The following is a 57,671-nucleotide window of genomic DNA, read 5'->3' as shown; positions in this document are numbered from 1 at the left end:
AACGCCGCGCTTGGCGCAAGCTTTCCGTAACGGTCCAGAGTTTGGCCATGATTATCAATTCAAAATCTATGCAGTTAAGAAGACTGGAACGCCGAATATTTTAGGTCCGTTTGCTAACCCCGGCCCCGTTGAATATCTCCCCATCGTAACGGTAACGGATACGCTTTTGACATTAGTAGATTTAAGCAACGGCCAAGACGCCGATCCCGCCGATCAACGCGATCTGGTAATCCGCTGGGCATTCGATCCAACGGATATCGATCGAAACAATGTAAAAGAATTCCATCTCTATACAAGAATCAACCAGACAGGTTCATACCAATATTTAGGCCGAATCGATAAAGCAAGCGTTTACCTGGAATGGAAAGCGGGAAATGCAAGCGTAGCCCCCGCTTTCCGCAACGGCCCTGAGTTAGGCCATCGATACGAATTCCGAGTCTACGCCATCAAGCAGCAAGGCAAACCAGCGTTCTACGGCCCCTTCGAAAATATCGGAGCGGTGAGAATGGTAGGCGAATAAAACTAATAGACAAATAGTTCACACGAAGGGATGTTTTTACTGCATTTAGATAACGGATTTAAATTTTAAAATCGTTTGATGTTCAATTTATATATAAGGAGGCTTTATATATAAGGAGGCTGTATCATGAATGGGACAAGTCTTATTCTAGCGGTCGTGGGGGTCTTTTTTTCACTGCAAGCGTCAGCGGTAATTTTAGTTGATGAGAATTACGATTCGTTGAGCAACGGGCAAACGCTGCCAGGATGGACGGATCAGGTTTATTTTTTAGGACAAGTCATTTCATAGCTAAATTTAAAGGTAAATCAGAAATTTTTTTTCACTATTTCATTATCAAGGAGGTTTTCCATGCGTTACAATTCCAATTCGAAGTTTTTTTCATTATGGTTGGCTGCAATTATAATCATTGGCTTTGGACTGCCTGCTGTTGCCGACGTACCCATCCTTACCTTTAATGGTAATGCTGGGAATGTTAACTCCGTAGCGTTTTCGCCGGATGGGACTAAGATTTTAACTGGATATGATGATTCGACAGTGAAGTTATGGGATGCGAATACGGGCGCTTTAATTCGCAATTTCTCAGGACATACCGCCCTAGTTTATTCCGTAAAATTTTCTCCAGACGGAACAAAAATCCTTTCAGGAGGTAGGGATTGGACGGCGAAATTGTGGGATATTAGTACAGGACAAACAATCCGTACTTTTTCTTGGCATAATAATTGGATAGTATCTGTTGATTATTCGCCGGATGGAACAAAAGTAGTTACTTGCAGCACTGATATGACCGCTAAGTTAGGAGATGTGAACACAGGGCAATTAATACGAACTTTTTCTGGTCATTCCAATTATTTATGCGCTGTCTTGTTTTCACCTGACGGATCAAAAGTATTGACGGGAAGCGATGATCGAACGGCAAAATTGTGGGATGCTAATACGGGTCAAGAAATCCGCACTTTTTCTGGACATTCCGATTGGGTTGGTTCTTTGGCATTTTCGCTGGATGGAACAAAGATACTAACTGGAAGCGCGGATCATACCGCCAAGTTATGGAATACAAATACCGGTCAATTAATTCGGACCTTCACCGAACCAAACATAGTACGTTCAGTTGCTTTCTCTCCAGATGGGACAAAGGTGTTAACGGGGGGCAGCGATCAAATATCAAAACTATGGGATATTTCAACGGGACAATTAGTCCATACTTATTCCGGCCACACTACCTACGTCCTTTCCGTAGCATTTTCTCCCGATGGTTCCAAGATATTAACTGGAGGCGGAGATGGTTTGGCGAAATTATGGGATATTAATCTTCCTTTAAAAATTACTTCCCCCAACGGCGGCGAGGTTTGGCAGCCAGGGATAATGAAGAACATCGTCTATTCTGCTACATCATCGATCACCTCTGTGAGTTTGGCATTAAGTTTAAACGCTGGAGCGACATGGAATTCGATCACGGCATCGACGCCTGCAAGCGGTACTTATGCCTGGTCCATTCCCTACGCTTCTTCCACGCAATGTCTCATTGCTGTAGGCGATGCCGCTTCTGCAACGACTTGCGACATAAGCGATAATTGTTTTACTATCCAACTCCCTCTCTTTTATATTCTCGATAACTTTAATGACGGCGCTATTAACTCCACCTACTGGACGACATTGGGGAGCGTGTCTGAATCTGGAGGCGTGTTGACTACAACAGGGCGCGGATACTTAGTAACCAGGGATCAATTCGATCCATCGCCAAGCAATCCTATTAGGATCGAGTTCGATTGGTTAATGCAAACATATAATGAATTAGGAGGAACGGCGATTGTTTATACGCGGGCGGACGGAACGAATGCGGCCCCTTATAACGAAGCGCAAAATGGATTGGGTTGCACTTTTTATGTGGAAAATGACAATAGCGTAATCAAAACCAGCGGATTCGTTGAACAAAATGGCGCCACGCAAACCTTCGCAAATGGACAAATAGCAAAACCATCAGGCTCGTATGCTCATTTGTTGATCACGGATGATGGAACGAATGTAACATTCAGCGTCAATGGAACGCAGGTTTGGGTATTTTCCAATGGTTTCAATCCATTAACGAACTTCATTCAATTAAGCGGCGGAGAAGGCAATAGTGGTCAATTCGACAACTATAGAATTTGGGGGACTCCATCCATTCAAACGCGGCTTGTTTCCCCCAATGGTGGGGAAGTTTGGCATTCGGGGACGACGCATGACATCGTATGCTCGGCCTCGCCAACCATTTCAAGCGTTACGTTGGAATATAGCATAAACGCAGGAACGTCATGGAATACGATTGTTACTTTCTATCCGACCGCCAGTCTGCCCTACTCCTGGCAGATTCCCGATGTGTCGTCAAACCAATGTCTTATTAAAGCCAGCTATGGTAATAATAACTATGCTAATAATAATTTCGACGTAAGCGATAACAATTTCACGATTAATCCTGCACAACTGAAAATTTTATCTCCCAACGGCGGCGAGGTTTGCCAGGCGGGGACTCATAACTCCATCGTTTACGCGGCGACGGGGATCGCATCCGTTAGCATCAGTTACAGCGTCGATGCTGGCGTTTCTTGGATTCCCCTTTCCGCTTCGACGGCGGCGAATGGCGCGTACACGTGGTTTTTGCCCGATGTTTCATCCACAACGTGCCTTGTGAAGATCGCTAATGCATCCGATGGCGTTGCGATTGATGAGAGCGATGGATATTTTTCCATAAAGCCAAGATACATTTACGCTATGGCGGGAAATGGAACTTATGGCTACAGCGGCGATGGCGGCCTTGCCACCAGCGCTACTTTGGGAAACCAACCAGACGGCGTATGCGCGGACGCGGCGGGCAATCTATATATTGCCGATATGTATAATAACCGTATACGGATGGTGAATCCCAGCGGCATTATCACCACGGTGGCGGGAAATGGAACTTATGGATACAGCGGCGATGGCGGTCCCGCCACGAGCGCTTCTTTTAAAAACCCATCTGGCGTATTTGTTGAAGCTATGGGCAATCTCTATATTGCCGATTCGTATAATAGCCGTATTCGGATGGTGAATCTAAGCGGCATTATTACCACAATAGCGGGAAATGGAACTTGGGGCTACAGCGGCGATGGCGGCCCCGCTGTGAGCGCTTCACTGTATATTCCTGATGGCATATGCGTGGACGCGACGGGAAATCTCTATATTGCGGATTATTATAATAATCGAATACGAATGGTGAATCCAAGCGGCATTATCACCACGGTAGCGGGAAATGGAACTTCTGGAAACAGCGGCGACGGCGGCCCCGCCACGAGCGCTTCTTTGAGTCGGCCAACTAGCGTATGCGTAGATGCTTCGGGAAATCTCTATATTGCCGATTCGCATAATAGCCGTATACGGATGGTGAATCTAAGCGGCATTATTACCACAATAGCGGGAAATGGAACTTGGGGCTACAGCGGCGATGGCGGCCCCGCTGTGAGCGCTTCACTGTATATTCCTAATGGCATATGCATGGACGCGACGGGAAATCTCTATATTTCGACGAATAATAGGATACGGATGGTGAATGCATGCGGAATCATCACTAACATAGCAGGAACTGGAGTCGGTGGATACATCGATGCATACAATGGCGATGGCGGTCCCGCCATAAATGCTCTTTTATATTTCCCACAAGGCATTTGTTTAAACCCAGCTGGCAATCTCTATATATCGGATATTCACAGTATAAGGAAGATGACATATGAATCCCTCTCCTTACAAATCGTCTCTCCCAACGGCGGGGAAACATGGCAAGCAGGTACGACGCACAACATTGCCTATTCCGCTAAAAATTATTATTCCGTTATTGCTTCTGTGAGTATGTCGTATAGTATAGACAATGGAACGTCATGGAATCTCATCGCTGCTCCTGTTCTCCTTAGCGGCAGCTATTCATGGACAATTCCTAATACTCCTTCAACGGCGTGCATGGTGAAAATATCAAGCGTTACCGATGATTCTATTATTGATGTAAGCGATAACAATTTCACAATTTCGTCATCATTTGATAATCCCACCCTCACCCTAGAACCGACAAATATCAACGTCTACCGAGGGCAGGAGGTGGAGATCGCGGCGCGGGTATCGGACGCTTCGGGGATTGTGGGGTATCGGCTGGCTTTGGATTACGATCCTAGTAAAATAACTTACGTTCCCGGCTCGGCGACGAAGATGGGGACTTTGACCGAAAGCGGCTGGTACAGCCTGATCGTCAACAACGCCACGGCGTCGAATCAGTTGATCTTTACTTGCGCCAGCGCCGGGTCGTCCCTGCCTTCCGTCAGCGGGGCGTTGATGAAATTCCGCCTGCTTGTCAATAGCGCGCTGCCCGACTTCACGACGATGACAGTGTCTTACAACGCCTCCTTGACCAGTCTCAACGAGGACGCCATCGCCGTCGATTTGCAGAGTTGGAACGCGACGGTTCTCGGCGCCAACCATGCGCCCTACTTTACCAAAGGTCCCGATCAAACCGTCTCGGAAGACTGCGGGCCGCAAGCGGTCATTAATTGGGCGACTAACATTGCAGCGGGACCGGCTTATGAATCCTACCAGGCGCTTACATTCATTATGGAGACTAACAATCCATCGCTGTTTTCGGCCACGCCCGCCGTCAGCGCCACGGGAACGCTTACCTATACTCCCGCGCTCAACGCCAACGGCGTCGCTTGGGTTACCGCCACACTGCATGACGACGGCGGAGTCGCCAACGGCGGCGTGGATTCATCCACGCCCCAAACCTTCGTCATCACGGTGGATGCAGTGAACGATGCTCCCACGCTGGCGGCGATTTCCAATCCGCTACCCATCTATGAAGACTCCGGCGTGCAGTCGGTAACGCTGGCCTCCATCGGTGACGGCGATCCCGAAATCGTGCAACCTCTGATCGTATCGGCCACCTCCAGCAACCTCAGCCTTATCCCCAGCGTCACCGTGGCCTATGCGTCGCCCAACGATTACGGCAGCCTGCTCTACGCTTCCGCACTCAACGCCAACGGCTCGGCGACGATCACCGTCACGGTGACGGATACGGGCGGCGGCGCTCCGCCCAACGTCAATATGGTCACCCGCTCCTTTATCGTGACCGTAATTCCGGTGAACGACGAGCCGACTATGAATGCCATTTCCGATCCCGCCGCCATTCTCGAAGACGCCACCGAGCAGACTGTTCTTCTCAGCGGCATCGGCGACGGCGATCCCGAATTGAGCCAAATCCTGATCCTGTCGGCTTCCTCGAGCGCTCCCGCGCTCATCCCCAGCGTTACGGTGGAATATACCTCGCCGCAAAGCACGGCCACGCTGCGCTATAAGCCGCTGCCCAATGCCAACGGCGTCGCTGTCATTATGTTAAAACTGCAAGACGACGGCGGTGCGGCTCCTCCCGACGACAACGTCCTCTACCGCAATTTCAACGTAACGGTAACGCCGGTGAACGATGCGCCGTCGTTCATTGCCGGGGCGACGGTGGAGGTGCTCAACGCCACGGCGGGCTTCACCCATACATTTGTTAACTGGGCGACAGCCATCTCGGCGGGACCGCCCGACGAGGCGTCGCAAACCCGAACCTTCCTGACGCTGAACGATCAAAACATCCTGTTCGCGTCGCAGCCAGTCATTAACGCCACAGGAACGCTGACCTTCACGCCCGCGGCAGGAGCGCACGGCGTGGTCAACGTTTCGACGTCGTTATACGATAACGGCGGCCTGGCGAATGGCGGCGTCAATTCCTCCGCCACGGCGACGTTCAAGATCGTGATGCAGGTTCCTTACTTGTGGGGCGACCTCAACGACAACCTCATCGTAGGCTCGGTGGACGCCTACCTCTTGTTGCAATACGATATCAGCCTGATCGACAGCTTCCCCGGTTATCCCCCGGCGCAGTATCCCGAATACGTTTATCCCATCAATCCGCTGGGCTTCCCCCCGGCGGCGGATGTCAACTGGGACGGCGAGGCGGGAACGTGGGACGCTTCGCTGGTGTTGCAATACTACGCGCTGCTGCTCCCCCATTTCCCAGCGGATACGAACCAAAATGATTGGGGTCCGGATGAACATCAATCGGGCAAAGCGGCGTCTCGCGGACGAGGCAACGCGGGGCGAACACTCTCGGCTATCGCCGCGCCCAACGGCGATTCGTGGACGCTGACCTTCTCCATCGACGAAGCGGCGGAACTGTGCGGGCTAAGGTTGGCGCTGCGCTACGATCCCGAAAGTTTGGAAGTGGACGAGGATAACGTCAACTGGCTAAATCCCGAAGCGGGTCTGCTGCTAACTAACGAACAAAACCCCGGCTTGTTATTAATCGGCGGCGCATTGAGCCAACCGATGGCGGGAGGCGCAAGCGCACTCATTACCGTGCCCATGAAGCGTAAAAGCGCCGAAGCCAAAGCCCTGTGGATCGGCGTAGACTCCACCCTCACGCGCTTGAACGACGGCCAGCTGCCGCTCGCGCCCAACAGCGCCAAGTTCATTAACCTGTCAGGCGACACTAATGTGCAGGATTGGATGCTGCACTAAGAACGAAGCCATGCTCATGGAATAGACTCCCCCGCCGCTCTCACGATAATTCGAGGGCGGCGGGAAGATGTTATTTCGGGAGACGCTTTGTTTCTTGCTATTCAAATTCTTATTCTCAAACAATTCCCAGATGCGTCGCGAGTGACAGGCTTTCGGATGTAGAGCAAAATGAACCGCCATATAATGTTTGTAACTATTTAGCCGTATGAAGAGAAGAAATACGAATTTATTATTTCGCCCTTTCAGGGCTTAAGGTTTTTGTTGATCCTGTTCCCAGGCCGTTGGCCTGGGCTATCTTATTTCGCCCTTTCAGGGCTTAAAAATAAGGATTTCTCTTCAATCGGGTAAACTGTTAAAGTTTTTCTAATTTAGTTTTATCGCCGCCGACCGCAGAGACTGCAATCTAGCAACGCTTGCATTCCCTCGCGGAAATATCTTCCCTGAATTTGTTTGACCCGGCTGACGCTCAACCCTAGAGTCTCGGCGATTTGATACGGCGTCAGGTTCAATAACGCTAACAGCCATACGCATTGAATGCGCAAATACTCATCTTTGCTCTTCGCGTTCTTTAGGCTTTCCCTCAATTCCTTTCGTTGTTCGTCCGTAAAGGATCGCGGCAGTCTCATCATTTTTCTCCGGATTCATTTTTTCTTGAAATCAGAAACGCAACAAGATTATGAAGCGCCAATTTCCGTTTATGAACGATTCATCCAAATTTAAAGTAAAGATCCATCCAAGATCGGAGGAATATGAAGAGATTCCATCATTCCTCTCTCCCGTATTTTAAAATATTCATATTATAATATTTAAGAAACAAAATTATTTATAAAATATTCCCTTCTTTTTTCAAATATTTTCGATAACTTCTTGTTTTTCCCTTGATTAATGCTAAAATAAATGTATTCTACAATTTATATAGACAATAAACCAAGGAAAAAATAATGGCTAATTTCAATCCCATTCTAAAAACGCCTTTCGAAAAGTTCAACGAACAGGAAAAACAAAAACGCGTCTTTTACGAACGCTATGGGCAAGCCCATTATGGTTCGCTCAAGGAAGATCTGAACGATCTGACAACTGACCATTTATTCAGCGAAAATGATGCCATCATTAAGTCCCACGGCATCTACGTCCAGAATACGCGCGCCAAAAGCGGCGAGGAAAACGATTGGCGCTATATGATGCGCGTTACCATCCCCGGCGGCGGCCCGCTCAATCTGGAGCAATGGCGCATCCTGGACGAAATCGCCGAACAATATTCCTTCAGCGACGAACAAGCGCCCTCGCTGCGCCTGACCACGCGGCAAAACATCCAATTTCATTGGGTGAAAAAGGAAGATTTAATCCCGGCGACGAAGAAAATCGCGCAATCGGGCTTCTATACTCTCAATGGCTGCGGCGACAATACGCGCAACGTCATGGCCTGCCCCCTCTCTTTGCACTCCAACCTCTTCGACGCCAACGCGATGGCCCAAAAGGCGGGGAAATATTTTCGGCTGGATATGGCGCCGCATATCCACATTTTCGAGATTGATACCTCCTATCGCCGGACATCCGATTCCAACGCGCCGGCGGAGAGTACGGAAGACGGGCATTTTCAATACGGACCCCAACTCTTGAACCGCAAGTTCAAAATTGCCTTCTCCGCCATCCATATCCATGAAGAGACGGGAGAACCGATCCCGGACAATTGCGTGGAAATTTTGAACAATGATATGGGCGTTGCCCCAATTTACGAAAACGGGAAAATTAGCGCTTACCAGGTCTATATCGGCGGCGGGCAGGGCGAAAAGAACGGCAAGGCCACAATGTCTTCCCTGGCGCAGCCGCTCGGTGTTTTTACGAAAGAAAACCTCATCGCCGGCCTTGACGCCGTCGTCGCCATCCATCAGGAATGGGGAGACCGTTGCAACCGCCATTGGGCGCGCATCAAATACACGCTGAAGGTGCAAGGAATGGAGTGGTTCCAGCAGGAATTGCGCCATTGCGGAATCGCCTTCGATCCGCCCCGGCCCGATCTCAATATCGGGGACCGCCATCTGCATCACGGCTGGACGCGGCAGCCCACCAACGGCCTCTGGTCTTACGGCGCGCACATCCCTACGGGACGCATCGTCAATGACGGCTATGGGCGTTTGAAGGAGATGATCCCCGCCCTATTGCGCCGCTACAACGCCCAAATCGTCATTACGCCCAATCAAGACCTGCTCTTCATCAACATCGCGGCCAGCGAGAAACTGGATTTCGAACGGTCGTTAGAGGAATACGGCTACGGTTATTATAACGGCGTTCCCTTCTCCTCTCTGAGGCGGCATTCCGTCGCTTGCGTCGGTTTGCCCACATGCCCCTTGACCTATACCGACTCCGAACGCTTCCTTCCCGAACTGATCGATCAATTGGATGCGATGAACTGGGGCTATTTAAAAGAATCCATCGGAGTCAGCGGCTGCGAACGCCAATGCTCGCGGCCTGCCACCAAAGTCATCGGCTGGATTGGCTCCGGCAGGGACCGCTACGCCCTGAAACTGTTCGGAACGGAAGACGCGCGCCATCAAGGCGGCTATCTCATGGAAGGAGAAACGCAATACCTGCGTTCCGTCCCCCGCGAGAATGTGGCTAAAGTAACCGCCGCCCTCTTTTCGCTTTACGAAGCGGAAAGACTGAATCCCTCCGAAAGCATGGGCTATACGTTCCGCCGCCTCGGTCTGGAGCGCATCGTCGCCTATCTCCAAATCCACCCAGACGCGGCGCCGTGGATGAAGCCGCTGAAAAATGCTAATGTGCTTGTCTGATAATCTATTTCCATACATTTTTATTATTCCCATCTTCAGGAGACAAGATAAATATCCGCCTCCTTCTTCCAAACCATACCCTTTCCTATAGGTTCAGTATACACTTATCAAAATGGCCGCAATCCGCTGTATCGGCTTGAATCGTTGGAACAAAGTGGATGCTCATTCTATGGAGCCGGTTATGAAGAATACGCTTCTATTGGGGATTCTTATTGGAGGATTGTTTGGCTTGCTGGAACCGTTAAGCGCCGCCTCCAGCGATTCGCTTCTTTTCAATTTCGAAAGCGGCGATCTGCAAGGTTGGAAAGTCGTCGATGGGAAATTTGACGATCTCGTCTGCCGCCGCGTATTTTTCCATAATCAGCCCGATGTTCCTTATAATAAGCAAGGTAAGTTTTTCCTCAGCACTTTGGAATGTTCCGATGGTCGGCCTAACGACGCCATGACCGGCGTCATCGAATCCCCCGTTTTTATCCTTACTAGCGGCGCCGTTTCGTTCCTCATCGGCGGAGGTGATAACGCCGATACTTATGCTGCGCTCTGTATGGAACAAGGCGAAGAAGTATTAACGGCTCATGGCGACAATTCCGAAACCATGCGGCGCGTCGAATGGGACGCCAATCCCTATATCGGCCAAAAACTCTTCCTGCGCGTCGTAGACAAGAATCCCGGCGGTTGGGGCCATCTCACCTTCGACGATTTCCGCGCCGAGGGCCGTATCGACGCGGAAGCTTCGCGTATGCGATTCGCTGAAGCCGAACGCATCCAGCGCGAAAAGAAGCGCCGGGAATGGATGGCGGCTCTGACGAATGGCGCGGCATCGCTGCGCCAGGCCGTCGCTGATCTTTCGGAATCGTTCGGCAAACGCTATCCCAAAGGAAGAGATTATTTGACTAGGCTCGGCGAGATCGAGAAGAAAGCCAATCAAGCCGATTTCGCTGAATGGGAAAAAATCAACGCCGATTTCGATTCATTGCGGCGCGAAGCCTTAATCGCCAATCCGCTAGTCACCGGTCAGCCCATTCTCTACGTCGTGCGACCGCAGTATCTCCCCGATCATCACAGCACGGAGACCATGTTTCAAAACGGCGAGATCAATACGGCCAGTTTTCGCGGCGGCGGCGCGTTGAAGACGATCGATTTCGGCGCGGGTGGAATAATAGAGACTATCGCCGATCTTCCCGAAGGCGTGGCCCGCGATCCGGAAATCGATTTCGACGCCAAGAAAATTCTTTTCTCCATGCGCCGTAACCAAGACGACGACTATCATATTTACGAATACGATCGGCAAAGCGGCGAACTGCGCCAACTCACGTTCGGCTCCCATCTCACTGATATCGATCCAATCTATACTCCTACTGGCCAGATCGTTTTCGTCTCTACGCGGGAGCCGAAATATTGCCAATGCAACCGCCATATCATGGGCAACCTTTTCATGATGGATGCCGACGGCTCGCTCATCCGCCAGCTAGGACGCAACACGTTGTTCGAAGGCCATCCCAGCCTCATGCCTGATGGGCGCATCCTTTATGAGCGTTGGGAATACGTGGACAAGCACTTCGGCCCCGCCTTCGGCCTTTGGACAGTCAATCCCGACGGAACCAATCACGCCGTCTATTACGGCAACAACGCCTGGACGCCGGGCGCCATCCTCGACGCCCGCATCGTTCCCGGAACCCAGCAGGCCATCGCCACATTCGGTTCCTGCCACGACCGCCCTTGGGGAGCCATCGCCATCATCGACCGCCGCTTCGGCTTGGACGGGGAAGCGCCCGTCGTACGCAGTTGGCCTGAGGATATTCATGAATATCTAATCAATCATTGCGATTACAAAGGCGGCCAGGGACGCAATCATCCCGCGGGCGGCCAGATCGACAATTTCACCCGCTTGCCGATCAAATATGAAGACCCCTATCCCCTCTCCGATAAATATTTTCTATGCTCGCGCATGATCGAAGGCGAGCGGATGGGCCTATTCCTACTCGATATTTTCGGCAATGAAATTTTGCTGCATGAGGAAGGGGCGGGATGCTACGATCCGATGCCGCTGACGCCGCGTCCGCGTCCGCCCGTTATTCCCCCGCGCCATAATTACGCCGATGAGGATGGCTATTTCTATGTCGCTAATGTTTACGCTGGAAACGGCATGGAAGCCGTTCCGCGCGGCGCCGTCAAAACGCTGCGCATCGTCGAAGCGCCGGTGAAACTCTTTTGGACGCAGCCCAATTGGAATTTGGACGCTACGCAAGCGCCCGCCATGAATTTCAACTCCACCAATAACAAACGCATTCTGGGCAGCGTTCCCGTGGAAGCGGACGGCTCGGCCTATTTCGCCGTTCCCGCTGACGTTTTCGTTTTCTTTCAATTGTTGGATGAAAAGGGAATGATGATCCAAAGTATGCGCAGTGGGACGATGGTACAACCCGGCGAGACGGCGGGCTGCATCGGCTGCCACGACAACCGCCTGACCACGGCGGAAAATCGCGGCTACCCCCTCGCTCTGCGTCGCGATCCTAGCCGCATCGAATCGTGGTATGGCCCGCCGCGCGAGTTCAATTATCTTACGGAAGTTCAACCCGTGTTCGACCGCTATTGCATTCGTTGCCACGATTACGGCAAGGAGGCGGGCGAGCGGTTGAATCTATCCGGCGGCTTGGGATTGGCCTTCAACAATTCCTATCTTGAACTGAAAACCAAATCCGCACTGCGCTGGTTTCCCGATCCTGCAGGCGCGCCGAAATTATTGGTCAAAGCTGTGGAAGACGGCCCCGCCGAAGCGCTTCCTCCCTATTCTTGGGGATCGCATCGCAGCCGCCTGGCCGATGTTCTACGCGGTGAGCATCACGGCGTCCAAGTCGACAAGGAAAGTTTCGACCGCGTTATAACCTGGATCGATCTCAACACGCCTTACTACGGCTCATACGCCAGCGTTTACCCCAACAACGCCTTTGGCCGCTCGCCTCTCGATGACGCGCATTTGGAAGAACTGCGCCGCCTCACCGGCGTCAACGTTGGCGATATCAGCTCGGAATTGAATGGATCGCAGGTCGATTTTTCTCAGCCCGAATACAGCCGCTGCCTGGCTAGATTGAGGGATAAAAATCCGGCAGACTACGAAAAAGCATTGGCAATTATCCATAAAGGCCAAGAAATGTTAGCCAAAAGGCCGCGCATGGATCAACCCGACGCCAGTCTCTTGGAAGAAAATTTGAAGAAACAAGAAAAATATTTAGTCCAAATAAAAACGGAAGCGGAAGTGCGCCGTTTGCTGTTGAACGATAAAACAATCAAATCGGAAAACAAATATTAACGAGGTTCTCTTTTACTATTTTTTCGGCAAGGAAAGAAACAAGCGCATGAAGAGAACGGTTTATTCCATCTTATTTATCAACGTCTTTTTTTTGTATTCATTGATCCATAATGCTGTCGGCGAATCTACGATTTTCCGTTCCCCCGTTGCGTTAGCCGCAAGCAATGAAAGCGGCATTCTCTATGCGGCGGAAAGCGGAGTCAACCAAATCGCGCTTATCAAATTGGATGACTATTCGCTGTGCGCCTCCATTCCTCTCCCCGCGGAACCGACAGGCTTGGCCTTATCTCCCAATGGCGAATTTCTTTATATTACTTGCGCCGCATCGGGTGGAAGCGTATGCATTCTCGATACAAAAAAACAACGCATCGTAGAGGCGATCCCCGCCGGTTATGGCGCCTGTTCTCCCGTCGTCAGTCCCGATGGCCAATGGTTGTATGTTTGCAACCAATTCAACAACGACGTATCGATTATCGATCTGCAAGAAAAAAAGGAAATATCGCGCTTCCCTGTCATCCGCGAGCCGGTCAGCGCCGTTTTGACGCGGGATGGCCAGCGCCTTTTCGTCGCCAATCATCTGCCCTTCGGACCTTCCAACGCCGATTTCATCGCCGCGAAAGTCAGCGTTATCGATGCCGCCGAACGCAAAACTATAGCCGAGATTGCGTTGCCCAACGGCAGTACCAGTTTGCGCAGCCTCTGCTTATCCCCCGACGGGCGTTATATTTTTCTGACCCACATCCTCGCCCGCTTCCAAATGCCCACAACGCAGTTGGATCGCGGTTGGATGAACACTAACGCCCTAACCATCATCGACGTAGAGAAAACATCTATCCTCAATACCGTCCTCTTGGACGACATTGATCTCGGCGCCGCCAATCCTTGGGGCGCCGCTTGTTCGGCGGACGGCGCATTTCTCTGCATCGCCCATGCCGGGACGCATGAATTGAGCGTCATCGACGCCCCCGCGCTGCTGCAAAAGTTGCAAGCCATGCCCAGCCGCCGCGAAGATGCTCCCAAAACGGAATATCCTGCCGCTTCGAAAACGGCGGCGGACGTCCCTAACGATTTATCCTTCATCGCTCCTTTCCGCCGCCGTATTGCCATCGAGGCGTTAGGTCCGCGAGAGTTGATCGCCGTAGGTTCCAAAGCCATTACGGCGAATTATTTCTCCGGCGATCTCTCGATGATCGATATCCGGCCGGACGGAAAAAAACCAACGCAGAATATTTCCCTTGGTCCTCAACCTCCGATAACCCCCGCCCGTCAAGGGGAAATCAATTTTCATGACGCCTCTCTCTGTTTTCAACATTGGCAAAGTTGTTCCAGTTGCCATCCCGGCGGACGTTCCGACGGTTTGAACTGGGATCTGCTCAACGACGGCGTCGGCAATCCCAAAAACACGAAAAGCATGCTCCTGACTTTCGAAACCCCGCCCGTTATGAGCGAGGGCGTCCGCACCGACGCCAAAGCCGCCGTACGCTCTGGCATCCGGCATATCCAATTCTCCGAGCGTCCCGAAGCGGACGCGGCGGCGATCGACGAATATCTCCAAGCGATGAAGCCTCTGCCCAGCCCTTATCTCGTGAATGGAAATCTCAATGAACCGGCGCAACGGGGAGAGAAAATTTTTTTCCGCGAGGATGTCGGCTGCGCCGTTTGCCACAACGGCCCCTATTTTACGAATTTGCAAGCGTACGCCGTAGGAACTAAGGGAGAATTCGACAAGCGCAGCGCTTTCGATACGCCCGCCTTGATCGAACTATGGCGCACGGCGCCCTATCTGCACGACGGCGCGGCGGCGAATTTGCGCGATGTTTTTACGGCCTATAATCGCAATGACCAACACGGGCGCACATCGCGCCTAACAGAACGTGAGTTTTCCGATCTCATCGAATATTTGCTTTCTTTATAAAAAAGAATCGATGGGAGTTTTGTTTTTATGGGATAAGCCTTTTTTTTCGAGTCTAGTTCGGTAAGAATCCCTTATTGGTTTTTAACTTTATAAAATGAGGCTCTTGCAAAATTAATAAAATTCGCTTTTAAATTCTCCCCCAAAACTTGGGGGGAGTTAGAGGGGGGTTGATTATGTTAAACTTAAAGCAACCCCCTCCTAACCTCCCCCAAGCTTGGGGGAGGAATTATGGAGTGTTGCAAGAGGCTCAAAAAATCGACGTTTTCATTTCAGGAGGTATTCGAATATGCGCCGCTTGCTATCGATTTCCTTAATCATTCTCTGCTTTGCTGCTTTTCGCGCTGCTAGCGAAGAGATTTTTTGCCGTTACCAATTGAAGGACAAGGTTTTCTACGGACAGGTAGATGGCAATACGATCCATCAACTTTCGCGGGCGCCTTGGGACGGCGGCAAAGCCACCGGCAAGACGGACGCATTGGATAAAGTCCGTTTGCTTCATCCCAGCGAACCGAAAAAAATCATCGGCATGTCGGGAACCTATAAAGAAGCCTGGGAAGGCGGCAAGACGCCTTTTAAAACCGTGCGTTGGTTTATGAAGCCTTCCACCACCGCCGCGTCCCCTGGCGAAGACGTAGTTCTTCCCGCCTCTCTCGACGAACTGCAAGTGGAGACGGAACTGGCCATCGTTATCGGCAAGCGCGTAAAAAACGCCTCGCTGGAAGAAGCCAAAGCGGCGATTTTCGGCTACGCCGCCGCCAACGACATCGTCGGCGATCCGACATCCTACCACCGCATCCAAGGCGAGCCGCTCGATCAACCGGAAACGCTGCTGCCTGCTTCGCTGAAGCATGGCGATCAATTCTCGCCCTACGGCCCCTTCATCCATCGCGGCGTGGATTGGAATAACCGCAAACGGACATTGATCGTTACCCACGCCGATACGGGAGAAAAGGAAATTTACGAACATAATACATCGAGCATGATCTATACGCCGGAAAAGATCGTCAGCGATCTCTCCCGCGTCTTCAGCCTCGATCCCGGCGACGTTATCTTATCGGGAACGACGAAAGCCCTGCCCGCGCGGGCGGGAGACGTGATGGAAGTCGAAGTGGAAGGCATCGGAAAACTTGTCAATCGCGTCGCGCCGGGGAAATAACTTTTTTTACATTATACATACGCAAAAATATGATCGTTGTATTGCAAGTTGGATGACAGGCGGCGTTACGCTTTATTTCCCTTTTGCAATATATATATTGCCATTTCACATAAAACAGTCATTCATTGATTGCGCGTTGGGTAAAGCCTATTCATGAAATTTCTTATCGTTGACTCTTACTATTCCATCTTTCTTGACGAGTTCTATCGACAACATCCGAATTTGCTTGATGAATGCTACGATCACCAGCATTGCGCATTAATGGATCAATGCTTCGGCTCGGCGGATTTTTATTCCCTCAATCTGCAAAAGTTGGGATTCGAAGCCAAAGATATCGCCATGAATTGCAAGCCAATGCAGTTGCAATGGGCTAAAGAAAACGGAGTGAAAACATCTTGGAATTTTGAACGCCGCAAAATAGGACCTTTTCCTATCCCTTGGCTTCGAAGGGAATGGCTTTATCCGATTCTGTTGGAACAAGTGAAATCCTACCGGCTTGATGTTATTCATTTCCAAAATCCTGAGTTGATCCGCCCCGTCTTTCTTATGGATATCCGGCCCTTTGTTCGTTTGATAACTGCGCAGATTGCTTCTCCCTATGCGAATATCGCGGATTTTTCCAACTACGATCTGATGCTCTCTTCGTTTCCCCATTACGTACAACGTTTCAAAGACGCCGGTCTGCGCAGCGCTTATTTCAGGTTAGGATTCGAACCGAAAGTCTTGCAGCGTCTGCGCCGCGTGGAGAGATACGGCGCCGTTTTTGTAGGCGGCATGTCCCGAGCGCATCAGGAACGCATCCGCTTTTTCGAATCGCTGGCGCAAAAGGTTCGCTTCGATTGGTGGGGATACGGCGCGGACGAATTGTCTCCCGATTCGCCCTTAAAGAAAATCCATCGCGGGCAGGCTTGGGCGCTGGATATGTACGAGATTCTAGCCGACGCCAAAATCGTTATCAATCATCATATCGACTCCGCCGAGAATTATGCGAATAATATGCGTCTTTACGAAGCGACGGGCGTCGGCGCGATGTTGTTGACGGACTGGAAAGAGAATATCGCCGATCATTTCGAACCGGGAAAAGAAGTGGTAGTCTATCGCGACGTTAACGAATGCGCGGAAAAGATCGAATATTATATGAAACGCGAAGAGGAACGAAAGGAAATCGCCGCAGCGGGCCAGGCGCGCACGCTGCGGGAACATACATACTATCAACGCATGGAAGAATATGTTCGGCTCGTGAAACAATATGTCTGATTATGTAAAAGCGATCCTTCGTAAAGCGTTGCCTGTTCGACTTCGCCAATTCATCCGGCGTTGGCTGCCGGTTTTCGGCGAAAATAAAAAGATTTCCGTCTCCGCTCATTACGAAATCGTCCCCGATGCGGGCGATTTGGCCTCATCGCCGGGATGGCGCAATCCCGAAGTAGCGAAAAGGCAAGAAGACGCCTTTGCGCCGCTCCTTGAGGAAATGCGTAAAGGGAATCCTCGCGACGATTTTAAGGCGCTAGCTAAAGCGATGGAAATGGTCGATGTCGATAATCCTCTCGTTATTGAGATCGGCTGCGGCAGCGGTTGGAATTACGAAGTCTTATCCACGCTTTGGCAAAAGCCTTTTCGTTATATCGGGATGGATATATCTCTCGCTATGGTCTCTACAGGCCATAAAAACTATCCTGACGCGCATTTCCTAATCGGGGATGGCATGGAATTGCCTTTCCAAAATAAAATGTGCGACGTATTGCTTTCAGGTACGGCGCTTATGCACTTGCACGATTACCGCAAGGCCATCGAAGAGAGCCATCGCGCCGCTAAATCCTGGTGCATTTTTCACGCCGTGCCCGTGATTCGTCAAAAGGAAACTTCTTTCTTGCGAAAAGACGCTTACGGTGAACCAACGATTGAAGTAATCTTTAACGAGGACGAACTAAAACATTTGTTTTGTCAATATGGATTTGTTATCCGTCATGAGTTGAAGAACATGCCTTACAATCTTGAATCCATTATGGGAAAGCCCACGGAATTGAAAACTTACGTTTGTCGAATTGTCGATCGATAAATCGGAATGGCGATGTCCGATAAAACTTTATTGAACCTAGGCTGCGGGAAGCGCTATCATCCCGATTGGATTAACATCGACCTTGCGTCGCGCGATCCGAATGTAATCGCGTATGACTTAAGCCAGGGCATCCCTTTCGGCGATGGAAGCATGGACGCCGTATATCATTCGCACATGCTCGAACACTTGCGGCGCAGCGATGCTCGCTTTTGCTTGCTAGAATGCTTTCGCGTCTTGAAACCGGGGGGCGTCATCCGCATCGCCACGCCGGATATGGAGCGAATCGCCAGGCAATATTTAGAAAAATTGGAAAAAGCCTTAGCGGGAGACGCCGCCAACGGCGACGACTACGAATGGCTAACAATCGAATTGCTGGATCAGATGACGCGTGAAATTAGCGGCGGCGAGATGGCGAATTATCTTAAGAATAATCCTATTCCCAACGAATCGTTCATTTTGGAGCGCATCGGCGAGGAAGGCCGTTCTCTTATCGAAATGATGCATTCGAAAACGCGGAATAGCCGGCAAAGAATCTTATCCGCTAACGATTCTTTCGCTCATCGTATTATCAGGTTTGTTAGAAATGCGCCGAAGCGTTTTTCCTCTCTCGCCAAACGGTTTTTGTTGAGGGCGCTTCTCGATTCCCGCCAACGCCGGGCGCTTGAAATCGGCCTTTTTCGCCTTTCCGGCGAAACGCATCATTGGTTGTACGATCGTTATTCGCTTTCTAAATTATTGCAGGAGACCGGTTTTTGCCATCCTATCCAACAAAAAGCCAATACAAGTAGAATTTTACATTGGCAGGAGTATCATCTGGATATATTGGCGGATGGGACTATTATCAAACCTGATTCCATATACATGGAAGCGATAAAACCGGCTTCCTGACAAATAGAAAAGACTATGAACAATTATTCTTCGGCATTTCATCATCGCCAAGTCTTAATCACCGGCGGCCTGGGCTTCATCGGCTCCAACCTGGCCCGCCGCTTGTTGGCGTTAGGGGCGGACATAACGCTGGTCGACAGCCTTATCCCCGAATACGGCGGCAATATATTCAACATCGACGGAATCGAGGATCGCGTGCGCGTCAATATCTCCGATGTACGCGATCGGCATGGGCTGCGCTATTTGGTGCAAGGCAAAGACTATCTTTTCAATCTTGCCGGACAAACCAGCCATTTGGATTCCATGCGCGATCCTTTCGCCGACATGGAAATCAACTGCATGGCGCAACTGGCGATTTTGGAAGCGTGCCGACATTTTAATCCCAACATCAAGATTGTCTTCGCCAGTACGCGGCAAATTTATGGCAAACCGGATTATCTGCCCGTCGACGAAAAACATCTCTTGCGTCCGGTAGATGTCAACGGCGTAAACAAAATGGCGGGCGAACAATATCACATTCTTTATAACAATGTCTACGGCGTCCGCGCCTGCGCTTTGCGCCTGACGAATACTTACGGCCCGCGCATGAGAATTAAAGATGCGCGCCAAACGTTTTTAGGCGTTTGGATCAAGCATGTTGTGGAGGGAAAGCCTTTCGAGGTTTGGGGCGGCGAGCAACTACGCGATTTCACTTACGTCGACGACGCCGTCGATGCTTTTCTTCTAGCGGCCACGAATCCAAACGCCTATGGTAAAATCATGAATCTCGGCGGGGATGGCGTCATCTGTCTCAAATCCCTAGCGGAAATGTTAATTGCAGCGGCTGGGGGAGGAGAATATCTTTTGCGCGATTTTCCGGAGGAACGCAAACGCATCGACATCGGCGACTATTATTCCAACTTTCAATACATACAATCCATGCTGCATTGGAATCCAAAAACCCCATTACAAAAAGGATTGTCGCAAACCGTTGAATTTTATCGCCAGAATTTACCGTATTACTTGTAATAACTGGAGAGTCGTCTTGATATTGCAAACCAATCCCAAAGCGGGATATCTTGCTCATAAAAATGAAATTGATGATGCGATCCATCGCACCTTAGACAGTGGATGGTATATCCTCGGTCAGGAAGTCGATAGTTTCGAAAAGGAATTTTCCTCGTTCCTAGGCGCGAATTACGCCATTGGAGCGGGCAACGGCACCGACGCGCTGGACTTAGCCCTGCGCGCTTGCGGCGTGGGTATAGGCGATTCCGTTATAACAGTTTCCCATACGGCGACGGCGACGGCTGCCGCCATCGAACGCAGCGGCGCCGCTCCCGTTTTCGTCGACATCGATTTGCAAACGTATGTTATGGATCCGGAACATCTGGAAAAGACTGTTCAATCTCTAGCAAATCGTTCTTCCTGCAAGTTCAAAGCCATCATCCCCGTTCATCTTTACGGCCATCCCGCCGATATGCCCGCGATTCTAGAAATCTCCAAGAAATACGGCCTTTTCGTAATCGAAGATTGCGCTCAATCCCACGGCGCCGTTCTCCAAGACCGCATGACGGGAACGTGGGGCGATCTGGCGGCGTTCAGTTTTTATCCCACGAAGAATCTGGGGGCATTGGGAGACGGCGGCGCAGTCGCCGTGAACGATGCGGAATTAGCGGCTAGAGTTCGAAGCCTCCGCGAGTATGGTTGGAAGCAGAAATTCGTCAGCGAAGAATCGGGGATGAATTCCCGGCTCGACGAATTGCAGGCCGCTATATTGCGCGTGAAATTAAAGCATTTACGCGCCGCCAACGAGCGCCGCAACGCCATCGCCGAATATTATAACCAACGTCTCGCCGATTCGCGCTGCCTTCTTCCTGCGATGCAGCCAAACGCCGTTCATGTTTATCATCAATACGTCATCCAAGTAGATCGTCGAGACGAGTTGAAAAACTATCTTCAGGAAAAAGGAATCGGAACCGCCATCCATTATCCATTGCCCGTCCATCTCCAACCGGCGTATCAAAAACGTTATCCTATGGCTCTGCCCCTGAATCATACGGAATCTATCGCGTCTAAAATACTAAGTTTGCCCATGTACCCCGAACTAACGGATGATGAATTGCATTATATAACGGAAACGATCCTATCCTGGTTGAGCCGATAAATCCCATGCGCCATTTATGCACGTATTTCGATAAGAATTTTTTAGTTCCCGGATTGACGCTTTACCGGTCGTTAGCCAAGACGAATACGGAATTTCAATTGTATGTTTTATGCTTCGACGAATACACGGCGGAATTTCTTCGATCGCTGCGTTTGTCGAATCTGATCGTGATCCCCCAAAAAGAATTCGAACAAAACGACGAAGCGCTATGGACGGCGAAAGGCAATCGTTCGTTGATCGAATATTATTTCACCTGCTCTCCTTCCCTGCCATTATACATTCTTAAGAAATGGCCTTCCATCGAGTCTATTGCTTACGTTGACGCCGATCTATTCTTTTTCAATTCTCCGGAACCGATTTTTCAGGAATTCGCCGATCGTTCGATATTGATCTGCGAACATCGGTTTCCCGATTCGCTGAAATCGTTGGAAGAATGGGGAAAATACAATGTCGGCCTTATAATTTTCCGCAATGATGCAAATGCTCGAGATTGTTTGCAATGGTGGAGAGACCGCTGCAACGAATGGTGCTACGACCGATTGGAGGATGGAAAATTCGCCGACCAAAAATATCTGGACGATTGGCCCCAGCGATTCAACGGCGCCGCCGTATTGCAGCACAAAGGAGCGGGGCTGGCGCCATGGAATCTTGGCAACTATACATTGGATTTAAACCATCAGCCAATAACCGTCGACGAAGCGCCATTGATTTTTTATCATTATCACGGATTGAAAGTACTAAACCGCTGGATGTGCGATCCCAAACTGCATCCCTTCGGCTTGACCATCGATTCCGCCGCCCGTTGGCTCTATCGCCGGTATATGCGGGAAATGCGCGAAACCTGCCGATGGGCCGCCTTGCCAAGCCAATGTATGTATGTAAGAAAAAAAAATATTCGCTTTCATTCGCTAAGGATTCTGGAAATTTTCAAAATGATATTTACTGGACGAATTCTATTTGTGCGATAATCTTTATGGAAATTAGCAGTTAAAACTAACAAGAAAACAAATAGATGAGTCCTGCAATTCGCCTCTGAAAACCTTATCCGCGCTCCTCCCCGGCGTCAGCCGGGGAGACTCTCCAATCCGTATGTGGATAACGATTTTCGACGAACCAACCGTAGAGCGCTTGGCCGTAGGTTTGATACGTCATTCCTTGTCTTTCGTAAAATGAATGCAAATGCGCTTGCAGTTTCGGAAGGTTGTAAAAAGGGACGCCGGGAAAATAGTGATGCTCCAAATGATAGTTCGAATTGAGATAGACGAAATCCCAAAACCAATGGCCCTTCATTAACGTAGACCAGGCGGCGGGATTGTTGGGATTGATGTTGTAATGCTGCCCAATGCGGTTAATAGTAAATGCAATAGGAAAAACGAAAAAATAGGGAATCGCGTATAATTTTAGGAAAAGTCCCGCTCCCCCATAAGCAATCAATCCGATCATCGCGGAAAGATGAAGTAAAATCGTTGCGGCGCGTTCGAATTTTATTTTCCTCTGTAAATAGGCTGGATATTTTTTCGCTTCGCGCGCGGCGGCGCGGAAATAGATGGGGAAAAGCGCAGGCGTCATATAGAGAAACTTGTACCAGCGTTTGACGATTTTGGGCGTCAAATGCGCTCGTTTGGGATCATCCGTCCATGAACCTAGTTCGGCGTGATGATCGAGATGCCATCGCGTGAATTGCGTCCGCGAGATGCCGCTAGGCAGCGCATAAAGCCAGCCTAACAACGCATGGTAGCGAGGACGATTCTTGGCGAACACGGCTCGATGTACTACTTCATGAAGCAACACCGTAAAATCAAATGCAATAAATCCTAAAACGATCGAGCAGGGAAGCCATAACAAAAATGAATCGAACCGCAGAATAATCCCTATCGCGGCGGCGGCGATCGCCAGCTGCCGCAATAATACGGCGAAATGCTTCCACGCGGCGGGCCGATGCCATTGCCGCAGAATATCCGCGGGAATGGCGTTACGCAGATCCCGCCGTAAATGACCGATATGATTGTAATAATATCCTTTTGAACTCACATTTCCTCATAATGCCTGCAAGTTTTTTTAAAGAATCAGTGTACTTTCTATCGGAGAACAGGCAAATGCAGTTCGGAATTCTTCCTGCGGAATTTTAAAGGCACTCGTCCAAAAACGGTTGAACGATGCGGCTGTTGCGGGGCTTTTTGACTTTGGCGCCTTCCAGGAGGATGTTATAGAAATCCACGGCTTCGACGCGCACTCGCGCTTGAGCGGCGTTGCAATACTCTTGGTTGAGGTCGATGCCGATGTAATTGCGTCCTGTAGCGTTGGCGGCGAGGCATGTAGCGCCGGTTCCATTGAACATATCGAGCACAATATCGCCCGCAAAATCAGCTTCCGGCGCGCGGCGAAAGGTATACATCAGAATCAACCGCTGGGGCAAAACTACGGGAAAAGGACAAGGATGGCCGCCGGAGCGCTTCACGTCCGCCGGGTAGATGGGCCAGACCTGCATGGTAAGATTGCGCCATTCCTCCTGGATTAGTTTGCTTGGCTCCTTCGCTTCTTTGGGGATGGAAGGTGGGACGCCGTCCTTGACCATGACGTTGATAAATTCGATGGTGTTGTCTTCGTAGATGTTGGGAGGATAAGGATAACTTCCGAACATCTTTTCCGTTGTCTGCTTTTGCCAGATGAACAGGCTGAAGCGCTTCAATTCCGGGATGGCGCCGAGGATGGAATGCTCGATATCGCTGCTAATGTTTTTCAGGTGGCGGGTATGTTGCTCGTTGATGACTTTTTTGGGAATGGGCATGATAGGCGCAACGATGGCCAGCTTGCCGTTGGGAATGAGTACGCGGCAGGCTTCGCGCCACACGGGCAGCAAGTCGTTTATATATTGCTCATACTCGCTATGTCCGATTTGACCATCGACGCTGTAGTCGATGACGTTCCAATAAGGCGGACTGGTAACGGCCAGCGCCGCGCACTCGTCCGGCAATTGCCGAAGAGCGCGCAGCGCGTCGTTTTGCACAATCCGATTGATCCACTCGGAAGGCCAATGGGTAGGATCGGGAATTCGATGCATGAAATTCTAATTTCTCAGGATTCTTCCCACTGCTGGCGCAGAAATGCGACGGCTTTGGGAATCTCTTCGTCGGGCTTGCCTTCGATGCCGCATTCCAGGCTGCAAAAATCCTGATAGCCGATCTCTTTCAACGCTCGAAAGCCGGGACGGAAGTCGTCGCCTTGATCGTAGCCGGGCTGCTTGCGGTGAGGACGGCTGGCCAAGTGGACGTGATGCACATAGTTCCTGCAAGAAATAAAAGCGGCGTAATCGCACGGCTCCTCGACGCCCATATGATAAAAGTCGCCCATCATGCAAAGGCCGGGATTATTGGCTTCCTTGCAGATGGCGGCGGCGTCCGAAAGTTGCCGCAGATACCAGCTCTCGCCGCGATTCAACGGTTCAAGGAGAATACGCGTTCCCGCCGCTTTGGCGGCGTCGCCCAGTTCGCTCGCGATATCCATAAAGACGTAGCGCGCCCCAACAACGCCGAGAGACGTCTGGCTGTTGAACGCGGGTACGATGATTAATCCCGTGGAGCCCAATTCGCCGGCGGCGGGAAGAATCTTCTTGATGCTCTCCACCGCCCGCCTGCGTTCGCTGGGTTCGTGAGCGGCGGGCGCGCCGTCGAATCCAGCGCAGATGGCGCTGACGCGGATGGAGCGGCCTTTCAACGCCGATTCGATTTGCTCCACTCTTTCCCAAAGTTTGCCGCCCCAAAACTCGACGCCAACGAAGCCCCATTTTTCCATCTTATCGAGTTTTTCTTCCAGCGTTTTCCCCGGAATGACGCCGTCTTGCGAAGATAAATTCAAAACGCCTTTTCCGTTCTTATCGACGCCTTTAACTTCGATGGCGGAAGCTTTGGACGCTCCCGTCATCATCGCCGCGCCTGCGGCGGCTCCACTTGCAATAAAATTTCTTCGGCTGATGGACATCTTTTGCGTCTCCTTATCAAAAAAAAATAGATATTCAAAGCTGTGTAGGATAGGCTCAAAGCGAAGCGCGGCCCACCATTATTACTCTTTCAGCCATTGCGCTACATTGGGAGCGTGATAGGTCAGAATCATGTCGGCGCCGGCGCGCTTGAAGGCCATCATGGCTTCCATCACGACGCGCCGCTCATCGATCCAGCCTTTTTGCGCGGCGGCTTTGACCATAGCGAACTCGCCGCTGACATTATATACGGCGATGGGCAAATCGAAACGATCGCGCATATCGCGGACAATGTCGAGATAGGGCAATCCCGGTTTGACCATGATGATGTCCGCTCCCGCCTGAACGTCCAATTCCGCTTGGCGGAACGCTTCGCGGCGGTTGGGCGGGTCCATCTGGTGCGAACGGCGATCGCCGAATTTCGGCGCTGATTCCACCGCGTCGCGAAAGGGGCCGTAGAATCCCGACGCATATTTAACGGCATAGGATAGAATCGGCGTATAGGCGAATCCCGCCCCGTCCAGCGCGGAGCGGATAGCGCCCACGCGCCCGTCCATCATATCCGACGGCGCAATAACGTCGGCGCCCGCCCGCGCATGGGCCAGGGCTTCTTTGCATAGGATTTCCACGGTTTCGTCGTTGAGAATCGTCTCGCCGTCCAGTACGCCGCAATGGCCATGGGATGTGTATTCGCAGAGACAAACGTCCGTCATGACGATCAGGGAAGAACAGGCTTTCTTGATTGCTTCCACCGCGCGCGGAATCACCCCGCTGGCGCTATGCGCCTGCGTCCCCATCTCGTCCTTCTCTTCCGGAATGCCGAAAAGGATAACGGCGGGAACGCCCAACTGTTCGATGCGCATGCATTCTTGGGTCAATCGGTCTATGCCCCATTGGTAGTTATCCGGCATGGAGGAGATAGGAATCTTCGCTCCCAGCTGATAGGTGACGAACATGGGATAGATCAGGTCGTCAGCGCGTACGTGGTTTTCCCGCACCATGTCGCGCAGACGCGCATTCATACGCAGCCGCCGGGGCCGTTTCGTCATGGCATAATTCATCGAACTTGCTCCTTACGCTTCCTCGATTTCGCTGCTCAGACTCGCCACGCCAACGACGTAGTCTTCCCGTCCGATTCTCTATTTCCACCGAAAGCGCGCAGGGTAAAATCGCCGCCGTCCGCCTTCACGACGGCTTCCACCCACCCCACAGGCTCCGCGTCGGCAAAATTATAACCCGTTGCCGGAAGATTGACGAGATGAATCCCATCCATTACGTCATATCGGTAGACGTGCGAATGGCCGAAGAAAATCGCTTTTACTTTTTTGAAAAGCTGCACGATGCGGAAAAGTTGAATAACGTCCAGCAATTCCCCATCCCCTTCTCCCAGAGTGTGATGGAAGAACAAAAGCGTCGGCGTTTCGTCGCTGGCCTGCAAATAATCTTTCAGCCACTCCCGTTGCGCCTGGCCCAAATGGCCGGCGACGCGGTTGGTATATTGATTAGAATCCATAATCAAGAAACGAACCGGCGGCGCATCGACGACGAGAACGTGTTTTCCTTTTACGGATTGCTTCTCCCCGTGGAAACGATCGAACGCTTTATTGAAATTTTCGCGGTCATCGTGGTTTCCCAGCGCCAGGCAGATCGGCATCTGCTCCGCCGCCGGTTGCAGCAATTCTTTCAGATTGGCGTAATCTCCAGGAAATCCCTCCAGCCGCGCCAAGTCGCCAGTGATGACGGCGCCGTCCGGCTTGGCGGCGATCAACTGGGAGACGGCGGTTTTGAATTGATCGTAAGGGCGGAATCCGCGATATTCATTGGCGGGGTCTTGCGGAACATGAGTATCCGAAACGAAAGCCCAGCGGACGCTTTCCGCTCCCGAGGCGGAACGAACGCCAAAAGCGGCCGTTCCGAGAGCCGTCATCGAAACGCGCAGAAAATCGCGGCGGTGGATTGGGGCGTGAAACATATTAGGCATGATATTTCTCCTTGAATTTTTTAATTTGGCAAAACGTCAATGGTAAAGGCTCCATAGGCGAATCGTAGGTTTTTATTATTAGGCAAAAAACATAATCCTGTTCCGTTTTTGTTTAGCCATGACGGCGCTAACCGGAAAAAACCGCCTAATCCCTGCAGTTCTGGCTATGGACGAAAATATCGTTGGGAAAGCCCCGCAGCGCCCGGAATAATAAAACATATCGCAAGGGATGGCCGGAATAGTCCAGCTGATCCTTGGCGATATGGAAGATTAATCCGATGGCTATACTCCAGCCGATCGCGGCGCCCCAAATCTCGCCGCTCATCCAACCGAATACAACGGCTTCGTCATAACCGTGAAAAAGGACATAAGCATGACTCGCCGAGGGGAAATGATCCCCGCGCAAGGCTGCTCTCCATTTCCACTCCTTGAATGGAACTTCCAAGACATAATCCAACAGATGATCGGCGTCGATGAATATAGCCGCCGCCAACATGGCCAATATGGGAAATGCGCCAACACCGAATCCAAAAGCCAATATGGCGGCGAGAGGCAAGAGGGGCAGAAGATGAAAGATATAATGTTGGACAATCCCTTGCGGTTCATCGAAGGCGAGCCGCTGATTGTTCAAGTCGAAGAACCTCCGTCTTAAGTTTAGGATTTTGTTTTACGAGATGAGTTTAGCTTTCGTGAAAATTAATTGGCGTTCGTAATTGTAGGGGGAATCGCCGGACGAGTCAAAGCGAATATTTCGAAAGAGTATTCGCAGTGTTATTCAATGAAAAAAGAGGGGTTCCCTTATCGCCGAATTTACGGCATTCTTTATGAATTACGATCCAGGAGAAGATAAACATGAATTATCGCATCTATCGATTATTATATTTCATCGCCGCTTTTGGACTGCTCTTGCATGGGCGAGCGGCGGGTTGGAGCGAAGAGATTCGCCGCATTCCCGTCGCCGAAGGATTGGCCTCGCATCCGGTCAACGGCGGCCATTGCCTTATCTCCGACGGGGTGTATCAATACCTCGCCTTTTACGACGGCGATCATCAAATGACCATAGCGAAGCGGAAACTGGGCGAAAACCAGTGGGAATTCGCCAAACTGCCCGAGCGCGTGGGATGGGATACCCACAATACGATCCTGATGTTTCTCGACCGGGAGGGTCAAATCCACCTCACGGGCAATATGCACGCCGCTTCTCTTAAGTATTACCGCACGAAAATACCCGGCGACATCCAAACCTTCCAGGCCATTCATACTTGGACGGGAAAATACGAAGATCGCGTAACCTATCCCACACTGTTGAAACGCCATGACGGCTCCATCCATCTCATGTACCGTCACGGCGGCAGCGGCGCGGGAATGCGCCTTTTGATTCATTATTCCGAAAAGGATCATCAATGGACGGGAACCGGCGAAGGCTTTATCAGCGGCCTGCTGACTAAGCCGGACTGCAACGCTTATCCCTTCGGGGGCATCGTCGAAGACGCTTCGGGAACGCTGCACATCGCCTGGTGCTGGCGGGAAACGCCGGATGTAACGACAAACTTCAACGTCAATTACGCCCAAAGCCTAGACGGCGGATATACCTGGCGAAAGTGGAACGGCGAGAAATTGGCGCTGCCTATTCAGCCGGAAAACGCGGAAGTTGTCGATCTTATTGCGCAAAAACAAGGCTTGATGAATGGGGGTTCATTGGCCATTGATGAAAATGGAATTCCTTATATCGGCTATACCCGCTTCGATGAAAATGGATTCAATCAAATGTACGCCGCCACGCCGCAAGGCGGAGTCTGGAAAGCCGTCCAATTGACGGATTGGAAAAAACAATTTTGGTTTGAAGGCAGAGGCACAATCCCCCAATATCCCCCCATTCCCCGCATCTCTCTGTCCCCGGATGGAACGATGAACATTCGCTATGCGAACTCTACTGCGGAACCCAATGAAGGCTGCATGATTCTCACTCGCGAGAAGTTATTATCTCTGAAGCCCGGCGAATGCCCAATCCAACCGATAGCCGATTCGTCGCCCATCGTTCCCAATATCCGCGCCGTCAACGATGGACCGCTGCCGCCAGGCCAGACGCATTATATGCAGCAGGAAACGGATATTCCCAACCGCGACCGCAAGCCGGACAATCCCCGGCAACCGACGATGATTTATTTGGCGGAAGTGGATAAAACGAAATAAGCGGACGCGGCGTCAGCGCCGGATCACGCCAATGGGCTTGCGCCATTTGATGGCGGACTCGCCGCGCATTTTCTTGGAGAGATAAGAATGGCGGCCCCGAATGAATTTCATCAATTTTTTCTTTTTTACATACCAATCGAGAATCGCGACCGAGTAATCGTCCAGAATGCGGCACACCGGCTTGGGAATGAAAATGTAATGGTCGGCATTTTCCAAATCCGGCCCTTCGTCGTCGAGATAGAAGCAGATATGAAAATACTTCGCCACCTCCTCTTGGAGGATTCCGTTGAGTATTACTTCCTGTTTAGGCGTTTTGGAATTCATAAACGGCCTCTTTGAATCACCGCCAGATTATGTCCTATGCCGGGCCCATCCCGGCGGTACGAGAAAAACCGGTGATCGCACATTGTGCATTGCAGCGCCGTCTCGATATTTTCTTCTTTTACGCCCGCCATAACAAGTTGACGGCGGTTGATCTCTTTCAAATCGATGGCTCGCCGCTGGAGATGAAATCCGGCGTTCACGCTTCCCCACGCTTCTTCAAAAATCCGCCATACGTCTTCGCCCACCTCGAAGCATTCGCCGCAAATTCCCGGTCCGATCCAGACAAAAAGCTCCCCCGGCGCAACACCATAATCTCGCGCCAACCGTTCGACCGTTTTCCGGGCGATCGCCTCCACGGTTCCGCGCCACCCGGCGTGCGTTAATCCAACGACCTGGCCGGAACCATGCGCGAAGAAAATGGGCAGACAATCCGCCGTCAGGATAGCCAAAGGAATTTCGGGCGTTTGGGCGATCATGGCGTCCCCCCGTCCCGCCTGGCCTTCTCCATTCATGGCCCCCGCTCCGAGTTGGGCAGGACCGATGTTCCAAATCGTCGAACCATGCTCCTGGTAGACGTGCGTCAAATGCTCATGCCGAATGCCCAAGAGACCGCATGCGCGTTCGCGGGCGTTCAATACGTATTCTTTCGATCCGTTTCTGAAACTGAAATTATCCTGGGCTCCGCCGTTCAGACCTGGATAGAAAAAACCATGCTTTAAACGAGGGATTGTATCGAGAAGAATCGATCGTATAAGTTCCATTTTTAATTTATCGATAACAAATTGCGCTTCGACGGCGGCGCTTCGGCGCCTTTCCGGCTATTCCCGCCATAAACTTGCGATTAGAATCGACATAAAACTTCCGTATAGGACAAAACGTTGATTTAATAATGCCGGGAGCGGTTTTTGTTATCATTCTATAATCCAATTCGCTGCTATATCATTAAGAGTTTAGCCGCTCGCTGGCGATTATTCAAACGAGACGAAAGAACCGAATCCAATATGAATTCCATTTCAGTATTTCTCGGCGGGAATAAATCCTATAGCCTTTCCCTCTTTTTTTTATTTTTCTTATCGTTTTCCTGTTCCGCGCCCACGCAAGAAGCGCGAACTCTCGACGTGGAAAAATTGCTCGCCGACAAAACGATCGACGAAGTCAAATCCATCTTAAGAAAAACCTTGGCGGAATATCCCAAAGACGTCAATCTGCTCTATAATCTCGCTTCCATCGAACGTATGGAAGGAGACGCCAATAGCGCCAAGAACACGGCGCTGAAAGCGTTGACGGGAGCGCCTTCGGACGATTCCATCCTGCTATTGCTGGCGGAAATTTCTCTGGACAGGGGAGACGTGGAAGAAAGTTTATCCTACTTCAATCGCCTCGGCGAAACGGGGCTTCGCCAGGCTCGCGCTCAATGGGTTTACGGCGTCATCCGCTCCCGCTTTGGCGACTGGAACCAGGCGGAAGGATGCTTCCGGACCGCGATATCGTTAGGCGAAAAAACCGGTTCCGCCAAAGCAGCGCTGGCGTTGAGCCTGTTGAAGCAAGGGAAAATCGACGAGGCGAAAATCCTTTTGCAGGAGTTGGAAAACGAAAAGCCTCAATCGCCCCAAACCCTTCAGCAAATCGCCGAAAGCTATCTTGCTCTCGGCGACGCCTTAAAAGCCAAGGAATTGGCCGATGAATTGACTCGGCAGCGATCTCAGGACGCCAACGCCTGGTCTTTGGCGGGGAGAGCGGAAATGATCCTGCTCCGGTTCGGCGAATCGGAAAGTTCCTTCACCCGCGCCAACGCCTGCCCCAACGCTGCGCCTTGGAATAAGGTGGAATATGCGGAAATGCTCTTCGCCGCCCATCGCGAAAATGAAGCCCTCAACCAGGCGATGGAAGCGGAAGAAGAACTATCCACTCAAAATATCGCCATTCGCAATCCTGCGCTCTATAACCTCCTCGCCACGCTTTACGCCCGCCGGGGCCAGGTTCTTTTAGCGCAGAAATACTTAAAGCAATCGCTGTTGATCGACAACAAGCAGATCAAGGTTCGCCAGTTGATTCAACAAATCTCCACGGCGAAAGCGGAAGTCCCCAGCGCCGCTCCCATCCCCATAAATTCTCCCGCCGCTGCGCCTCTTCCTTCGTCGGCAACGCCATGACGCCGCCCATCAAGGAAATACTTATTTCCCGCGCCGAATTGCAACAACGCGTCGCCGCTCTGGCGGAGGAGATCGACCGCGCATATGCAGGCGAAGAACTTGTCCTGATCTCCGTATTGAAAGGCTCCATCGTCTTTCTCTCCGATTTGATGAAAGAACTTCACCTGGACGTGGAGATCGGTTTTCTTTACTTGTCCAGTTACCGGGGCAAGACGTCGCCTCAAGGCGGCGTTCAGGAATATCTGCTGCCTTTTCCGGAAATCGCAGGACGCCACGCGCTGTTGGTTGAAGACATCCTCGACACCGGCGCCAGCCTCGCCTACGCCTGGGACCGCTGCCTGGCGAAGCATCCGCGTTCGCTGAAAACCTGCGTGCTTCTCGTTAAGGAAGGCGCGGAAAAAGAAGGCGTTCCCAAAGCCGATTTCCGCGGCTTCGACATCCCTAATGTCTTTGTCGTAGGATACGGTTTGGATTATAAGGAAAAATACCGCCAACTTCCCTGCATCGCCGTTCCCGATATGGGCAAGTGAGGATGTTTTTCCATCCCAGCCTTGAAAGGCTGGGCTATTATCAAATGCCCCTTTAAAGGGGCAAACGATAGTAGCCCGCCGTTTTTAACGGCGGGTTGAGTCTGGATCGAACGAATATGGCTGTATTTATAGCGGTGAAATTTAGCGATAGAGAAATGACAATATTCGATTATGTCCCATAGTTTCGTAAGCCAACATATCCATTGCGTTTTCAGCACCAAAAACCGGGAACCTTGGATTACGCCGAATATTCGCGATAATCTATATCAATTTATTGGAGGCATCGCGAATAAGTATAAATTCAAGATTATTGCGGTAGGCGGAATCGATAATCACATTCATATTCTCCTATCCCTGTCTTCCGATATATCGTTATCCAAAGCGGCGCAACTGATTAAAGGAGGATCAACTTATTGGATTCACAAGACTTATCCGGAAAAAAGTTATTTTACATGGCAGGACGGTTATGGGGCATTCAGCATTGGGATTTCACAAATTAAGAAAACTAAGGAATATATTGCCAATCAAGAATATCATCATCGAACGCAGACTTTTCAAGAGGAATTTATTCAATTTCTTAAAAAACATGGAATACAATATAATGAGAACAATGGATGAGAATAAACACCCAGCCTTGAAAGGCTATTCTAAATGCCCCTTTAAAGGGGCAAACGTCACTAGCCCGCCGTTTTAACAGCGGATTGACTGTGGTTGGGATTAAAGTGTTCCGCTCAACGGACGGTGGGGTGGCTTTCCAGCCAGACGCGAAAATCGCGGGAAACCTTATTCCGCCGAACCGCCGAGATCACGCGCTTCAAATAGTCTCCGCTGGGCAATAGTCCCTGAGCGGTAACATCGGGCCAGGCGGCGTAGGTCAACGCCAAAACGGTTTCGCCGCCGCAATTCACCCGCACTTGCTTGCGGTAATATTTCAAAGAAGAGACTCCTGCTTCTTCATCCAACTTCGCCAATTCCTCTTCGTTGATTCGATACAGCGCCCCTTCCACTCGGCAGCCTGCGTCAGGCACGATATTGGCCAATCCACAGCGTTCGAAACGGAATAATTCGTCGAACAAAACATTGAAGGCAAGACGGTAGCCATCCAATACGCAAGGCGTATAGGAACGGACGCGAATCGACAATTTGGCCAATTCGCGGGGATCCATATGGATGCCGTAAGCGAAATAAAAATACTCCTCCATCCTCCTTCCTCCCATCCACCGGTCTCTCCCGATTTTTGCGGATTCCGCCCTATGCGCTCGTCGAATCGCGTCGCCGGTGATGGCCGGTGCTATTCTTTTAAATCTATTGGACGGAGATTCCTAAAGGCGGATTATCGATTGGACGATTTATCGGAATACGTCCGGATAATCCCATTTTCCATTTGTTCTTTTGCAGGGGGCGCTTTTTCTTTCGTTGTTTTAGTCTTGCTGCCGACTCGCTTCCCATTCTGCGTTTTCGATTGGCTCGCCGTGGAGACGCTTTTTTCACCGCCTTTTTGCAAGGCTTCCTGGACGGCTTCCTGTTCGTTCTTGTCTTCATTGCTCCAATCCAGGAACTTCTCATCCACCGTAGTCTCGATGAACTTAGTCGCGCCCCGCTGCTGGAGATCTTGAATATGCTGCAAGTTATCCACCATGGCGAAGTCGTAAGGATCGTCGATATTCACGATCGTAGGCGTGATGAAAATCAATAATTTTTGCTTTGTGCTGGACGAACTTTTGTTTTTAAAGAGATTGCCGACGATGGGTATGCTGCTGATAATCGGTATGCCGGAATGGCTATCGCTTTTACTGCGATTGATGATTCCGCCGAGCACCACCGTACGTCCGCTTTTTACGGTAACGTTCGTCGTGATGAACGATCCGTCAACAGCCAACCCGTCGCCTAGGTTGGATAGTTGCACCCGGCGGCTGCGCGTGTCTTCCATATCGATATACATCTCTACGTAACCCGATTCCGAAGCGTAGACCTCCAAATTCATGGTGGTTCCTACTTCGCGGAACTGCTGTGTAAAATAATCGCCGCCATAACCGCTGCTGTATCCGCCATACCCTCCGCCATACCCCTGCTGACGAACGGAAAAAGGCTCCTGCGAGCCAAGCACGAACGATCCCATCCCAGCATCCTGAATCAAGAGGCGGGGGCTGGCAATCACTTCCGCTAACTTTTTTTCCACCATCGCATCGATCTGGAAACGGTAACTGCCTTGCTGAACGTCCATGAGGGTCAAGCCGGTTCCGGATGTGGTAAGAAACGGATTGAAGGAAAAGAATGCCGTTGCGCCCGATGTGGACGGCGAGGAGGGATTCGCCCCTGCGCCGATATCCTTGCCGAACGCCGCAGACGTTCCCAGCGTAAACGAGCGATCTTGGTTGATTTGTACGATATCCGACTCGATATAGATCATTTGCGGCGCAATGTCGATTTCTTTAATCAGACGGATGGCTTGATCGACGATGGAAGGGATGTCCTGAATGATCAATCGCGAAGTGCGCGGATCGAAATCCACGTAGCCGTTTTCCGTCAACAGGCCTTCCACCAGCGGCATGACGTCTTCAGGCAGCGCGAAAGAAAGGGGAATGACGCGGATGGTCAATTCCGAATCCAATTGCTCGATGATGGCCTGCGCCCGGTCCAGGCGTTCGGGCGTATCCGTAATGATGATCTGGTTGTTGCGGTAATCCACGAACAATTCGCCCTCGACGGTGTTGATGACGCCAACCAACTGATCGGCGATTTCCTGGGCGTTGGCGTACTTGATAGTAAAGACGCGCGTCTCCGTCTCTACGTCCAGGCGATCGATGAGTTGCTGCATATCTTCCAACACTTGGGGAATGTCTTCTACGATGATTTGCTGCGAATCGGGATCGACGATGATGCTGCCGTCCGGGCTGCGCAGGCTTTCCAAGGCGGCTTGAATCTCGGCGACGTCTTTATACCGCGTGGAAAAGGTTTTTTTCACCAGTTCCACTTGCGGCGCTTTCAACGCCCGGATCACATCCTCTTTCCCTACGCGCACCGCTCCGTTTTCCAAAACGACGTAGTCAAGCCCATTGGCGGGCAGCACGGTTTCCAAAAATTCGCGCACTGTCGGGTTTTCCAGGCTTATGGTTACTTTGTTTTGGATGCCCTGATCCAGCACGATTTGCAGATTCGCCTGGGCGCCGACGAATTGCAATAGGTCGCTTAGATTGTTGTTTCGCGCCAATACTTGTCCAATTCTAACATCCAGACTCGCTTCGCCTCCGGCGCCCGCGCCCGCTGGCGCCGCTCCCGGTCCGCCTGGAGCGCCTCCCGGTCCGCCCGGAACCGCTCCTTGGGGGGCTGGAGCGTTGATGTTGACAGGCGCCGGGCCTGGGGGTTGAATCTGTCCAAAGGCGGCTGCGCCTGCGAAAACCGCCGCTGCGAGGATGAACAAGGCTCTCTGAATCGTTGGATATTGGATGCGCAAGACTTTTCCCCTTCTCTTTTCTAAAACGTTATCTTGATTGGCGAATCCGCTATAGGATTATTTCATTTGATATTGTCCCCTCGCCCCTTGGGAGAGGGTTAGGGTGAGGGCGCTTTCTCGCCGGACTCTTTTCTCAACGAACCACGGTAGTAATGTAACCCACTGCGCCCGTTGCGACGTGCTGGACTTTGATTTTCGGATTAATCATGTCAGTCGTAATGATTTCGAGAATAATGAAATTTCCCGTGACCGTATCCACGCATTCTTCGCCCACTTTCTTCATGAAATCCTCGTTCTTGTAATCTTTCAAAGAAGCCATTTTCCCCATTGCCATGTTGATCTTCCAGTTCTTGCCTGGCTCGATCGGCGTAGGGGTTGGCAGCGGTTTCGGCGTGGGACTCGGATTGGGGACGGGCGTCGCCATGGCCATAAACGCCTGCGTATTCGCATAAGTCAGGAGAATATCCTGGCGCTTGGCCAACACGTCTTTGCGATAATTCTCCATGACTTGGGTAATATCCTTTTCGTCGTTTCTATATTCGACTAGAGGATCCACTCGTTCGTACAGATAATGGCGCACTTGGCGGGCAAGCAGCGCCGCCGAGCCGATGAGAATAATGGACAATAAAAAATAAGTGAAAACGGCTTTGTTCTTATTCATAATTGCGTTCCTCGCTTTTTCGGCGCCTCGCCCTTCCGATATTCGACCAAGCGGGAAATCTGCAAATCGACGCTGAGAAGCCCGTTGCCGGCGACGGGATTCAATAGATCTCTCCGGCGGGAAAGGTAGCCATTGTCCTGCATCTGATTAGTGATGCGGCACGTTTCCACTTCGATGATCTCCATTTTTTTCTCGATAAGATAAAGCAATTGCCCCAATTGATCTGGAGAACACTCGATGTCGTTGATGTCGTATGACACGATCTTGAAATCGTCTTCCTTGCGCGCCTGATTGGGTTGAATCCGCTGACCTTTCAACCCTAATTGATCGAAGATGGAAGTCAAATCCCCGCGGATTTTCAATTCCTGCTCCGTATCCGAACCCTCCAGTTTCAACTCTTTCTCCATCTCCTCGAAGCGGGCGGTGATCTGAATCGCTTCATCCTGAATCTGCAATTGCGATTGGATATTGCCTTTCATGCCATCCAATTCCTCGTTCAAGTTGAACCATTTTTCTCCTATGGTTTTATAGGAGAAATAGGCCGCGAAGCCCACAGCCAGCGCGACCGTTACGCCGGCAAGAAAACGCTCGTTTTTCGTTTGAATTTTCATTGTTTCGCTCCCCCTTTCTTCTCCCAATTCAGAGTGCAAGACATACTGAATTCCATCACTTCGAAATTCTTCATCGCCCCTAGATCGAGTACTTTTCGCGTGGTGGTGTGATTGATTTTGGTGATATAAGGCTTTTTTTCCATAGGGATCAAGAAGGCTTGCAAATCGTTTTCCGTAAGCACTTGCCCATTAATTTCCAATGATTTTCGTTTGCTGAAAGTAATGTTGTTGATATAGACTCTTTTGTTTTTAAGAAGTTCGAGAATATCCTGGATGACGATGACGCAGGATTGATCCTTATCCAAGTATTCTTCCACCGTTTTGATTTTCGACCGCATCTGGTTCAGCTTGGTTGTATCTTTAGCGAGCGTAACGTAATAATTCTCGACGGTCCGGTAGTCCGTATATTTTTCGTGCCATTTCAAATACCCGGCGGCGCCCAAAAGCGTGAAGATCATGAAAACGATGATCGCCGTATTCTTGCGAAAGTTCGATTTCTGTTTCTGAATCCGCTCCTGGACGAAATCCTCCGGCAACAGATTCAAGCCCTTGCTGAAAGGCTCCAAACCTCGGATCGCCAAACCCAACGAAGCGGCCAGTTCCGAACCCCGGTATTGATCGTTCGCGGGCAAGTCGCCGTTGAGCGGAATTTCAACGGCGGCGTTGGTTTTGACCTTCAAACTCAACCCCCGCGGCGGACCCGCCGGAAAATAACCCGCCCCGCCGCAGAGAATCATCCGCTCGACCTTCACGCCTCCGTTATCGCTGGCGAAAGCGCTGATGGAGCGGAACAGCTCCACACCCAGCCGTTCCACCCACTGAGCGAAATGCTCCCGCTCCGCCGGATGCAACGCGCCCATCGCCGTTACTCTGCCCTGCAAATCGCGCCAGCCCTTGGCGCCTGCAAAGCCTTCCAGCAGGCTGCGCTCGGTGACGGGCATGCTGCGGCTGAAAAGGAGCGTCCCGTTGCGCACGATGCCCAACTTCACGGATGAGCGGCCAAAATCGAGAACCGCCGCCGTCTCTTCCGGCTTCAGGGAACGCTGGTAAACGGCGCAGACGCCCAATATATCCAAGTCGATGGCGTCGATATCCACGCCCAATTGCGTACACATCTCCACGTAAGGATCGATCTCCTTTTGCGGAACGCAAACCATCATCAAGCGCGATTCGTGCTCTCCCAGTTGTTCGATGATTTGAAAAGAGATTTCGACATCGTCTACGGAAAAGGGAACATGCCGCTCCACATCGTAAAGCAGCATCTCTTTCAATTCCTCCCGATTGGAGGAGGGTAAATTCAAATAGCGGACGGTAGCCAATTCTCGGGGAAAACCCAATACGATGCGCCCCCGCATTTTGCCGTGTTTTTTTACGGCTTCCTTCAGGGCGTCCCGCTGCCGGATGAGTTTCTCCTCAGGATATTCCGATCCATCCGGCGCTTTGAGGGGAACGACGGTGATTTTGCCGATTTCCAGCGTTCCGGCGTCGTCTCCCGCCAGCGTAACAATCTTCACTGAATAGGAGCCGATATCCACTCCCGTGGCGAAGCGTTTGCCGCGTCCGGCTTTCTTCTTTTTGGCTTTGATGTTGGGTTTGCTGCGCGCCCTTGCCATGTAATCCTCAAATAGTATGTCGTTCGTTTTACTACCGCGTGAGCCTCTTGCAAAATTCTATTATTCCTCCCCCAAGCTTGGGGGAGGTTAGGAGGGGTTTGACGTAAGTCCATTAAAATCAACCTCCCTCTAACTCCACCCAAACTTGGGGGGAGAATTTAAGGACAGATTTTGTTCATTTTGCAAGAGCCTCTCATGTTACGCATTTCCATTCCCTCGCCCTTTGGGAGAGGGTTAGGGTGAGGGGAGATGATCTTAACTGTTAACCCTGGCGATTTGTTCCTTCGCGTCGAAGACGGGTTCGAAAATCCGTACATAGACGCGGGATTGTTCCAAATCTTCCAATTTCATCGTATCGATTCCGAAAATGGGAAGATTCTCCCAAGACGTATATTGTCTTCCCACGACGGCGCGATACCCCTTCTCAATGCCTTGGTATTCCGCCAGACAATAGATTTCGAACGTATCCGAGAAATTCGTCAGGAACGTTTCCGCTTGTTTGAACAATTCTTCCGTGAAACCGTCGGCTTTCGTATAATGGACGTCGTCCATATCCTCATTGTTAAGCGTTTTCAACACTTCGTCGTCATCCGTATACGTCTCGCGATCCCGTCCGTCGCGGTAATCCGTCCATTCCTCCGCGATTTTCTCCGCATTCTCTCCGGCATAGGGATAAAGAATCGCTTCCAGCGCTTCCGTTTTGACAGTATTCAGATTCGCCTGATTCGCATAAACGGTTACGAAATTCTCCAAACCGAGATACTCCCCTTTTCGCAGCCTGCGCCGCCCCATCCTTCCCCGCGACGGCTCGTCGTCGGGATCGACGGTGCCGTAAACGATGGCGGGAGTCATTCCCGGAATCAGGAGCAATTCGTCGATGCCGTCCAACGGCCCATTCTTAATCATGACTTCGGGAAAGCCCTCATCCATCCGCTCTCGCCCTCTTCCGCGCGGCTGGCGGCTTGTTCCGGAGTTGTAATAGGAATATTCGTCGCCGCCGTCGCTGCCCATTTTCTGTTTGCCCGATTCGGTAACGACGGTATCGATATCTCGCCAATCGACGATGGCCGCCGCCAGTTGCTTGGCTTCATCCTCATCTACGCCAGTCAATTCCAAAAGATGGGCGATTTGATCCAACGACGTCTGCATATTGTTGATAGGGAATTTGGACGCTTCGTCTTCCACGGAAACGTAATAATACCCCACGCGTTCGCCCGATTCGTAAAACGGTACATCGACGTACAGATTTTCGTTGCTTCGGTCGGCGCGCCCTTCGGCCCACGCCTCAGTTCCGCCATCGTACCGGAAGTTGTCGTCGTCTCCGAAATTCGTAATTGTCATCTGCACGTCTTCCCCGCTGTCCTTGATCTTATCCTCCCGCAAGAGAATAATCGCCTGCCGCAGTCCGGCTTTGGCGATTTCTTCCACGACGGCCACGTCCCGCTGAAATCCGGCCATCTTGATTTCCATATTCACCTGTTTCACGTAGGCCAACGACGCCGCGGAAAGAACCACGATAATCCAAAGGGTAATCACGAGAACGATGCCGGATTCCTGTTTCCTCGATCTCATGGCGTTAACTCCTCGGCGCAGCGGACGGCGTTTCATTCGTTGGGGATTTCGGCGGCTGCGCCGCTGGGTTCGCCGCCGGGGCGGGCGGACGGGAATCGATTAACATCCCGCCTTGCATGGTTCCCGACGGAATATCCGTCGTCGTGCTGAGTATATCCCGGTTTTCCAACTCCAAAAGGATTTCCACGATCGCCGGCGGCCCTTTTTCCCGCATCATGACGTCTTTATCGGGATTGAAATTGGGGCTTTGGTTCGAAACGCGGTAATTCGTAACGACTTGCTGCGAATCCCAGGAGTTTTCCCATCTCTCGCCATCCGTATAACGGAACGAAATGGATTTCACGCCTTCGCATATCGCGCTGGCTTGATTTTTTACGCCCCGATTTCCAATGAAGTTCAATAAAGGAATCTCTTCCGGATTCGTTATTTCCCGAAAACGAAGAGGACGGCCGCCATCGGAAATGACCTGGCCGGATAAATTGGCGCTGAATACGTACTGGAAAAACCACGACGCCTGCTTGATCTCCAGCAGCGATCGAACGATCTCCAGCATCAGCCGTCCATCGGCGGCGGCGTAGATGCGGCACTCCTGCAAATCGAAAGGCGGCTTCAATCCCAGCTGATAGACCTTGCGTACGAAGAGAACCGAATGGCTGTCTCCTTGAAACCGGATGGCTCCCGGATCCCTTTCGGCGACGAAGGCGGCGTTATTCATCGCTTTTCTCTGCAAAAAATCGTTGAAGCGCTCGTCTTTGTAATCGTCGACCGGGCGCCAAAAGGCGTTGGCGGACAAGGCGAAACGCAATTCTTCCGAAACCTTGCGCAGTCCGATCCGCGCCGATTGATACAGCTCCATCGATTCCTGGCCTTGCTTGTAGGCGTTCAAGCCCGCCTGCATGGCCGAAAACACGCTGCCCATCACCAGCGCTGCGATGGCCATGGCCAGCATGAGTTCAATCAACGTGAAAGCCTCTTGACGCCGGCGTTTTTCCTTCATCTCCGGCCCTTCCTTTGCGTATTTCGCGACGCATTCGCTTCCCGCGTCCTTGGTTGAATGCCGAATACCAGGTCTTCGTTGTAGCGCGCTCTCCAAACCATCGACTTCAGCATGAATTGCTCCGATTCCTGGTTGCGGCGGGAACGGCGGTAACGCGCTCCACCCCCCTCGTCCCCCCATGTCGTCGATACCGTAATCACATAGGCCTCCCGCATCCGATCCAGTTCGACATACGCTTTCCATTGAAACTTGGAAGCGCCCGGCTCCGTATAGGTTCCGCGAAACTCGCCCAATGGCGGCTCCGCTTTCCCGGAATATTTCAACTCAAATTCGTGCAATTTGCCTTGGGTGAGATAGATCGCCTTGGTCGTATCCCGCACCACTTTCGACGCTTCGACGGAATTGAGCAGCGAACGCATCAAGACGGTTCCCGCAATGGAGAGAATCGTCATGGCCATAAGCACTTCCAACATGACGAACGCCTTCCGGCGCGTCTCGCTGGATACGGCGCGCGTTATCCAAAGACTATTGAGGTTCTTGCAAACGTAATAAAAAAGTATGTTTACCATTCTCCCCCCAAGATTGGGGGGAGTTAGAGGGGGGTTGATTTTATTAGACTTAAAGCAACCCCATCCTAACCTCCCCCAGGCTTGGGGGAGGAATAATTGAGTTTTGCAAGAGAGACCGTTGTCAGGTTTCGTAGCCGTCATAATAGCCCCGGTAAAAATCGGAACCTTCGTCCAGCGTCGTTCCCTCCAGACTTTTAATAACTCCGCTGGCTGGAGAGATTTTCAAAAAGACCCGCCGTTCGTCGTCCCGCTTCTTCGCCACGCGCAGGAGGGTGAAATAGGCCGCATCGGCGGAGCCGTCGGGATAGAAGAAGAATTCCCCTTCGCCTCGGCGGATTTCGCGGTCCGCCGCCACTTTATAGACGAATTCGAAGATATAGCCTTTCGGAAGAATGCCATGAACCTCTTTTATTTCCTTGGGTTTTCTCCGGCGGCTGTTTTCCGCTCTCGGATTCGTCCGGCGTTGGCTGCGCCGGGTTTTGTAATGGCGCCGCTCTTTCTCTTGCTCTACGGGAACCCAATACGTTTGTTTGTCTACATCGATTACGATCCGAATGGGCATCCGCTCCATCGCCGACCGTTGCTGCGCATACCGCAGCGCGCCTAGGAATTCCGCCGCCGCCGCCTTCATGTCCGACCGCTCGTACAACTCCCGGAAATTGGGAAGCCCTACGGCGGTCATGATGGCCATAATCAACACGACCAGCGTGATTTCAATCAGCGTAAAACCGGAATTATCCCTTGATTTGGCGCGCATCGATCCTCTTTCCGCGCCTTTGGGGCGTGGAACCAGTCTTCCTTGCGCATTAGCGCGTTGGCTTAGAGCGTCATGAATCGCTTCGGCTTATTCTTCTTTATCCCAATTGCCGATATCGTCTTCCGTCCCTTCCTGTTTGTCGGGACCGAGAGAGAAGAGATCGTACTCGATGCCTTTGGAGCCGGGATAAACGTATTTGTATTCGCTGCCCCACGGATCATTGATGATCTTCCGTTGCAGGAAAGGCTTTTTCCAACCCTCGACGCCGGGATTTTCCACAAGCGCTTTCAAGCCCTGTTCCGACGTGGGAAAGCCGCCGATGGTCAGGTCGTACATGCTTAAAGCGGTGCCCAGCGTAGCGATATCGGTTGCGGCGCGCGTCTTCTTCGCTTCATCGGCCCTGCCGCTGAAATTGACTAAAACCGCCCCCGCCAGGATCCCGATGATCGTAACCACCAGCAGCAATTCCACCAAGGTAAACGCTTCACGATTTCGTCCAGTTTGCATGGTTCCTGCCTCCTTGATACTCCTTGTAATGAAGAATTTGTTTGATTTATCGCAGTTCTAGTGAATGCCTTCTTTAATACATGTTCCCTTCCCCCGCCTCTTATCTGACGGATGATTTAAAGCCTTTACATGCTTTGGCTAATGGTGAAGATCGGCATAATCATCGCAAACACGATGAATCCGACTACCACCGCCATCACGACGATCATCACCGGTTCGATGATGGACGTGAGCGTTTTTATCAACCGATCCGTCTCCGATTCGAACGTGTCGGCCACCCGCTGCAACGTCGTTTCCAGATTTCCCGTCTCTTCGCCTACGGCCACCATGTTTACGGCCACGGGAGGAAAAATATCGCTCTCTTCCATGCGCGTAGACAATTTTTCCCCTTCCTTGATGTTGTCGGCGAATTTGTCGATTTCATTTTTGAGAATCTTATTGGTAATCACCTGCTCCGTAATCGCTAACGCTTTGAGAATGGTTACGCCATTGGCCAGCAGCGTTCCCAACGTGCGAGCGAACTTGGCGATTTCTCGCTTGCGGATCATATCCCCCAGCAGCGGCAGATTCAATTTAAAACGGTCGAACTGCAACCGCCCCGCGTCCGTCTTCAAATACTTCCGAAAAAGAAAGATAACCATCCCTGCAACGAGAAAAAATACCCACCAATAGGAGCTGAAGAAAGTACTGACATTTAAAAGCATCTGCGTGGAGACGGGCAAATCGATGTCCGATTCCTCAAACATCACCATGAAATTGGGAACTACGACGGTAAACAGAACGGTGATGACGCCGATGCAAACCACCACCATAAAAGCCGGATAGGTCAACGCTGCGATGATCTTGCTCCGCGTTTCCTGCTCCGCTTCCATGAACGCCGCCAGCCGGTCCATGACGCTGTCCAGCATTCCGCCCAACTCGCCCGCGCGCACCATGCTGCTATAGAGGGGATTGAAGATTTTGGGATGCTTGGCGAGCGCGTCGGCCAACGCCGTTCCGCCGGATACGTCGCTGTTCACGCTCTTAATAACTTGGATGAACCGGGGATTCGGCGTCTGCTGCGCGATAACGTCCAGGCAGCGCACAAGCGGCAGTCCCGCCTTCAGCAAATCGCTTATTTCGCGGCTGAAAGTCGTAACGTCCCGTCCCGAAATCCGGCGCAGCGCATGGAAAGAAACATCCGCATTCATCCCCCTCCCCGCTCCCAATTGCCTGACGGAGATGGGAAAAACCTGCATTTTCTGCAACTTGTTGATAACAAGTTTTTGATTGTCGGCCTCCAAGACGCCTTCAATCACTTCGCCGGTCAGTTTTTTCGCTTTGTATTGGTATCGCATCGTACCTTGTTTTTCGGCCTTCCGTCTTCTTTCTTGCGGCGGCGATAACGCCGGTTACCATTCCTGAGTTACGCGAACTAACTCTTCCAGCGTCGATTCTCCATCGTGAACCTTTTCCAGCGCCGCCATTCGCAGAGTCTTCATTCCATCCTTCAACGCCTGCTGCTTGATATGACTGGCGGGAACCCGTTGTACGGTCAATTCCCGCAGTTCTTCCGTCATATTCATAATTTCATAGATCGCCGAACGACCCCGGTATCCCAGGAATTTGCAATATTCGCATCCTCGCCCCCGGTAATATTGTTTGCCGGCGTATTCGGGCGCCGTCAGTCCCAAGCCGCGCAATAGATCGTGCTCCGGTTCGTACGTCTCTTTGCATTCCGGACAAATTCGCCGCATCAAGCGTTGAGCCACTACCCCGATGGCGGAGGAAGAAACGAGATACGGCTCCACTCCCATATCGACCAAGCGCGTGATGGCGCCCGGCGCGTCGTTCGTGTGCAGCGTAGTGAAAACCAAATGCCCCGTCAAAGCGGCCTGGATGGCGATCTCGGCGGTTTCATGGTCGCGCGTTTCGCCTACGAGAATTATGTCCGGGTCCTGCCGCAGAAAAGCGCGCAGCACGTTGGCGAATTTCAAGCCGATTTTGGAATTGACCTGAACCTGAATAATGCCTCGCAAATGATATTCGATCGGCTCCTCGATGGTGAGGATTTTCACGTCCATCTTGTTCAATTTGGCCAGCGTGGCGTACAGCGTGGTCGTCTTGCCGCTTCCCGTCGGACCGGTAACGAGAATAATCCCGTGCGGCTTGGTGATGAGATTGTGGAATCGATTCAAGGAATAATCGTCGAATCCCAATTGCTTTAAGTCGAAGATGGTGCTGTCGCGGTTAAGAATGCGGATGACGATGCTTTCGCCGTAGGGAGTGGGAACGGTGGAAACGCGCAGATCGAACTCCACGTTGCCGCTTTTGATGTTGATGCGCCCGTCCTGCGGCAGCCGCTTCTCGGCGATGTTCATATCCGCCATGATCTTGATGCGGGAGATAACCGCCGCTTGATAGCGCCGGATAGTGGGCGGTATAGCCGCTTCATAAAGCAGCCCGTCGATGCGGTAACGGATGCGCAGTTCGTCCTCGAAAGGTTCGAAGTGAATATCCGTGGCGCGGTCGGCTACGGCTTCCGTCATGATTTGGTTGACGAAGCGGATGATGGAGGCGTCCTCGCTCAGTTCCTCGATGTTGGATTTTTCCAGCGATTCTTCCTCTTCCTTCCCGTCCTCTTCCAAGAGGCCGTCCACCGTATCCGCGCCGATTCCATAATAGGTTTTGATGGCCGCCCGGATGTCTTCGCTGGGCGCGAGCAGCGGCTCGATGTTGCATTTCAGCAAAAGACGCAGGTCGTCGAGAGCGTGAAAATTGAGGGGGTCGGCGATGGCGATCCGCAGCGTATCGCCCTTGCGTTCGACGGGCAGAATGTTGTAGCGGTGCACGAATCGTATAGGAACCTGGCTGAGAATCTCCGGCTTCAGTTTCAGGTTGGGAACGTCGACGGTTTCCACGCCCAGATAACTGGAAAGCGTTTCCAGGATTTGCTGCTCCTGAGCCATTCCGCCTTCGATCAGGATGGTATCAAAATTCTTGCCCGTCTTCTCTTGGATGGCGACGGCGCGGTTGACGTCCTCCGATTCGATCACCCGCAGAGACCGCAGCAATTCGCCATACCGTCTTCCGATCACATTTTGACTGCTCTTCATTCCTTTAAAGCCTCGCTCTCCCAGCCGCTTGATCCGAATAATTTTATCTTTATATTAGCAATTAATCGGCCAAAGTGATTTATTATCAAGGCTCGCTTCATAAGCGATTGATAATATTATGCTTACTAAATAATAATCAATAACCTATTCTTTTTCTATCCTTGCCTGAATCGGTTTTTTTAGCGTGAATTCACAATCCAAACCGAAAAATCACAGACGATTTTCTTGGGAGAAAAATTGATTATTTCCATTTACCCTTTATGATAAATACATAACAGATTTATAGAATTCATCATTTCGTTTATTAGGATAAGGATATGAAAGAGCATCGCTATACGGTTTTATTCGAACCGATGAAGGAGGGAGGATTCAACGTCGTCGTTCCCTCGATTCCGGAAATCTGTACTTTTGGCGAAACATTGCCGGAGGCTCGCGCCATGGCGGAAGACGCCATCCGCTGCTTACTAGAAAGCGCCATTGAGCGAGGCGAAGAAATACCGATAGAACAGACAGCGTAAATCAACACAAAGAAAAGATCGCCATCACTTTCCATTCGGCGTAATGGCGATATTTTCAAATAGTAAATCGTAACGGCCTATGAAAAAACTACATACTTAACTCATGTTACGCAGATAGGCCATTTTCAGGTAAATTTACTGTTTTCCTAATCCCTCTCCCAAGATTGGGAGAGGTTAGGTGAGGGTTGATATTATTGGATTTAATCCCTCACCCTAATCCTCTCCCAGAGGGCGAGGGAACACGGAGTGCGTAACATGAGATACTTAATAAAGATTCCACTCCCCAACGCACGTTTCGCCTTGGCCTTCCTTCCATTCTCCAGGCGTTCCGCCTTCCTCGCCGCTGGCGATCCAATTCGCCGGATCGTCATAATTTCCTTCAACGTCTACGACGAACAGAGACGGCCCCTTGCCATCCGCCGCTTCCGGCCAGGGATTGGCGTCGTCATACGTAAAATCGTGAATCGTCTCTCCGTTGGAATCGAGCAGTTGAATCCGCTCGCCCCCATTGTCGAGACGTCCTTCAAATATCCCGGCGATGGGAATTCCAGCGCCATAGCGCGTCTCAAAGGCGGCCAAATTGCTCGTCACGACGAGCGAGTCTCCCGGCCTTAAGGTTAAAACGGCGCTCTGGCTGAAGTCGAATGCAATCCCTTCGCTAAAGCTCGCTCCGAATAGATCCAGCGCGCGATCGGCGCTCGTATTCGCCAATTCGACAAACTCGAAATCGTCGTTATTCGCATAACCGGCCGCTTGCTCTTTTTCGCTGGGTGCGCTGGGATTGTAGTGAATTTCCGTGATGCGCAAATACGTCTTAACGTCGTTCACGACGCCAAACGCCGCATCGCTCAACGCGGACCAGATTTCTCCATCCTTCGCTCTCGCCAAGACGCGAGTGCGCCGCTCCACTGGAATCGCTTCGCCATTGTAGAGAATCGCATCGGAATGAAGTTCGCCGCCTGGAAGCCTGGGATCTTCGCCATTCAGCGAATAATAGATCGAACCGGCGGCGGCTTGCATCGTGAAAGCGAATCCCGGATTGACGATCCCGCCATGTTGGCTAAAAACCGGCGGATCGATTTTGGGGTACCATCCTTTGGATTTGATCTGGTTGAATACAGCGTCCGTACGCGTCGTCGGCGAAGCTTTGATGTAATTGTTGAGTATTTTATTGACCATCGGCAGCCAGTCTTTGTCTTTCGTCCGCGGCGAATTAGCGCTCTGGTAATCCCCCCAGCGCGCCGATTCGGCGATGATGGCCATGTCGATTTCGTTTTTCCGCGCCAGAAAACGGCTGGCGCAGCGATCGGCGGTCAATGCGCCGTTATTGAAAAAGTGTTTGTATACCCGGTCCGCAAAACGCAGCCGGTATTCGCTATTATCCGTCATCAGCCGGTTATGCATCCACCACGGATTGAAATAATTCTTCTGGCTTAACGACGATCCCAAACTGGCGTTGACCCGATTTTGATTCACCCCCGCCGAGACGGAAAGAGTCCATTCGTTATCATGCGTGAGAAACTGGAATCCGCCGGGATTGACGCGATTGAAGACCGCGTAGAGATTGCGCGGACGGCTGTTGCTGTTGGGCGGCCCCAGCGGACAATCCTGATTGCCCCCGTAATAAATCGCCAACATATAATCGATCAATGTATCCACATCGAGATAGTTTGGATATTCCGGAACCGGCGTAAGTCCGTCCGCATCCAATCCTTGCAAACGGAAATAATCTGTATTTTTGGCGGTTCCCTTCGTAATCTCCGACCATAATGTTTGGTATGCCGTCAAATTGCCGTCCACAGCATAAATGATTCCATTATCGTTATCGGCTTTAATCGTATCGTAATCCTCGCTGCTCCCGCCAAAATAAGAAGCGCCGTAACTTGCTTCGGCGCGTTCGTCCGTCTGGTACAATCCCCAATATTGGCCATCGATATAAAGATGGTAAAACCGGCTGCGCTTGTAGGGTTTGCCCATATCCCGCTCCGTATCGCGGGTGAAGACGTCGTAAAGAAATGTGCATTCCGCCGGACTGGAATAATGCCAGGAGAAATTTTGGGCGCTGCGCAGATCGATCTTATCGAATTCTTCGGCGCCTTCGTCATCGAAAAGAGAATATTTCAATTTAGCATCGCCATATTCCGCCCGGAAAATAAGGCGGAAATTGTGCTTGGGATTGCTTCCGGCGCGGCTTACTCCCCCGCGGATGCGCAATCCCGCATTGACTTGAAAACCTTTCGTTCCGTCCGGATGGAGCAATTCCAACGATACCGGCCGTTCCCACTCGATTCCGTCTTGCTGCGCATTGGCATAGATGCCGGTTTGAGTATCGAACAAATTCGCTAAACTCGTTGCGATCGAGAACGAGGGAATCGCCAAGAGGGCGTCGTCCACAAGATCGGCGTACTGAGAACTGCTGATTACGTCCGGATCCATGCCATAATTGTAGGCCTGACTGCCGCTGGAGCCTCCAGGTCCTCCCTGCCCCGGACGCCCTCCTCCGCCGAAACCGCCGCCCGAACCCGTCGAAGGACTAGGCCAGGCGTCGCCCGGCTTTTCGCCATTGGGTGATTGCTTGATAATGTCGGCGACGAATAAATAGGTCTGCGTATCCACATTGCTCGGTTGATAGCCGTCGCGAAAGGCGGCGGCGCGCACCACTACCGTTTTATCGATCGCAATCGGCTGAGTATAATCGATTCCATTCGCTGGAGTCGGATCGCTGCCGTCCAGCGTATATCGAATCGCCGCCCCTTCGCTGCCGGTTGTAATCTCCAATTCGAAAGGATCGTTGTAAAACCCGCGATCCACGCTGAATTTCGTATCATCAATAAATCCAAAAACGGAACTCCCGTTGGCTTTTTTTGGCGTTGGCGCAGTAAAATAGCCCACAGAGTTATTGGAATCGGTTCCATACGAAACGCCTTGCCGTTGGGAGGGAAAATTCCAATAAGCGCTGACGGCGATCCCATCCGGCGAAATCAAGGCGACGCTGTCGCCAGCGGCGCTTAATTTAAAATTCGTATGCAGATAAGACGCGGAATCTATATAATAAGGTTGGGCGGGATCGGTTCCCTCTTTTCCCGACGCGAAAACAATCAAATAACCTCCAGAGGGAATGGTTAGATCGGCTGCGCTGGCGTCTGTAAACGTCCATTTTGTTAAATCGTTTTCATCGTCCGTCAAATGCCAGCCAATTAAAGAGACGGCTTGATCGGTGAGATTCTGTATCTCTATCCAATCGGAAGCGTCGCCATCGCCATCGAGAAAGGAACCATCGTTGCTGGCCATAAATTCCGATAGGCGCAAGCTTTGGTTGGCTTCATCCGATTGCTTCGCTGCATAACGGTTGAGAGAATAGTTTTCCATGGACGAAACCATCCATAGAAATTGCCCAAGAGGACGAGAAAGAACGGATATCGGAGCGGATGAGATAAACAAAAATAGAGGAATAGATAGAGAAATGAGACGCTTCATACAACCCCTTTTTTGCAGAATGGAACTCGCGCCATTTTACGCGATTCCTTCTGAAATGGTACGAGCGTCTCCCTCCCCATTTCCAACTATATAACATATTTGGACAAGCGTAAACTAAGGAAGAGAAAAATTTGTAAAATCCCGCAACGAATCGGTCGCGATAAAAGGTTGAAAAAGTTTCGTCTCATATCAATTGGAAATGAGATATTATCGGAACAGTTTTGAAAAATCCCCATTACTTACTCATGTTACGCGGGATTAAAAAGTTTAAGTAGTCGATTAGAATCGCCGTTTCGAATCGAGAAAACCACGAAAAAAATGAAAAAAAATTGGCGCATGGGATCGCTCTGTGAATTGCTTTTTTCCGTGAAATCCAAAAGAATCCGCGATATCCGCGATTCAAATATTTCGTGGAATTCGAGCCTTTTCGTGGTTTCGTGATTCAATAACGCGACAAACAAGGTAATCCATGCGCTGCTCTGGAACAATTCCTCTAACTTGCAGGCGAGACGCCCGCGCTCCCAGGCGCGTAACATGAGTTACTTATTGGCATGTTGAATAACGGCGGCGATGATCCGATGCGCGTCGACGCGGTCCGCTTCAGCGCGGTAGTTGGTCAGGATGCGATGGCGCAAAACCGGCATAGCGACGGAACGCACATCCTCTTCCGACACGCTGTATCTTCCCTCCAAAATCGCGCGCACCTTTCCCGCTAGGATCAAATACTGCGACGCTCTCGGCCCTGCGCCCCAGGCGACGTACCGGTCCACTTCCTCGATACTCGAACTTTCGCCCGCCGGACGGGGACGAGTGGCTTTCACAATGCGCACGGCGTATTGCAGCGTCTGTTCCGAAACCGGAACCCGGCGGATCAAATGCTGTATCTTGAGAATATCCTCTTTAGATATCACCTTCTGCGGCTCGCCGCGATAGGCGGATGTTGTGTTCTTGACAATGGTTATTTCATCCTCTTCGCAGGGATAATCGATGTTGATCTGGAACATGAAACGATCCAGCTGCGCTTCGGGCAAAGGATATGTGCCTTCCTGTTCGATGGGATTCTGCGTAGCCAGAACGAAGAAGGGCGGTTCGATGGGATAATCGACGCCCCCGATGGTTACCCGGTGCTCCTGCATGGCTTCCAGAAGCGCCGCCTGGGTTTTGGGCGGAGTGCGGTTGATTTCGTCGGCAAGAATGATATTGGCGAAGAGCGGTCCTTGAAGGAAACGGAACTCCCGTTCGCCTGTGCTGCGATTCTCCTGCAAAACCTCGGTGCCCGTTATATCCGAGGGCATCAAATCCGGCGTGAATTGGATGCGCCGGAAACGCAGGTCGAGAATATTGGCGAACGTGCGGATTAAGGTCGTCTTCGCCAATCCCGGCACGCCGACGATCAACGCGTGTCCCCCTGCAAACAGACAGACCAACAGTTCCTCGATAACGGCTCGCTGCCCCACGATTTCCTTGGCGATCTCTCCCAAAAGCCGTTCGCGGATTTCATGCACCCATCGGACGGTTTCGACATCGCTAATGGCGGTATTATTGGCAAGTTCCGTGACCATGTTGAAGGAACAATCCTTTCGCAATTTCAACATCCATTACGCCCGGCGGGAAAACAGCCATGATCCGCGAGCCATGCGCGTAAAACGATTCTATAAAATGCAATCGTCTCCCGAATGGTACTTCCCATTAGGCGGGGGTCAAGGCGGCGGCGGATTCAACTTTCTTCGGTTGGTTCGGAATAATCTTCTTCTTCATAAAGAACGAATTCGGCGTCCTGCACTTCCACCGGCATATCGGCGGCCCCGATCTCCCGGTTGATTCGGGCAAGCGTCTCGCCGCTTCCCCCAGCGAGTTTATAGGCTTCGCGGATGTGCATAAGCGCCATTTGTACGGCTCGGTTCCCATCCGCGCTATCGCAATACTCACGCAAGCCGCCGATGAGACGCAAGGCTTCGGTCAGTTGCTCCAAAATAGGAGATGGCTCCGGCTCTCCCTGAGAAAATGAAGAATTCTGTTCGTTCATGGATTCATATAGTGGAAGAGGCTTCCAGCCTCTTAAAAAAAGAAATTAAAAAAATCGTCCTGCCTTCAATCCCGTTCGTAGAATATTAAATAGGACTCAAAACAAGCCCATCATGCCTTCACTCTGTTTTTTCATCAAGGCGGAAGGGGAAAAAATCCTGTTTCTTAGTGGATAAATCCTTTGCAGAAAATAGAGAATGAATCATAATATATGAGGGATGGAAAAAAGATTGAACATCATTGGGATGTACGTACGGCCAAAGGAGAATTGGCGGTTAGCGGCGAAAGTCTCTACAAAATTGTTCTCTTATCGAGAAGAAGCGAGGAGGCGAAAAGTATGACTTTAACAGAAGTTCTTCCAGTTATAAAACAGCTGCCAATATTGGATAAGCTGAGGCTCATACGCATTTTGGCTCAAGAACTTGATACGGCGGAGAACATTTTTCCTTTTGAACCTTACAAAATATATTACTTGGCGACGCCTTACAACTTTTACGGAGCAGGCAAGACGTTAATGGATTCCATATATTAATTTTGACGACTGAGAAACGTAATATGCAAGTTTTTACCTATTCCAAAGCCCGGCAAGAGTTTTCTAAGGTTTTAGATCAAGCAGACTCGACAGGCAAAGTTCTGATCCGCCGCAAAGACGGGCGAACCTACGCCTTGAGTCCGGAAAGAATGCCATCTTCTCCATTGGACGTTCCCTCCATTAAGGCCAATATCTCGACGCAAGAGATTGTGTCCGTCATCAGAGAAGGCCGAGAGCAGGACGGAATCCAGCGCTCTTCCTGATCGTTTATCCACGCCGTTTCCTCTCCTCCAACCTGTTGCGCAATCGTATAGGGTATCTCTCACCGCATTTCCTTAGAATCATTGACGCCAAGAATAGAACGTGCGAGAGTTATTTTATGGAAAAGCTAGGGCTTTCCCTTGGTTTATGACGCTGAAGGGAGAAAGTTAAATGCGATCGAAATATATTCTGTTGGGTTTATGCGCCATCGTCCTCTTGGGCGCCTTGACCGTCATTCCGGCGGCGGCCAAGGACAATACGCCCCCCAAAGGCTTCGCCGCTCTCTTCAACGGCAAAGACCTTACGAATTGGAAGGGATTGGTGGCCGATCCTGTAAAGCGTGCGAAGATGACCGCCGAAGAATTGGCGGAAGCGCAGAAAAAAGCCGACGAGAGAATGAACGCGCACTGGAAAGCCATCGACGGCGTGCTCGTCTTCGACGGCAAAGGCGATAATCTGTGCTCTGTAAAAGACTACGGCGATTTCGAGTTGTACGTCGATTTCAAAATACTGGAAAACGGCGACAGCGGCGTTTATCTGCGCGGCTCTCCCCAAGTGCAAATCTGGGATCCAGCCAAAAATCCCGTTGGCTCCGGCGGCTTGTACAACAATCAAAAAAATCCTTCCAAACCGCTGCTTAACGCCGACAATCCCGTAGGCCAATGGAACACTTTTAAGATTAAGATGGCAGGCGAGCGCGTCACCATCCACCTCAACGGCAAGTTAGTCGTCGATAACGTCGTGATGGAAAACTATTGGGAGCGGAGCAAGCCCATTTATCCCACTGGCTCCATCGAACTGCAAAACCACGGCAACACGCTTTATTTTAAGAATATTTATATCCGCGAAATCCCGCGCAAAGGAGAATAAAATGGTTCATAACCATTCCACTCGCCGTTATTTCTTGAAAACTTCCGCCGCCCTGTTTGGCGCGCCGTTCATCGTTCCCTGCACGGCGTTGGCGGCGCCCGCTCCCAGCGACAAAGTCGTTATGGGCTTCATCGGCGTCGGCGGACGCGGAACCGATTTATTGAAAGCCTTCTCCCGCCTCGATGCCGCTCAGCCCGCCGCCGTATGCGATGTGCGCCATGAGCGACGCGAAGCGGCTAAAGCGCACGTCGACGAACGCTATCCTAAAGGCGTAACGAAAAACGGCGAAGGATGCGCCATGTACGAAGATTTCAACGAACTTCTGGCGCGAAAGGATATTGACGCCGTCTGCATCGCCACTCCCGACCATTGGCATGTCCTCTGCGGCATAGCGGCGGCCAAAGCGGGCAAGGACATGTATATCGAAAAACCTCTCAGTCTTACCATCGCCGAAGGCCGGGCGATGTGCGAAGCGGTGAAGAATCATAACCGCATCTTCCAGTTCGGCACGCAGCAGCGTTCCGACAACCGCTTCCGCCTCGCCTGCGAACTCGTGCGCAATAAACGCCTCGGCGCGTTGCGGACCATCGAGGTCGGATCGCCCTACAGCGGAACGCTGGGCGATCAGCCGGTCATGCCCGTTCCCGAAGGCTTCAATTACAACGTTTGGCTCGGCCCCGCGCCGGAAAAGCCCTACACGGAAAATCGCGTTGTCACGCCCTATTGGTACTACATCTCCGATTACACCATCGGCTACGTCTCCGGTTGGGGCGTGCATCACGTCGACATCGGCCAATGGGGCAACGGAACCGACGATACCGGACCCATCGAAATCGAAGGCGAAGGCGAATTTCCCAAAGAGGGGCTATGCGACACTGCCACCGCCTGGGATATGATGCTTACCTACGCCAACGGCGTGAAAATGCGTTTCGCCGACGAGAAAAAGGTTAAGCACGGCGTCAAGTTCATCGGCGATAACGGCTGGATTCACGTCGACCGCGAAAGCATCAGCGCCGATCCGAAATCGATCCTAGAATCGGAAATCAAGCCGGACGAAATTCACCTCTACAACAGCCCCAACCACCAGCAGAACTTCATCGAATGCGTCCAATCGCGCAAGGAAACCATCTGCCCGGCGGAAACGGCCCATCGCTCCACCACCATCTGCCACCTCAGCCAAATCACCATGCTGCTCAAACGCAAAACCCGCTGGAATCCCGAAATTGAGCAATTCATCGGCGACGAAGACGCCAATAAAATGATCTCCAAACCCATGCGCCCGCCCTGGCATTTATAAAACCGAGCAGAAATACTATCGCAAACAGGGGCCGCCCATTCTGCATTCTGGCGCGGCCTCTTTGTTTTTTTACGTCAAAAACATCATTGGAATAAAATACCTGATGGAATCCACTTTAACCGCGTCGCGATTTTCTTTCTTTCCTGAAATAGATTGATAAACTTCTGCGCCGTCGCTTCCGGCATTTCGCTGAATCCCATATCGTCGTTCCAACCATTGGTGAAAACCACCGGCGCCTGATATTTCCTTACGCCGATTTCCGTCCAGTCGAAATGTTGAACGGGATTCCAATTGCAAGACCATAGAACATTGCGATAATTCGGAAAGATTCCATAAGGCCATGCGGCGGGCTGGCAGTGGCTGTCCTGATAAGTTCCATCCGCCATTAGGGCGTATGGCGCCTTGAAGTTCCAGCCATTGGCGCCCAGGCAGTCGGAAGCGAGAAAAACGCAATCGGGACGCAAGCGATGAACGGATTCCGTCAATTCGCGTGTCAACGTCATCATAGCGTGGGATGCGTAACCAGGAGCGTATTTCGTTCCATAATGCTCTGGATCGACATGAAACGTCTCATCCCAAACGAAGCCGTCTACATAGCCGCCATATGTTTCTAAAAGCGCCTGCATATATCCCAAAAACCACTCACGCACGGCGGGATGCAACGGATTCATGATATGCGTCGGGCCAATAGTATCCGGCCCTTGCCATCCGCCGCTATAGAGTATTTTCTCTATGAAGAATTCCTCTTTCGCACCTTCGCAGATCGCCATGCCGTCGGCGAAATAGAGGACGACGCGGAAACCCCGCTCCTTGGCGTAACGCAGCCGTTCGCGTACTTTTTCTTGCGACATGTCCACTGAAACGCTATTGGGAAAAACTTTCTTATCGCAATGGGAGGCGTTGGGAAACGCCGTCCATTGTGAATCAAGCTTCTTGGTCTTCGCATTGTAAGTATATCGCCCCAAAATATCGTACCATCCATGCAGCGCCAGGCAAATTCGTTGGCGGTCTTCCTTTGGCAGGCGCTCCGTCAGCCAATCGATATCCTTATACCATCCTTGCCCCTTATCGCTAAGATAATCGTACCCGACCATGGCGATATCATGCAGCCATGCCGGACCTGGAGGAATATCCAGCGTTTGGTAAAATTGTTGCAATCCATCTTCCACGCCGCCTTCCATAAAAATCGTCGTAAAGGTACGTTGAATAGGTTGATCGAAAGGAATTTTCGATGATTCGCAGGTCCAGCGAAACGCGCCGTCTTTCATATCGCCAGGCATGGCGAATTGCGTAGAAAAATACGGATCGGCGGCGAATACGATTCGCGCCGCCGATTCGTCTTCTTTCGTATTTTGGGGATACAATTCCATCATCGGTATGGCTAGCAAATTCTTTTCTTGCGCGGGTTTGACGCCAGTGAGATAATACAGCCATTCGGTTATCTCGCCGTTGTTAGGCATTTCTTTTCCTACGCCATTCTTCATCGGCGCAAATAGAGAAAATGGCGAAGAAGGCATTCCTGCAACGTAAGGCAGGACTAACGTTATATCCTCTTTAATTTCGCTATCGGGAATCAAACTGATTTTTTGAACGATTCCCAATTGCCGATCGCAGCGATAGGAACTAATTTCATACTGCATTTGCAAACGAATATTTTCTTGCTGGATATCATAAACAAAAACATGCGCATTTTCATTCCATGATGTTAGTTTTAATGAACCGTATAAGACATCGCTTTTGCGGATAAGAATGTAAGGCCGGTTATTCTTATTGAATCGAAAAGGATAGTCAGCTTGCTCGAAGATGGGCATAGGAAGCAATTCGCCATTCCCGTCGAAGCGAATCCGCGGTAAATCTAAGATTTCTTGAACATGTATTGCTGTCAACGACAAACAAAAAACGAACATCGGACAAGAAACGGCAACAATAATCGGGAAAAAATAACGGCGCATTTTCTTCCTCCCATGATTTGGATTAATCCAATACACAATAAATCATCTCTCAGGAAGCCGACGCGCGTCAAGATAGATATATCCTTCCCGCATCCATTGACTTTCCCCTGGATCGATCTTTCAATCTTTCATATCGTTCACGTATAATACCGTTAAAAAAAATGCGGAGAAATAAAATGTCGGAATACAGTCAAAAACAGAAATTCGGTCCCAAGGGCTTGTTTGGCTCCTTTGGCGCGGGCATCGGCGCTCCTTTGGAACTCGCCGTGGAAGCCCCCGGCGTGGAATGCTTTCAACTGCATGTCCCGGAAGAGAAAGACCTGACTCCGGCCTGGGCGCAGCGGGTGAAAGAACTGCTGGCCCCGCGCAACATCAAAATCGCGCGCTTCGTCATCGGCTATTCGG

48 protein-coding genes (1 of these 48 running past the window's edge) are annotated in these 57,671 nt (G+C 51.2%); 23 read left to right on the top strand and 25 right to left on the bottom strand.

All coding sequences use genetic code 11. The annotated features are described in order from the left end of the window. The 3 genes from AB1656_19760 to AB1656_19750 all read left to right on the top strand — a co-directional run. Positions 1–520 carry the 3' portion of a hypothetical protein gene (locus tag AB1656_19760; GenBank protein MEW6237626.1) on the top strand. The gene continues 1,589 nt to the left of window position 1, outside the view, so the window shows 520 of its 2,109 coding nt (coding positions 1,590–2,109); the start codon falls outside the window, past its left edge; the stop codon is at positions 518–520. Positions 521–646: 126 nt separating this feature from the next. Then, positions 647–808, top strand: coding sequence for a hypothetical protein (locus tag AB1656_19755; protein MEW6237625.1), 162 nt, complete (start codon positions 647–649; stop codon positions 806–808). A gap of 60 nt (positions 809–868) precedes the next feature. Further along, the gene (locus AB1656_19750) at positions 869–7,075 is read left to right on the top strand and encodes a cohesin domain-containing protein (GenBank protein ID MEW6237624.1); all 6,207 of its coding nucleotides are present in this window, start codon (positions 869–871) and stop codon (positions 7,073–7,075) included. 374 nt (positions 7,076–7,449) lie between these two features. On the opposite strand, the gene AB1656_19745 is transcribed toward AB1656_19750, so the two are convergent. Beyond that, positions 7,450–7,704: a helix-turn-helix domain-containing protein gene (locus AB1656_19745; GenBank protein MEW6237623.1), complete on the bottom strand. Its 255-nt coding sequence runs from the start codon at positions 7,702–7,704 to the stop codon at positions 7,450–7,452. Positions 7,705–8,016: 312 nt separating this feature from the next. Between AB1656_19745 and AB1656_19740 the strand changes: the two genes are divergently transcribed. From AB1656_19740 to AB1656_19695, 10 genes are all read left to right on the top strand, one after another. Next, positions 8,017–9,867 (top strand): nitrite/sulfite reductase, encoded by a 1,851-nt coding sequence (locus AB1656_19740; GenBank protein MEW6237622.1) that lies wholly within the window; start codon positions 8,017–8,019, stop codon positions 9,865–9,867. Positions 9,868–10,048: 181 nt separating this feature from the next. Further along, positions 10,049–13,177, top strand: a complete 3,129-nt coding sequence (locus tag AB1656_19735; GenBank protein ID MEW6237621.1) for a hypothetical protein — start codon at positions 10,049–10,051, stop codon at positions 13,175–13,177. 46 nt (positions 13,178–13,223) lie between these two features. Next, positions 13,224–15,092 (top strand): cell surface protein, encoded by a 1,869-nt coding sequence (locus AB1656_19730; GenBank protein ID MEW6237620.1) that lies wholly within the window; start codon positions 13,224–13,226, stop codon positions 15,090–15,092. Between the two features lie 286 nt (positions 15,093–15,378). Next, the gene (locus AB1656_19725; GenBank protein ID MEW6237619.1) at positions 15,379–16,248 is read left to right on the top strand and encodes a fumarylacetoacetate hydrolase family protein; all 870 of its coding nucleotides are present in this window, start codon (positions 15,379–15,381) and stop codon (positions 16,246–16,248) included. A gap of 153 nt (positions 16,249–16,401) precedes the next feature. Further along, positions 16,402–17,505 carry a glycosyltransferase gene (locus AB1656_19720; GenBank protein ID MEW6237618.1) on the top strand — a complete coding sequence of 368 codons (1,104 nt, stop codon included), beginning with the start codon at positions 16,402–16,404 and terminating at the stop codon, positions 17,503–17,505. Then, positions 17,498–18,307: a methyltransferase domain-containing protein gene (locus tag AB1656_19715; GenBank protein ID MEW6237617.1), complete on the top strand. Its 810-nt coding sequence runs from the start codon at positions 17,498–17,500 to the stop codon at positions 18,305–18,307. Before AB1656_19720 ends, AB1656_19715 begins: the two co-directional genes overlap by 8 nt. Before the next feature lie 12 nt (positions 18,308–18,319). Then, positions 18,320–19,195, top strand: coding sequence for a methyltransferase domain-containing protein (locus AB1656_19710; protein ID MEW6237616.1), 876 nt, complete (start codon positions 18,320–18,322; stop codon positions 19,193–19,195). Between the two features lie 15 nt (positions 19,196–19,210). Continuing rightward, positions 19,211–20,203: an NAD-dependent epimerase/dehydratase family protein gene (locus tag AB1656_19705; protein ID MEW6237615.1), complete on the top strand. Its 993-nt coding sequence runs from the start codon at positions 19,211–19,213 to the stop codon at positions 20,201–20,203. Positions 20,204–20,219: 16 nt separating this feature from the next. Beyond that, positions 20,220–21,341: a DegT/DnrJ/EryC1/StrS family aminotransferase gene (locus tag AB1656_19700; protein MEW6237614.1), complete on the top strand. Its 1,122-nt coding sequence runs from the start codon at positions 20,220–20,222 to the stop codon at positions 21,339–21,341. Between the two features lie 5 nt (positions 21,342–21,346). Continuing rightward, positions 21,347–22,309 (top strand): hypothetical protein, encoded by a 963-nt coding sequence (locus AB1656_19695; GenBank protein MEW6237613.1) that lies wholly within the window; start codon positions 21,347–21,349, stop codon positions 22,307–22,309. Positions 22,310–22,382: 73 nt separating this feature from the next. Here AB1656_19695 and AB1656_19690 read toward each other — a convergent pair whose 3' ends face one another. The 6 genes from AB1656_19690 to AB1656_19665 form a co-directional block, all read right to left on the bottom strand. Next, the gene (locus AB1656_19690; GenBank protein MEW6237612.1) at positions 22,383–23,372 is read right to left on the bottom strand and encodes a fatty acid desaturase; all 990 of its coding nucleotides are present in this window, start codon (positions 23,370–23,372) and stop codon (positions 22,383–22,385) included. Between the two features lie 94 nt (positions 23,373–23,466). Continuing rightward, the gene (locus tag AB1656_19685; GenBank protein MEW6237611.1) at positions 23,467–24,402 is read right to left on the bottom strand and encodes a site-specific DNA-methyltransferase; all 936 of its coding nucleotides are present in this window, start codon (positions 24,400–24,402) and stop codon (positions 23,467–23,469) included. Between the two features lie 14 nt (positions 24,403–24,416). Continuing rightward, positions 24,417–25,319, bottom strand: coding sequence for a sugar phosphate isomerase/epimerase family protein (locus AB1656_19680; GenBank protein ID MEW6237610.1), 903 nt, complete (start codon positions 25,317–25,319; stop codon positions 24,417–24,419). Positions 25,320–25,400: 81 nt separating this feature from the next. Next, positions 25,401–26,378, bottom strand: coding sequence for a porphobilinogen synthase (hemB, locus tag AB1656_19675; protein ID MEW6237609.1), 978 nt, complete (start codon positions 26,376–26,378; stop codon positions 25,401–25,403). 35 nt (positions 26,379–26,413) lie between these two features. Continuing rightward, complete coding sequence (locus AB1656_19670; protein MEW6237608.1) at positions 26,414–27,298, bottom strand: metallophosphoesterase; 885 nt, start codon at positions 27,296–27,298, stop codon at positions 26,414–26,416. Between the two features lie 145 nt (positions 27,299–27,443). After that, positions 27,444–27,929 carry a hypothetical protein gene (locus AB1656_19665; protein MEW6237607.1) on the bottom strand — a complete coding sequence of 162 codons (486 nt, stop codon included), beginning with the start codon at positions 27,927–27,929 and terminating at the stop codon, positions 27,444–27,446. A gap of 221 nt (positions 27,930–28,150) precedes the next feature. Between AB1656_19665 and AB1656_19660 the strand changes: the two genes are divergently transcribed. Beyond that, positions 28,151–29,491, top strand: a complete 1,341-nt coding sequence (locus AB1656_19660; protein ID MEW6237606.1) for a BNR repeat-containing protein — start codon at positions 28,151–28,153, stop codon at positions 29,489–29,491. 12 nt (positions 29,492–29,503) lie between these two features. Here the strand turns inward: AB1656_19660 and AB1656_19655 are convergent, their stop codons facing one another. Both AB1656_19655 and AB1656_19650 read right to left on the bottom strand, forming a co-directional pair. Beyond that, positions 29,504–29,815, bottom strand: a complete 312-nt coding sequence (locus AB1656_19655; protein ID MEW6237605.1) for a hypothetical protein — start codon at positions 29,813–29,815, stop codon at positions 29,504–29,506. Then, complete coding sequence (locus tag AB1656_19650) at positions 29,812–30,576, bottom strand: polyphenol oxidase family protein (GenBank protein ID MEW6237604.1); 765 nt, start codon at positions 30,574–30,576, stop codon at positions 29,812–29,814. Before AB1656_19650 ends, AB1656_19655 begins: the two co-directional genes overlap by 4 nt. 240 nt (positions 30,577–30,816) lie before the next feature. Between AB1656_19650 and AB1656_19645 the strand changes: the two genes are divergently transcribed. From AB1656_19645 to tnpA, 3 genes are all read left to right on the top strand, one after another. Continuing rightward, positions 30,817–31,968: a tetratricopeptide repeat protein gene (locus tag AB1656_19645; protein MEW6237603.1), complete on the top strand. Its 1,152-nt coding sequence runs from the start codon at positions 30,817–30,819 to the stop codon at positions 31,966–31,968. After that, positions 31,965–32,498 carry a hypoxanthine phosphoribosyltransferase gene (hpt, locus tag AB1656_19640; protein MEW6237602.1) on the top strand — a complete coding sequence of 178 codons (534 nt, stop codon included), beginning with the start codon at positions 31,965–31,967 and terminating at the stop codon, positions 32,496–32,498. Before AB1656_19645 ends, hpt begins: the two co-directional genes overlap by 4 nt. A 171-nt stretch (positions 32,499–32,669) precedes the next feature. Further along, positions 32,670–33,116, top strand: a complete 447-nt coding sequence (tnpA, locus tag AB1656_19635; GenBank protein ID MEW6237601.1) for an IS200/IS605 family transposase — start codon at positions 32,670–32,672, stop codon at positions 33,114–33,116. 113 nt (positions 33,117–33,229) lie between these two features. On the opposite strand, the gene AB1656_19630 is transcribed toward tnpA, so the two are convergent. The 12 genes from AB1656_19630 to AB1656_19575 form a co-directional block, all read right to left on the bottom strand. Next, complete coding sequence (locus AB1656_19630; protein ID MEW6237600.1) at positions 33,230–33,700, bottom strand: gamma-glutamylcyclotransferase family protein; 471 nt, start codon at positions 33,698–33,700, stop codon at positions 33,230–33,232. Between the two features lie 131 nt (positions 33,701–33,831). Then, positions 33,832–35,952, bottom strand: a complete 2,121-nt coding sequence (locus AB1656_19625) for a secretin N-terminal domain-containing protein (GenBank protein ID MEW6237599.1) — start codon at positions 35,950–35,952, stop codon at positions 33,832–33,834. A gap of 133 nt (positions 35,953–36,085) precedes the next feature. Beyond that, entirely contained in the window at positions 36,086–36,613 is a 528-nt protein-coding gene (locus tag AB1656_19620) for a hypothetical protein (protein MEW6237598.1), read from the bottom strand. Beyond that, positions 36,610–37,224 (bottom strand): hypothetical protein, encoded by a 615-nt coding sequence (locus AB1656_19615; GenBank protein MEW6237597.1) that lies wholly within the window; start codon positions 37,222–37,224, stop codon positions 36,610–36,612. Before AB1656_19615 ends, AB1656_19620 begins: the two co-directional genes overlap by 4 nt. Beyond that, complete coding sequence (pilM, locus tag AB1656_19610) at positions 37,221–38,837, bottom strand: pilus assembly protein PilM (GenBank protein ID MEW6237596.1); 1,617 nt, start codon at positions 38,835–38,837, stop codon at positions 37,221–37,223. Before pilM ends, AB1656_19615 begins: the two co-directional genes overlap by 4 nt. Before the next feature lie 255 nt (positions 38,838–39,092). Beyond that, on the bottom strand, positions 39,093–40,409 hold the full coding sequence (locus AB1656_19605; protein ID MEW6237595.1) for a hypothetical protein: 1,317 nt from the start codon (positions 40,407–40,409) through the stop codon (positions 39,093–39,095). Between the two features lie 4 nt (positions 40,410–40,413). Then, positions 40,414–41,406, bottom strand: a complete 993-nt coding sequence (locus tag AB1656_19600) for a prepilin-type N-terminal cleavage/methylation domain-containing protein (GenBank protein MEW6237594.1) — start codon at positions 41,404–41,406, stop codon at positions 40,414–40,416. Next, the gene (locus tag AB1656_19595) at positions 41,403–41,975 is read right to left on the bottom strand and encodes a type II secretion system protein (protein MEW6237593.1); all 573 of its coding nucleotides are present in this window, start codon (positions 41,973–41,975) and stop codon (positions 41,403–41,405) included. The genes AB1656_19600 and AB1656_19595 overlap by 4 nt, the downstream gene beginning before the upstream one ends. A gap of 121 nt (positions 41,976–42,096) precedes the next feature. Next, positions 42,097–42,732: a prepilin-type N-terminal cleavage/methylation domain-containing protein gene (locus tag AB1656_19590; GenBank protein ID MEW6237592.1), complete on the bottom strand. Its 636-nt coding sequence runs from the start codon at positions 42,730–42,732 to the stop codon at positions 42,097–42,099. 87 nt (positions 42,733–42,819) lie between these two features. Continuing rightward, positions 42,820–43,239 carry a type II secretion system major pseudopilin GspG gene (gene gspG, locus AB1656_19585; GenBank protein ID MEW6237591.1) on the bottom strand — a complete coding sequence of 140 codons (420 nt, stop codon included), beginning with the start codon at positions 43,237–43,239 and terminating at the stop codon, positions 42,820–42,822. 125 nt (positions 43,240–43,364) lie between these two features. Continuing rightward, positions 43,365–44,576 carry a type II secretion system inner membrane protein GspF gene (gene gspF / locus AB1656_19580; GenBank protein MEW6237590.1) on the bottom strand — a complete coding sequence of 404 codons (1,212 nt, stop codon included), beginning with the start codon at positions 44,574–44,576 and terminating at the stop codon, positions 43,365–43,367. Between the two features lie 54 nt (positions 44,577–44,630). Next, complete coding sequence (locus AB1656_19575) at positions 44,631–46,334, bottom strand: ATPase, T2SS/T4P/T4SS family (GenBank protein MEW6237589.1); 1,704 nt, start codon at positions 46,332–46,334, stop codon at positions 44,631–44,633. A gap of 317 nt (positions 46,335–46,651) precedes the next feature. Here AB1656_19575 and AB1656_19570 point away from each other — a divergent pair, with 317 nt between their 5' ends. Beyond that, complete coding sequence (locus tag AB1656_19570; GenBank protein ID MEW6237588.1) at positions 46,652–46,852, top strand: type II toxin-antitoxin system HicB family antitoxin; 201 nt, start codon at positions 46,652–46,654, stop codon at positions 46,850–46,852. 264 nt (positions 46,853–47,116) lie between these two features. Here AB1656_19570 and AB1656_19565 read toward each other — a convergent pair whose 3' ends face one another. The 3 genes from AB1656_19565 to AB1656_19555 form a co-directional block, all read right to left on the bottom strand. After that, positions 47,117–50,221 carry a lamin tail domain-containing protein gene (locus tag AB1656_19565; GenBank protein ID MEW6237587.1) on the bottom strand — a complete coding sequence of 1,035 codons (3,105 nt, stop codon included), beginning with the start codon at positions 50,219–50,221 and terminating at the stop codon, positions 47,117–47,119. Between the two features lie 647 nt (positions 50,222–50,868). Continuing rightward, positions 50,869–51,891, bottom strand: coding sequence for a MoxR family ATPase (locus AB1656_19560; protein ID MEW6237586.1), 1,023 nt, complete (start codon positions 51,889–51,891; stop codon positions 50,869–50,871). Between the two features lie 155 nt (positions 51,892–52,046). Next, positions 52,047–52,355 carry a hypothetical protein gene (locus tag AB1656_19555; protein ID MEW6237585.1) on the bottom strand — a complete coding sequence of 103 codons (309 nt, stop codon included), beginning with the start codon at positions 52,353–52,355 and terminating at the stop codon, positions 52,047–52,049. A gap of 210 nt (positions 52,356–52,565) precedes the next feature. On the opposite strand from AB1656_19555, the gene AB1656_19550 reads away from it, so the two are divergent. The 4 genes from AB1656_19550 (at position 52,566) to AB1656_19535 (ending at position 55,314) form a co-directional block, all read left to right on the top strand. Further along, positions 52,566–52,886, top strand: a complete 321-nt coding sequence (locus tag AB1656_19550) for a hypothetical protein (GenBank protein ID MEW6237584.1) — start codon at positions 52,566–52,568, stop codon at positions 52,884–52,886. Positions 52,887–52,909: 23 nt separating this feature from the next. Further along, on the top strand, positions 52,910–53,149 hold the full coding sequence (locus AB1656_19545) for a type II toxin-antitoxin system Phd/YefM family antitoxin (GenBank protein ID MEW6237583.1): 240 nt from the start codon (positions 52,910–52,912) through the stop codon (positions 53,147–53,149). Positions 53,150–53,318: 169 nt separating this feature from the next. Beyond that, positions 53,319–54,017, top strand: coding sequence for a DUF1080 domain-containing protein (locus AB1656_19540; GenBank protein ID MEW6237582.1), 699 nt, complete (start codon positions 53,319–53,321; stop codon positions 54,015–54,017). A gap of 1 nt (position 54,018) precedes the next feature. Further along, positions 54,019–55,314, top strand: coding sequence for a Gfo/Idh/MocA family oxidoreductase (locus AB1656_19535; GenBank protein ID MEW6237581.1), 1,296 nt, complete (start codon positions 54,019–54,021; stop codon positions 55,312–55,314). An 83-nt stretch (positions 55,315–55,397) separates the two neighbouring features. Here AB1656_19535 and AB1656_19530 read toward each other — a convergent pair whose 3' ends face one another. After that, positions 55,398–57,266 (bottom strand): hypothetical protein, encoded by a 1,869-nt coding sequence (locus tag AB1656_19530; GenBank protein MEW6237580.1) that lies wholly within the window; start codon positions 57,264–57,266, stop codon positions 55,398–55,400. A gap of 176 nt (positions 57,267–57,442) precedes the next feature. On the opposite strand from AB1656_19530, the gene AB1656_19525 reads away from it, so the two are divergent. After that, the coding region (locus AB1656_19525) for a hypothetical protein (GenBank protein MEW6237579.1) at positions 57,443–57,671 on the top strand (229 nt) is incomplete at its 3' end.

The organism is Candidatus Omnitrophota bacterium, assembly GCA_040755155.1.
Classification (GTDB): domain Bacteria; phylum Hinthialibacterota; class Hinthialibacteria; order Hinthialibacterales; family Hinthialibacteraceae; genus JBFMBP01.
This window is presented reverse-complemented; position numbering and strand designations above follow the sequence as displayed.

Coding starts and splice junctions, on each gene's coding strand:
- AB1656_19590 (MEW6237592.1), bottom strand. CDS start 42,732: ATGCGCGCCAAATCAAGGGATAATTCCGGTTTTACGCTGATTGAAATC.
- AB1656_19565 (MEW6237587.1), bottom strand. CDS start 50,221: ATGGAAAACTATTCTCTCAACCGTTATGCAGCGAAGCAATCGGATGAA.
- AB1656_19560 (MEW6237586.1), bottom strand. CDS start 51,891: ATGGTCACGGAACTTGCCAATAATACCGCCATTAGCGATGTCGAAACC.
- AB1656_19555 (MEW6237585.1), bottom strand. CDS start 52,355: ATGAACGAACAGAATTCTTCATTTTCTCAGGGAGAGCCGGAGCCATCT.
- AB1656_19540 (MEW6237582.1), top strand. CDS start 53,319: ATGCGATCGAAATATATTCTGTTGGGTTTATGCGCCATCGTCCTCTTG.
- AB1656_19660 (MEW6237606.1), top strand. CDS start 28,151: ATGAATTATCGCATCTATCGATTATTATATTTCATCGCCGCTTTTGGA.
- AB1656_19600 (MEW6237594.1), bottom strand. CDS start 41,406: ATGAAGGAAAAACGCCGGCGTCAAGAGGCTTTCACGTTGATTGAACTC.
- AB1656_19530 (MEW6237580.1), bottom strand. CDS start 57,266: ATGCGCCGTTATTTTTTCCCGATTATTGTTGCCGTTTCTTGTCCGATG.
- AB1656_19645 (MEW6237603.1), top strand. CDS start 30,817: ATGAATTCCATTTCAGTATTTCTCGGCGGGAATAAATCCTATAGCCTT.
- AB1656_19730 (MEW6237620.1), top strand. CDS start 13,224: ATGAAGAGAACGGTTTATTCCATCTTATTTATCAACGTCTTTTTTTTG.
- AB1656_19605 (MEW6237595.1), bottom strand. CDS start 40,409: ATGAGATCGAGGAAACAGGAATCCGGCATCGTTCTCGTGATTACCCTT.
- AB1656_19750 (MEW6237624.1), top strand. CDS start 869: ATGCGTTACAATTCCAATTCGAAGTTTTTTTCATTATGGTTGGCTGCA.
- AB1656_19620 (MEW6237598.1), bottom strand. CDS start 36,613: ATGAATAAGAACAAAGCCGTTTTCACTTATTTTTTATTGTCCATTATT.
- AB1656_19705 (MEW6237615.1), top strand. CDS start 19,211: ATGAACAATTATTCTTCGGCATTTCATCATCGCCAAGTCTTAATCACC.
- AB1656_19685 (MEW6237611.1), bottom strand. CDS start 24,402: ATGCATCGAATTCCCGATCCTACCCATTGGCCTTCCGAGTGGATCAAT.
- hpt (MEW6237602.1), top strand. CDS start 31,965: ATGACGCCGCCCATCAAGGAAATACTTATTTCCCGCGCCGAATTGCAA.
- hemB (MEW6237609.1), bottom strand. CDS start 26,378: ATGAATTATGCCATGACGAAACGGCCCCGGCGGCTGCGTATGAATGCG.
- tnpA (MEW6237601.1), top strand. CDS start 32,670: ATGTCCCATAGTTTCGTAAGCCAACATATCCATTGCGTTTTCAGCACC.
- AB1656_19595 (MEW6237593.1), bottom strand. CDS start 41,975: ATGGTAAACATACTTTTTTATTACGTTTGCAAGAACCTCAATAGTCTT.
- AB1656_19570 (MEW6237588.1), top strand. CDS start 46,652: ATGAAAGAGCATCGCTATACGGTTTTATTCGAACCGATGAAGGAGGGA.
- AB1656_19550 (MEW6237584.1), top strand. CDS start 52,566: ATGAGGGATGGAAAAAAGATTGAACATCATTGGGATGTACGTACGGCC.
- gspF (MEW6237590.1), bottom strand. CDS start 44,576: ATGCGATACCAATACAAAGCGAAAAAACTGACCGGCGAAGTGATTGAA.
- AB1656_19720 (MEW6237618.1), top strand. CDS start 16,402: ATGAAATTTCTTATCGTTGACTCTTACTATTCCATCTTTCTTGACGAG.
- AB1656_19710 (MEW6237616.1), top strand. CDS start 18,320: ATGTCCGATAAAACTTTATTGAACCTAGGCTGCGGGAAGCGCTATCAT.
- AB1656_19715 (MEW6237617.1), top strand. CDS start 17,498: ATGTCTGATTATGTAAAAGCGATCCTTCGTAAAGCGTTGCCTGTTCGA.
- AB1656_19735 (MEW6237621.1), top strand. CDS start 10,049: ATGAAGAATACGCTTCTATTGGGGATTCTTATTGGAGGATTGTTTGGC.
- AB1656_19655 (MEW6237605.1), bottom strand. CDS start 29,815: ATGAATTCCAAAACGCCTAAACAGGAAGTAATACTCAACGGAATCCTC.
- AB1656_19535 (MEW6237581.1), top strand. CDS start 54,019: ATGGTTCATAACCATTCCACTCGCCGTTATTTCTTGAAAACTTCCGCC.
- AB1656_19670 (MEW6237608.1), bottom strand. CDS start 27,298: ATGCCTAATATGTTTCACGCCCCAATCCACCGCCGCGATTTTCTGCGC.
- AB1656_19680 (MEW6237610.1), bottom strand. CDS start 25,319: ATGTCCATCAGCCGAAGAAATTTTATTGCAAGTGGAGCCGCCGCAGGC.
- AB1656_19630 (MEW6237600.1), bottom strand. CDS start 33,700: ATGGAGGAGTATTTTTATTTCGCTTACGGCATCCATATGGATCCCCGC.
- gspG (MEW6237591.1), bottom strand. CDS start 43,239: ATGCAAACTGGACGAAATCGTGAAGCGTTTACCTTGGTGGAATTGCTG.
- AB1656_19740 (MEW6237622.1), top strand. CDS start 8,017: ATGGCTAATTTCAATCCCATTCTAAAAACGCCTTTCGAAAAGTTCAAC.
- AB1656_19575 (MEW6237589.1), bottom strand. CDS start 46,334: ATGAAGAGCAGTCAAAATGTGATCGGAAGACGGTATGGCGAATTGCTG.
- AB1656_19725 (MEW6237619.1), top strand. CDS start 15,379: ATGCGCCGCTTGCTATCGATTTCCTTAATCATTCTCTGCTTTGCTGCT.
- AB1656_19650 (MEW6237604.1), bottom strand. CDS start 30,576: ATGGAACTTATACGATCGATTCTTCTCGATACAATCCCTCGTTTAAAG.
- pilM (MEW6237596.1), bottom strand. CDS start 38,837: ATGGCAAGGGCGCGCAGCAAACCCAACATCAAAGCCAAAAAGAAGAAA.
- AB1656_19545 (MEW6237583.1), top strand. CDS start 52,910: ATGCAAGTTTTTACCTATTCCAAAGCCCGGCAAGAGTTTTCTAAGGTT.
- AB1656_19745 (MEW6237623.1), bottom strand. CDS start 7,704: ATGATGAGACTGCCGCGATCCTTTACGGACGAACAACGAAAGGAATTG.
- AB1656_19755 (MEW6237625.1), top strand. CDS start 647: ATGAATGGGACAAGTCTTATTCTAGCGGTCGTGGGGGTCTTTTTTTCA.
- AB1656_19695 (MEW6237613.1), top strand. CDS start 21,347: ATGCGCCATTTATGCACGTATTTCGATAAGAATTTTTTAGTTCCCGGA.
- AB1656_19615 (MEW6237597.1), bottom strand. CDS start 37,224: ATGAAAATTCAAACGAAAAACGAGCGTTTTCTTGCCGGCGTAACGGTC.